Source organism: Candidatus Zixiibacteriota bacterium (assembly GCA_017999435.1).
In the GTDB taxonomy this organism is placed as follows: Bacteria; Zixibacteria; MSB-5A5; order GN15; family FEB-12; genus JAGNLV01.
In genome coordinates this window covers 576716-634386 of the sequence record JAGNLV010000002.1, presented here as the reverse complement: position 1 = coordinate 634386, position 57671 = coordinate 576716, and the positions used below count along the sequence as shown (strand labels likewise).

General features: G+C 63.7%; 43 protein-coding genes and 3 tRNA genes (2 of these 46 running past the window's edge). 16 read left to right on the top strand and 30 right to left on the bottom strand.

Annotated features, from left to right (window positions below; translation table 11 throughout):
- The 3 genes from KA261_08040 to KA261_08030 form a co-directional block, all read left to right on the top strand.
- Positions 1 to 1225, top strand: the 3' portion of a protein-coding gene (locus KA261_08040; GenBank protein ID MBP7697747.1) for a hypothetical protein. It extends 539 nt beyond the left edge of the window; 1225 of the gene's 1764 nt are visible here — the last part of the coding sequence; the start codon falls outside the window, past its left edge; its stop codon occupies positions 1223 to 1225.
- 398 nt (positions 1226 to 1623) lie between these two features.
- Positions 1624 to 2514, top strand: a complete 891-nt coding sequence (locus tag KA261_08035) for an ABC transporter ATP-binding protein (GenBank protein ID MBP7697746.1) — start codon at positions 1624 to 1626, stop codon at positions 2512 to 2514.
- A complete protein-coding gene (locus KA261_08030) occupies positions 2514 to 3779 on the top strand; it encodes an ABC transporter permease (GenBank protein ID MBP7697745.1) in 1266 nt (421 codons plus the stop codon). Before KA261_08035 ends, KA261_08030 begins: the two co-directional genes overlap by 1 nt.
- 73 nt (positions 3780 to 3852) lie before the next feature.
- On the opposite strand, the gene KA261_08025 is transcribed toward KA261_08030, so the two are convergent.
- The 12 genes from KA261_08025 to KA261_07970 form a co-directional block, all read right to left on the bottom strand.
- Positions 3853 to 4473, bottom strand: a complete 621-nt coding sequence (locus KA261_08025; protein MBP7697744.1) for a hypothetical protein — start codon at positions 4471 to 4473, stop codon at positions 3853 to 3855.
- 546 nt (positions 4474 to 5019) lie between these two features.
- A complete protein-coding gene (locus KA261_08020; GenBank protein MBP7697743.1) occupies positions 5020 to 6867 on the bottom strand; it encodes a hypothetical protein in 1848 nt (615 codons plus the stop codon).
- Between the two features lie 217 nt (positions 6868 to 7084).
- Positions 7085 to 7426 carry an STAS domain-containing protein gene (locus KA261_08015; GenBank protein MBP7697742.1) on the bottom strand — a complete coding sequence of 114 codons (342 nt, stop codon included), beginning with the start codon at positions 7424 to 7426 and terminating at the stop codon, positions 7085 to 7087.
- A 236-nt stretch (positions 7427 to 7662) separates the two neighbouring features.
- The gene (locus tag KA261_08010) at positions 7663 to 8244 is read right to left on the bottom strand and encodes a DUF1579 family protein (GenBank protein ID MBP7697741.1); all 582 of its coding nucleotides are present in this window, start codon (positions 8242 to 8244) and stop codon (positions 7663 to 7665) included.
- A 276-nt stretch (positions 8245 to 8520) separates the two neighbouring features.
- The gene (locus KA261_08005; protein MBP7697740.1) at positions 8521 to 9780 is read right to left on the bottom strand and encodes an adenosylhomocysteinase; all 1260 of its coding nucleotides are present in this window, start codon (positions 9778 to 9780) and stop codon (positions 8521 to 8523) included.
- A gap of 3 nt (positions 9781 to 9783) precedes the next feature.
- Positions 9784 to 10947: a methionine adenosyltransferase gene (gene metK, locus KA261_08000; protein MBP7697739.1), complete on the bottom strand. Its 1164-nt coding sequence runs from the start codon at positions 10945 to 10947 to the stop codon at positions 9784 to 9786.
- A 50-nt stretch (positions 10948 to 10997) separates the two neighbouring features.
- Positions 10998 to 11984: an NTP transferase domain-containing protein gene (locus KA261_07995; protein MBP7697738.1), complete on the bottom strand. Its 987-nt coding sequence runs from the start codon at positions 11982 to 11984 to the stop codon at positions 10998 to 11000.
- A gap of 71 nt (positions 11985 to 12055) precedes the next feature.
- Positions 12056 to 13138, bottom strand: a complete 1083-nt coding sequence (locus KA261_07990) for a hypothetical protein (GenBank protein MBP7697737.1) — start codon at positions 13136 to 13138, stop codon at positions 12056 to 12058.
- Between the two features lie 35 nt (positions 13139 to 13173).
- A complete protein-coding gene (locus KA261_07985) occupies positions 13174 to 14190 on the bottom strand; it encodes a hypothetical protein (GenBank protein ID MBP7697736.1) in 1017 nt (338 codons plus the stop codon).
- A complete protein-coding gene (locus tag KA261_07980; GenBank protein ID MBP7697735.1) occupies positions 14187 to 15023 on the bottom strand; it encodes a hypothetical protein in 837 nt (278 codons plus the stop codon). Before KA261_07980 ends, KA261_07985 begins: the two co-directional genes overlap by 4 nt.
- Before the next feature lie 4 nt (positions 15024 to 15027).
- Positions 15028 to 15687 carry a hypothetical protein gene (locus KA261_07975; protein ID MBP7697734.1) on the bottom strand — a complete coding sequence of 220 codons (660 nt, stop codon included), beginning with the start codon at positions 15685 to 15687 and terminating at the stop codon, positions 15028 to 15030.
- A 21-nt stretch (positions 15688 to 15708) separates the two neighbouring features.
- A complete protein-coding gene (locus KA261_07970; GenBank protein MBP7697733.1) occupies positions 15709 to 16584 on the bottom strand; it encodes a hypothetical protein in 876 nt (291 codons plus the stop codon).
- Between the two features lie 224 nt (positions 16585 to 16808).
- Here KA261_07970 and KA261_07965 point away from each other — a divergent pair, with 224 nt between their 5' ends.
- Positions 16809 to 16952, top strand: a complete 144-nt coding sequence (locus tag KA261_07965; protein MBP7697732.1) for a hypothetical protein — start codon at positions 16809 to 16811, stop codon at positions 16950 to 16952.
- Positions 16943 to 18061 carry a hypothetical protein gene (locus KA261_07960; protein ID MBP7697731.1) on the top strand — a complete coding sequence of 373 codons (1119 nt, stop codon included), beginning with the start codon at positions 16943 to 16945 and terminating at the stop codon, positions 18059 to 18061. The genes KA261_07965 and KA261_07960 overlap by 10 nt, the downstream gene beginning before the upstream one ends.
- Before the next feature lie 92 nt (positions 18062 to 18153).
- Here KA261_07960 and KA261_07955 read toward each other — a convergent pair.
- Positions 18154 to 18225, bottom strand: a tRNA-Glu gene (locus KA261_07955).
- Positions 18226 to 18696: 471 nt separating this feature from the next.
- Between KA261_07955 and KA261_07950 the strand changes: the two genes are divergently transcribed.
- Entirely contained in the window at positions 18697 to 21249 is a 2553-nt protein-coding gene (locus tag KA261_07950) for an AAA family ATPase (protein ID MBP7697730.1), read from the top strand.
- A gap of 201 nt (positions 21250 to 21450) precedes the next feature.
- On the opposite strand, the gene KA261_07945 is transcribed toward KA261_07950, so the two are convergent.
- From KA261_07945 to KA261_07920, 6 genes are all read right to left on the bottom strand, one after another.
- Positions 21451 to 24843, bottom strand: coding sequence for a PD40 domain-containing protein (locus KA261_07945; GenBank protein ID MBP7697729.1), 3393 nt, complete (start codon positions 24841 to 24843; stop codon positions 21451 to 21453).
- 90 nt (positions 24844 to 24933) lie between these two features.
- The gene (gene murA, locus KA261_07940; protein ID MBP7697728.1) at positions 24934 to 26196 is read right to left on the bottom strand and encodes a UDP-N-acetylglucosamine 1-carboxyvinyltransferase; all 1263 of its coding nucleotides are present in this window, start codon (positions 26194 to 26196) and stop codon (positions 24934 to 24936) included.
- A gap of 287 nt (positions 26197 to 26483) precedes the next feature.
- A complete protein-coding gene (locus tag KA261_07935) occupies positions 26484 to 27293 on the bottom strand; it encodes a hypothetical protein (GenBank protein ID MBP7697727.1) in 810 nt (269 codons plus the stop codon).
- 32 nt (positions 27294 to 27325) lie between these two features.
- On the bottom strand, positions 27326 to 28072 hold the full coding sequence (locus KA261_07930; GenBank protein ID MBP7697726.1) for a T9SS type A sorting domain-containing protein: 747 nt from the start codon (positions 28070 to 28072) through the stop codon (positions 27326 to 27328).
- Between the two features lie 57 nt (positions 28073 to 28129).
- Complete coding sequence (locus tag KA261_07925; protein ID MBP7697725.1) at positions 28130 to 30136, bottom strand: T9SS type A sorting domain-containing protein; 2007 nt, start codon at positions 30134 to 30136, stop codon at positions 28130 to 28132.
- 521 nt (positions 30137 to 30657) lie between these two features.
- Positions 30658 to 31212, bottom strand: a complete 555-nt coding sequence (locus tag KA261_07920) for a DUF4416 family protein (protein ID MBP7697724.1) — start codon at positions 31210 to 31212, stop codon at positions 30658 to 30660.
- Positions 31213 to 31419: 207 nt separating this feature from the next.
- Between KA261_07920 and KA261_07915 the strand changes: the two genes are divergently transcribed.
- The 3 genes from KA261_07915 to KA261_07905 are packed head-to-tail and all read left to right on the top strand — an operon-like array spanning position 31420 to position 35355.
- On the top strand, positions 31420 to 33618 hold the full coding sequence (locus KA261_07915) for a tetratricopeptide repeat protein (protein ID MBP7697723.1): 2199 nt from the start codon (positions 31420 to 31422) through the stop codon (positions 33616 to 33618).
- Between the two features lie 10 nt (positions 33619 to 33628).
- The gene (locus KA261_07910; protein MBP7697722.1) at positions 33629 to 34615 is read left to right on the top strand and encodes an NAD(P)-dependent oxidoreductase; all 987 of its coding nucleotides are present in this window, start codon (positions 33629 to 33631) and stop codon (positions 34613 to 34615) included.
- A gap of 26 nt (positions 34616 to 34641) precedes the next feature.
- The gene (locus KA261_07905) at positions 34642 to 35355 is read left to right on the top strand and encodes an NTP transferase domain-containing protein (protein MBP7697721.1); all 714 of its coding nucleotides are present in this window, start codon (positions 34642 to 34644) and stop codon (positions 35353 to 35355) included.
- On the opposite strand, the gene KA261_07900 is transcribed toward KA261_07905, so the two are convergent.
- The 3 genes from KA261_07900 to KA261_07890 all read right to left on the bottom strand — a co-directional run bounded on the left by KA261_07900 (position 35307) and on the right by KA261_07890 (position 39948).
- Positions 35307 to 37718, bottom strand: coding sequence for a penicillin acylase family protein (locus tag KA261_07900; protein MBP7697720.1), 2412 nt, complete (start codon positions 37716 to 37718; stop codon positions 35307 to 35309). The genes KA261_07905 and KA261_07900 overlap by 49 nt on opposite strands.
- Positions 37719 to 37831: 113 nt before the next feature.
- Positions 37832 to 38602: a response regulator gene (locus KA261_07895; GenBank protein MBP7697719.1), complete on the bottom strand. Its 771-nt coding sequence runs from the start codon at positions 38600 to 38602 to the stop codon at positions 37832 to 37834.
- 2 nt (positions 38603 to 38604) lie between these two features.
- Positions 38605 to 39948 (bottom strand): phosphomannomutase/phosphoglucomutase, encoded by a 1344-nt coding sequence (locus tag KA261_07890; protein ID MBP7697718.1) that lies wholly within the window; start codon positions 39946 to 39948, stop codon positions 38605 to 38607.
- 296 nt (positions 39949 to 40244) lie between these two features.
- On the opposite strand from KA261_07890, the gene KA261_07885 reads away from it, so the two are divergent.
- The 4 genes from KA261_07885 to KA261_07870 all read left to right on the top strand — a co-directional run bounded on the left by KA261_07885 (position 40245) and on the right by KA261_07870 (position 41692).
- Positions 40245 to 40318: transfer RNA gene (locus KA261_07885), tRNA-Val, on the top strand.
- Positions 40319 to 40538: 220 nt separating this feature from the next.
- Positions 40539 to 40615, top strand: a tRNA-Asp gene (locus KA261_07880).
- Between the two features lie 109 nt (positions 40616 to 40724).
- Positions 40725 to 41348 carry a uracil-DNA glycosylase gene (locus KA261_07875; GenBank protein ID MBP7697717.1) on the top strand — a complete coding sequence of 208 codons (624 nt, stop codon included), beginning with the start codon at positions 40725 to 40727 and terminating at the stop codon, positions 41346 to 41348.
- A gap of 176 nt (positions 41349 to 41524) precedes the next feature.
- The gene (locus KA261_07870; GenBank protein ID MBP7697716.1) at positions 41525 to 41692 is read left to right on the top strand and encodes a tyrosine-type recombinase/integrase; all 168 of its coding nucleotides are present in this window, start codon (positions 41525 to 41527) and stop codon (positions 41690 to 41692) included.
- A gap of 22 nt (positions 41693 to 41714) precedes the next feature.
- Here KA261_07870 and KA261_07865 read toward each other — a convergent pair whose 3' ends face one another.
- From KA261_07865 to KA261_07855, 3 genes are all read right to left on the bottom strand, one after another.
- Entirely contained in the window at positions 41715 to 42110 is a 396-nt protein-coding gene (locus KA261_07865) for a serine hydrolase (protein ID MBP7697715.1), read from the bottom strand.
- Positions 42111 to 42240: 130 nt separating this feature from the next.
- A complete protein-coding gene (locus tag KA261_07860) occupies positions 42241 to 43683 on the bottom strand; it encodes a S41 family peptidase (protein MBP7697714.1) in 1443 nt (480 codons plus the stop codon).
- A gap of 463 nt (positions 43684 to 44146) precedes the next feature.
- Positions 44147 to 45643 (bottom strand): alpha/beta fold hydrolase, encoded by a 1497-nt coding sequence (locus KA261_07855; GenBank protein ID MBP7697713.1) that lies wholly within the window; start codon positions 45641 to 45643, stop codon positions 44147 to 44149.
- Between the two features lie 540 nt (positions 45644 to 46183).
- Here KA261_07855 and KA261_07850 point away from each other — a divergent pair.
- Both KA261_07850 and KA261_07845 read left to right on the top strand, forming a co-directional pair.
- Complete coding sequence (locus tag KA261_07850) at positions 46184 to 47758, top strand: glycosyltransferase family 39 protein (protein ID MBP7697712.1); 1575 nt, start codon at positions 46184 to 46186, stop codon at positions 47756 to 47758.
- 402 nt (positions 47759 to 48160) lie between these two features.
- The gene (locus KA261_07845) at positions 48161 to 48910 is read left to right on the top strand and encodes a class I SAM-dependent methyltransferase (protein MBP7697711.1); all 750 of its coding nucleotides are present in this window, start codon (positions 48161 to 48163) and stop codon (positions 48908 to 48910) included.
- Between the two features lie 242 nt (positions 48911 to 49152).
- On the opposite strand, the gene KA261_07840 is transcribed toward KA261_07845, so the two are convergent.
- The 4 genes from KA261_07840 to KA261_07825 form a co-directional block, all read right to left on the bottom strand.
- Positions 49153 to 49812, bottom strand: coding sequence for a hypothetical protein (locus tag KA261_07840; GenBank protein ID MBP7697710.1), 660 nt, complete (start codon positions 49810 to 49812; stop codon positions 49153 to 49155).
- Between the two features lie 387 nt (positions 49813 to 50199).
- Positions 50200 to 51021, bottom strand: a complete 822-nt coding sequence (locus KA261_07835) for a GNAT family N-acetyltransferase (GenBank protein ID MBP7697709.1) — start codon at positions 51019 to 51021, stop codon at positions 50200 to 50202.
- A 439-nt stretch (positions 51022 to 51460) separates the two neighbouring features.
- The gene (locus KA261_07830; protein ID MBP7697708.1) at positions 51461 to 52477 is read right to left on the bottom strand and encodes a linear amide C-N hydrolase; all 1017 of its coding nucleotides are present in this window, start codon (positions 52475 to 52477) and stop codon (positions 51461 to 51463) included.
- A gap of 310 nt (positions 52478 to 52787) precedes the next feature.
- On the bottom strand, positions 52788 to 54068 hold the full coding sequence (locus KA261_07825; GenBank protein ID MBP7697707.1) for a hypothetical protein: 1281 nt from the start codon (positions 54066 to 54068) through the stop codon (positions 52788 to 52790).
- 502 nt (positions 54069 to 54570) lie between these two features.
- Here KA261_07825 and KA261_07820 point away from each other — a divergent pair.
- Positions 54571 to 55356 carry a class I SAM-dependent methyltransferase gene (locus KA261_07820; protein ID MBP7697706.1) on the top strand — a complete coding sequence of 262 codons (786 nt, stop codon included), beginning with the start codon at positions 54571 to 54573 and terminating at the stop codon, positions 55354 to 55356.
- Positions 55357 to 55623: 267 nt separating this feature from the next.
- Here KA261_07820 and katG read toward each other — a convergent pair whose 3' ends face one another.
- On the bottom strand, positions 55624 to 57671 hold the 3' portion of the coding sequence (katG, locus tag KA261_07815) for a catalase/peroxidase HPI (protein ID MBP7697705.1). It continues 163 nt past the right edge of the window; only the last 2048 of its 2211 coding nucleotides appear in the window; its start codon lies off the right edge, out of view; it ends in the stop codon at positions 55624 to 55626.

Sequence of the window (57671 nt, the reverse complement as noted above, 5' to 3'; positions counted from 1 at the left end):
CTGGGCTGTGCCGGCGGGGAACGCGATTCCCGTCTCCGGCACGTGGCACCATGTCGCCGTGACGGTCGACCGCGACAGCCCGACCGGGCTCGTGTTCTACCTTGATGGCGCGCCGGTCACGACCCTCAACCCCTCCGGCTACCAGGGCACGCTTCACAATACCTCGGAGCTCTGGGTCGGCGACCGGATTGTTTCGCCGCAGGGCGGCGCCTGCTTCGCGGGGGGTATCGATGAATTGGAGATCTTTCCGCGCGTTTTAAGTGCAGCGGAGATTCAGAAAATCTATGCGGCCGGGGCCGATGGGAAGTGCAAGGTGACCCTGGGCGCAGAAGTGTATGACGGCCCGTCGCCGACAGGATGGGCCAAATTAACCGGTCTGATTATCAATTCCGGCATCGAGCCGCTCACGGACGACTATTCATTCGCAGGAGTGCCGGACACATTTCCAATTGAGTTCACGCCGGCTTCGGGCAGCGTGACGGTGCCGGCTCGGGAAGTCACCATGATTGGATCTGAGGCCATAGTGGATACTCAGGACATTCAGCATTGCTGGCCGTACCAGATGTTCTTTAACGGCTTCGCCCCCGACGGCGACACCCTATGCATCGACTCCATGTGGTGCGCAGGATTCGAAAAGGGCTTCTTTGCCGCAGTGACCGATTGTGTCGATAATCTGGGTTCGCTGAAGATATTCAACGCCGGCTTTCCAGACACGTTCCCAATAGATTTTAGGATTGCAGCCGCAATCGATTACTCGTACCAAGGTGACACACTTATGATCGACAGCATGGGGTACGCCCCCTGCGTGAGTCTGAACGGGCTCAACCCCGGACAGCCTGTTTACGGCAACGCCAACGTCCTGCCCGGCGACAGCGTGACCATTACTCTGACCGCCAAGTTCGTCGACTACGCCTTGCTTGACCCGTACATGATTTTGCTCCAAGTCTACCGGAGCAGCCAGTGGCAGACGTTGGCGTCAATGTATTTCGTCAACGTGCTCACGCCCCCGAGCTGCTGCGTCGCGCGCGGCGATCTCACAGGGGACGGCAGCCTGAAGGTGTCCGACCTGACTTTCCTCGTGAACTTCCTCTTCCGGGGCGGTCCATCGCCCAACTGCCCGGATCATGGCGATGTCAACAATGACGGCGGCATAAAGGTCTCCGACCTGACCTATCTGGTGAACTTTTTGTTCCGCAGCGGACCCCCGCCGCCGCCGTGCGACTGACCGCGGCATGCCGTGGAGCAGAGCACGGGGGCAAGCGACAACCTCTGCGATTTTCATTCGCATCGTACGGCGGGAGCCCGCAGGCTCCCGCCGCCTCATGCAGCTCCAGTCCCCGTGAATCTTGAGCCCGCAAGGCGGCGCGCGACGAGGCCGTCCGACCACCGCTCACGTGACCCGTCCCCCAGTGGTTGGCCCTTCTCTAGGTCAGGATCCTTGTGGTCCTGACATTCTTACTATCGATGTGAGCGGTCCCGTCAGGACCATAAAGGTCCTGACCTACAAAACTACGCGCCGGCTCGGTGCCCGCCTGCGCAGACGGTCGCGCACAGTCTGTGGTTGACGCGGGGCGATCCCCGCCGTATCTTCGTCGATCAGATCTTCAACCGGATGCGCGAGAAATGATATCGGTCGAACACCTGCACAAGCGATTCGGAGACATCGCGGCCGTCAGCGACGTCTCATTCGACATCGCCGCCGGCGAGACCTTCGGCCTGCTCGGGCCGAACGGTGCCGGCAAGACCACCACGATCAGCATGATGGTCGGTGTGCTGGCGCCGGATTCCGGGCGGGTGCGTCTGGACGGGATCGATGATCCGACGCGGCCGGCGCTGCGCCGAAAGATCGGCAACGCCCCGCAGGCGCTCGCGCTCTACGGCGACCTCACCGCGGCCGAGAACCTGGCGTTTTTCGGCCGCCTCTACGGCCTCTCCCGGGCCCGGCTCGCCGCGCGGGTCGCGTGGGCGCTCGAGCTCGCCGGTTTGACGGACCGCCGCAGCCACCTGGTGAAGACGTTTTCCGGCGGCATGATGCGCCGCCTCAATCTCGCCTGCGCCGTCGTGCACGATCCGCCGCTCCTGCTTTTGGACGAGCCCACGGTCGGGGTCGACCCGCAATCGCGCAACCAGATCTTCGACACCATCGAGGCCCTCGGGCGCGAGGGACGCACCATCCTCTATACGACACACTACATGGAGGAGGCCCAGCGGCTGTGCGACCGCGTCGCCATACTCGATCACGGGCGTATTCTCGCGCTCGACACGGTCGACCGGCTGATCCACAAGCACGGCGGGAAGTCGGTCATCGAGGCCGAACTCGAACGCCCGCCGGATCCGGGGCAACCGCTGCCCGGCGACCTCACCGGCACCTCCCTGCGGCTGGAGACCGAGCGGCCGCTCGAAGAGATCGCGGCGCTGGCGGACGCGGGCGTGCGCTTTCTCCGCCTCGAGATTCACCGCGCCGACCTCGAAACGGTGTTCCTCAATCTCACGGGACGGAGGCTGCGCAACTGATGAAGACGCTTTTGACTCTGGCCCGCAAGGATCTCCGCCTGCTCTGGCGCGACCGCTTCGGCCTCTTCTGGGTGATCGTGTTTCCCCTGCTCATGGCGCTCTTTTTCGGTTCCATTTTCAGCACCGGCGGGGCGCGCGCGGGCAGCATGAAAATCGCCGCGGTCGACGAACTGCGGACCGAGCAGAGCCGGCAGATGATCGGCAAGCTCTCCGCCAAGCCCGTGCTCGCCGTCACCCCGCTGCCGCTCGATTCGGCGCGCCTGCTCGTGCAGAAGGGGAAGCTCACGGCGTACGTGCTCCTGAAGCGGGACTCGCTTGCGACCGGCGAGGGCAACCCCTTCGCCATGCCGCCGATCGAGATCGGTCTGGATCCGTCGCGCAAGGCCGAGGCCGGCTACCTGCAGGGGATGGTGACCGAGGCCTGGTTTTCGCTCATGCAGGACCGCCTGGCTGACCCGGCCGTCGCGAAAACCTGGGTCAACGAGGGCCTGGCGGGATTGCGCGCCGACACCGCCCTGCCCCCCGACCAGCGCGGCGTGCTGACCCGGCTGCTTGCGAGTTTCGACGACTATCTCACGACCTTCGATTCCGCCGAGGTGAGCCAATCCTCCCCGTTCGGGAAAACCGCCATCACGGTGGTGGAGGTGGCGGTGGAACGGGAGGGGCCGCGGTCACCGTTTGAGATCACGTTCCCCCAGGCGCTCACCTGGGCGCTGCTCGGGTGCGCGCTGACATTCGCGCAGTCCATCGTCAGCGAGCGGCAGCGCGGCACCTATCTGCGGTTGCGGCTCGCCCCGATCACGCGCGGACAAATTCTCGCGGGGAAAGGGCTGGCGTGTTTCGTCACCTCCGGCGCGGTCTCGGTGGCGCTGCTGGCGGTGGGAGTGCTCATCTTCGGCGTCCGCGTGGCGTTCCCGCTCGGCATGGCGATCGCCCTGGCGGCCGCGGGATGCTGCTTTGTCGGGCTCATGATGCTCATCTCCGTCCTCGGCCGCACGGAGCAGGCGGTCAGCGGGGCCGGCTGGGCGATCATGCTTGTTATGGCCATGGCGGGCGGCTCGATGGTCCCCCTCATGGTCATGCCGTCGTGGATGCTCACCGTGAGCAACTTCAGCGTCGTCAAATGGGCGATCTACGCGTACGAGGGAGCGATCTGGCGCGGGTTCACGCTCGGACAGATGCTCGTGCCGGCGGGCATTCTCACCGCGATCGGCGCGATCGCGTTCGCCCTCGGCGTCGCCATTCTGGCGCGCACTGACCGCTGATTCCGCCTAACCGCAAAAAAAGGACTCCTGCAGCAGGGCCGCAGGAGTCACAGCTTGTGCGCGGGTCGATCCGCTACTTGACGATCTTGAAGCAGTAGGGCCCGCCGAAGTCGGGCTCGTTCTCGACCTGATCCTCCAAAGACCAGAGCCAGTAGCCGCCGGGCGGGAAAAACGACTGGTCGAGGCAGACCGTCTTGCCGACCATCGACGCCGGAATGGGGCCGATCGTGATCGTCGCCGGCACGTCGCTCCAGCCGTCCGGCAAGCCGTCTTTCAGAATCCGGAAGCCGCCGAAACCGACGGTGTCGGCGCCCGAACCGCTGATGCCGAAAGTTGTGATGAACATGCCGCCGTCCATCAACCCCTTGGGCATCAGTCCGGTCGTGTCGGCCACGGTCGTCCCCCACGTCGCCCCGTCGGGCGAGTAGACGCGGAAACCGTTGGCGAATCCGGCGACCGGCAGGCCGGTCTTGTTCGTGAAGCGCAGGTGGAAAGTGATCTTCTTGCCTGCCTGGATCTGCCCATCCGCAACCAAGCCGTCGATCTTGTCGATGCTGATGCTGCCGCCGCCCACGGCGCGGTGGTCGAACGGGTTCTTCGACACCTTGCCGGCGGCCGTCTTTTCGGCCATGAGGGCGGGCGGTGCGAGGAGCATGCCGCAGAGGGTCAGAACAACGGTGAGTTTTCTGTGCATGTAAACTCTCTCACTTGATGAGTAACGTTCGCACGTATCGTGCTGCCATGATCCTTAACTTACAACGCCGGCGGCCCGATGTCAATGGCCCGGCCGTTTCCTTATACAGGCCAGGGACCGCGAATCGCCGGAAACTTTTTGCGGCGGCTCTCCGGCTGCATGCCGTGTCGGCAGCGGCCCGCCCCGGCGGCCGGCGGCGCCGCGGGCCCCTGCAAAGTCCCCATTGTGGCTCAGGTCGATCCGATCTTCGTCATCTTAATCGTCCCATATGCTGTCGGCATTGTCCCGGTTGGACTGCACCCGTCGCGCCGCCGCAAATCGCCGACCGGCGATTTCGCCCCGGCCAACCGGGACCGGGGGCCGCCGACGTCGGCTCCTGCCCTCGCCTCGCCGGCAGCGCGGATTGCAGGCCTGCCGGCGGCTTCGGGAAAGAAAGCCTGTTCCGACCCGGCGCGTGCGCCGCGGCCGTCCGCCGCCGAACAAAACGATGCGCGGCGGGCAGACCGCCCGCCGCGCGCGAATCTCTTCACCGGCGCCGCCGCAGGCTCACGGCGACGAGAGGATGAGGGCGACGTTTTCGGCCGTGCCGATATCGATCTCTCCCACCGTCACAAACCGGCCGGCGCCCCAGGCCACACCGTGCAATTCACCGGCGAAACCTGCGGCCCCCACACTCCAGGTCACGGCATCGGCGGAGTAGAGCGTCACGATGACATCCTCGGCGGCCGCTCCGGCATTGCGCGAGCCCGCGGCGACCCAGCGCGCGCCGCTGAAGGCGAGGTTGTTGATCGCGTACACGGCCGTGTCCCCCGGCCGCGCCTCGAATACGTTCCACGCCGACCCGGTCGTCGAGGTCAGGATGCGGCCGTTGCTGCTGGCCGCGACAAACTGGCCGTTGCCGAAGGCGACGGCGGTCAGGTTGAGCGGCGTGGCGGCGTCGACCGTATCGGCCGTCCACACGTTGCCGTCCGTCGAAGTCAGCACGACCGACGCCGTGCCGACCGCCACAAACAGGCCGTTCGCCCAGGTAACGCCGTGGAGCGGGTTCGTCACCGGGACATCGGCGGCGACCTGCCAAAGGGCCGCAGGATCCTCCGACCAGATTATCCGCCCCTGGTCGCCCACGGCCACGAACCGGCTGCCCGAAGCCGCCACCGAGTTGAGCTGCAGCTGCTCGCCGGCCGGCGGAACCGGCCGCTCCCAGTGCACGCCGTCCGTGGTGACCGCAATCACGCCGGCCGCCCCCACCGCGACAAACGTCGTACTGTCAGTCGCCACCGCGCCCAAGGGCTCGGTGGTCCCGGAAGGCCACAGCGTCCAGCGCGCAGCATCCCGGCTGACCAGCGCCGCCCCTCCGGCGCCGACCGCCACGTAGAGAGACTCGTTGGCCGCCACCGCAGAGAGGATCGCGTTCGGGCCGGAGGGCACAGCAGTCCACTCATGTCCGTCCACGGAACGGAGAATCGTTCCGGCGACCCCGACAGCCAGCGTCTGCGCGCCGTCCCAGTACAACCCGCGGATGTCATCATCCAGCGTCGCGATCAGTTCCCATCGGGCGGCATCGGCCGAAGTCAGAATTATCCCGTTTTCGCCGGCGGCGACGAACCGGTCGCCCACCCACTCAATGGCATACAAGTAAGCATTCAGTCCCGACACGCGGACCGCCCAGGTGGTGTCGTTGACAGCTTTGAGAATAGTGCCGTACTGGCCGACCGCCAGCATCCCCGAATCGCTGACCGCCGCGTCGTACAGGACGTACGGCGGCCGGGCGAGAACGTCGGCCGCGGTGAGCGAGTCCAGTCCGTCCAGCTCCGGCGGATCGAGCCGCAGGATGATTTTCTCCCCCACGGCGAGGAAGCGCGAACCCATCCACCGCACGCCGAGGAGGGTGTTGGCGACCGCGCTCGAATAGATCTCCCAGGTGAGGCCGTCGGCCGAGGCCGCCACCAGCCCCCCCTGCCCCACGGCCACGAACGCCTCGCCGGACCAGGCAACATCGAAGAAGAACCTGGCGGTGAACGTCGACTCGGCCGTTGTCCATGTGAGACCGTCGGTCGAGGTGACGATCCGTCCCTGGCCGCCGACCGCCACGAAGCGCTGCCCGTTGGAGGCGATACCGTACAGGTCTATGGTCAGGTCGGTCGGCTGCGTCGTCCACAACTGGCCGTCGGTCGAGGTCAACACAGTCCCGGCGCCGCCGACCGCCACCCACAGCGTGTCCCCTTTGGCCATGTCGAAGAGGGGCCGTTCGGTGCCGGTGGATCGAATTGTCCAATGCACACCGGGCGCCACGAACCCCGAGTTGGTCGACCCGTCATCGTCACCGCACGATGCCATGGTGAGAGTAATGAGGAGAGCCGCCGCCAGGCAGACGGCGCATCGCGGTATGGGCATCAAATCCTCCTTGTCCTGTGCCTTATACGGCAGGCCGGCCAGCGCGCGCCGCCGGCCGATCGCCGGCGACAATATAGACCTTTCCGCAAAGGGGGACAAACAAAATCGCGGCGTCGGAACCGTCCCGCTCGGCGCCCTGCGACCGCCGCCGGACTCCCCCCACCGCCCAAATGCCCTTGGCCCTGCCGGCCGAAATTCCGGCGCGGCAGGGAATCGCCTAGTCGGAGCGCAACGCCTCGAGAGCGTCGGCCCGGCTGTCGAAATGCTCGAACACGGTCGCCAGCCGCGACACCGCCAGAAGCGACCGGACGCGCTCGATATTGGTGAGCGCCAGTCGCCCGCCCGAGCCCTGGACCAGCCGCAACGCGGCGATCAACATCCCAAGGCCGCGGCTGTTGGTCCATTCCACCCCCGCCATGTCGATGAGAATCCGGTTGCGGTTGATGTTCACGTACTCGTTCACCCGTCCCTGGAAAAGCGTGGAATCGCGGCCGCCCATGATTTTCCCCGACAACTCGAAGACGGCGATCCGGCCGTCCAAATGGTCTCTAAATCTCATCGTAAACTCTCCTGAGTGCAGCCTCTCGTTCCGGGCGCCGCGGCCAATGTGGGGCGGCGCCGGTCTCCGCCCGAGGTGATCTTTCGCAGATGTACCATTCATACGGGAGTTTCCGGAGCAGGTTGCGCGGGGACCGACAAAAAGAATCGCGGACGCCGTGCGGGCATGACCGGCCGGCAAAAAAAAACGGCGGGGGTTCGGCCCCGCCGTCGCTTGCCGCCGGTTTGCCGGCCGGCTCATTTCACTCTCGTGTACTTGGCCTGGCCGCTGGCGTACCAGCTCTTGCCGCCGTCCAGCGAAGTCTCCATCAGCCAGTCGAAACCGGTCGGAGTCTCGTCGGACGCGGTGATCCGGGAGAGCATCTTCATCCCGTTCCACAAATCCTCGCCGGTCATCACCGTCTGCCCCTCCGTTCTCGGTCCCGTGTAGATCGTGGTGCGGCAGGTCATGTTGTCGGTCCAGGTCATCTGCCACTGGTTGGTCTCGCGATCCCACGTCTGGAGCCCCATCCCCCGGAACAGCATCGGCATCTCCGCCGACGGCGGAATCTCAAAGGTCATGAGCAGGGCCCCGCCGTCGAGCACCGTCTCGTAGTGGGCCGACCCTCTCGTTGCCACCCAGGGCGAGTCGGCCGCCATCCGCATCTTCATGTCCGCGGTCCAGTCGCCGACCAGCCAGGCGCACTCTTTCATCTCCTCGGGCGGCCCCATCGGGGGCATCCCTTGTTCCGACTGCGACGGAGCGTCCGACTGGGCCAGGACGAGCCCGGGGAGAACGGCCGCCGCGACGAGGCCGAGCACGAGCGTGCGTACGCGCATAAACTCCTCCGTGTGGTGTGGGTGCCATGTTTCGGGGCATTTTCTGAAATCCCGAACATGGAGAATATTCCTCCACAAGGATACATCAGGGGGAAGGACCGCGCAATCACATTTTTCGCCGCGGCGCCGCACGTAAGCACGTCCCCGCGACACCGCGATGGAACCGTCGCCAAAGACCATGCCGCCGATTGCTTTCCCCGGCGAGCGTGGGCAGACGGCGGCCGGCAGAAGGCGGGATGGAGCGGCAACTGCGGAGACTCTCGGCGGGCGGCGGCCCTACGTCCCCATGTCCCAGCTGGCCAGGTACTTGCGCTGTTCGGGGGTAAGCCGGTCGAGCGCGATGCCCATCGATTTCAGCTTCAGGGCCGCAATCTGCCGGTCGATCGCCTCGGGCACAGTGTAGACGCACCGGTCGAGCAGGGCGTGATTGTGTACCACATACTCGGCGGCCAGGGCCTGGTTGGCAAACGACATGTCCATCACCATCGCGGGGTGCCCCTCGGCCGCCGCCAGGTTGATCAGCCGCCCCTCGCCGAGCACATAAATGCGCCGCCGGTCGAGCACGTACTCGTCGACATTCGGCCGCACCCGGCGTTTCCTCCTGGCCGCCTTCGCGAGCGCCGCCAGGTCGAGCTCGACATTGAAGTGCCCCGAGTTGCACACGATCGCGCCGTCCTTCATCCGGCGAAAGTGCTCGAGCCGGATCACGTGCAGGTCGCCGGTCACGGTGATAAAGAGGTCCCCCTTGGGCGCCGCCTGCGCCATCGGCAGCACCGTGTAGCCGTCCATGGTCGCCTCGAGCGCCTTGAGCGCGTCGACCTCGGTCACAATCACCTGCGCGCCCATCCCCTTCGCCCGCATCGCCAGCCCCCGGCCGCACCAGCCGTAGCCGGCGATGACCACGGTGGACCCGGCGATGAGCATGTTGGTGGCGCGCAGGACGCCGTCGATCGTCGACTGGCCCGTACCGTAGCGGTTGTCGAAGAAGTGTTTGGTCCGGGAATCGTTGACCGCGATCACCGGGAACAGGAGCCGCTTCTCCTGGGCCATCGCCCGCAGCCGGATGACGCCGGTCGTGGTCTCCTCGGTCCCGGCGAGGATGTTGCCGATGAGTTCCTGGCGCTCGCTGTGAAGCGTCGACACCAGGTCCGCCCCGTCGTCCATCGTGATGTGCGGCCGGCCGTCGAGCGCCTGGTGAATGTGCCGGTAGTAGGTCTTGGTGTCCTCGCCGTGGATGGCGTAGACGGCGATGCCGAAATCTTTCACGAGCGAGGCCGCCGTGTCATCCTGGGTCGAAAGGGGGTTCGAGGCGCACAGGGCGACCGTCGCGCCGCCCGCCTGAAGCGTGCGCACGAGGTTCGCCGTCTCGGTCGTCACGTGCAGGCAGCAGGCCAGGCGGAGACCCTTCAGCGGCTGCTCCTTGCGGAACCGTTCCCGGATCAGCCGGAGCACCGGCATGCGCTGCTCGGCCCACTCGATGCGGTCGCGCCCCGGGCCGGCCAGCCTGGGATTATGAATGTCCGTCCGCTTGCCCATCGCTCACGCATCCTTCGCCAGGGCGGCCGCCATGTCCGTCCGCTCCCACGTGAACTCGCTCTCCTCGCGGCCGAAATGCCCGTAGGCCGCGGTGGCCGAATAGATCGGACGCAGCAGATTGAGCTTCTCGATGATTCCCCGGGGGGTGAGGTCGAAGTGCTTGCGGATCAGTTCGGCGATGCGCCGTTCCGGAATCTTCGCCGTCCCGTCGGCGAACACTGTCAGCGACACCGGCTCGGCGACGCCGATGGCGTAGGCCACCTGCAGCGTGCACTTCTCGGCGATCCCGGAGGCCACCACGTTCTTGGCGATGTAGCGGGCCATGTAGCTGGCCGAGCGGTCAACCTTCGTCGGATCCTTGCCCGAGAACGCTCCGCCGCCGTGCGCCGCCATGCCGCCGTAGGTGTCGACGATGATTTTCCGCCCGGTCATCCCCGTGTCGGAGCGCGGCCCGCCGATCACGAATCTGCCGGTCGGATTGACGTAGAACTTCGTCCGCGCGTCGATCATGTCGGCGGGAATGACGGGCGCGACGACGTTCTGGATTATTTCCGCGCGCGCCTGCTCGGTGATCTTCTTCCCCGTCGCGTCGAGAATCGACTCCCGGTGCTGGGTGGAGACGACGATCGCCTCGCACCGCCGGGGCCGGCCCTCTTCGTACTCGATCGTCACCTGGGCCTTGCCGTCGGGGCCGAGGTAGGGGAGGATCGCTTTTTTGCGCACCTCGGCGAGGCGGCGGCACAGCTTGTGCGCGAACTGGATTGGCATCGGCATGAGCTCCGCCGTCTCGCGGCTGGCGTAGCCGCACATGAGGCCCTGGTCGCCCGCCCCGCCCGTGTCGACGCCCTGCTTGATGTCCGGCGACTGCTGGCCGATGGCGTTGAGGATGGCGCAGGAATCATACGAGAACCCCAGCGTCGGATCGACATAGCCGATCCGTTTGACCACCCCGCGGACGAGTCTCTCGATGTCCACCCAGGCGTCGGTGGTGATCTCACCGCCGACAATCACCAGACCGACCGTCACGAACGTCTCGCAGGCGACCCGCCCGTGCGGGTCGCGGCGGAGCACCTCGTCGAGCACGCCGTCCGAAATCTGGTCGCACATTTTGTCGGGGTGGCCCTCGGTCACCGATTCCGATGTAAAGAGAAAATTGCCTCCGGGCATTCGTCAGTCTCCTTCACCTCAAGCCGGCTGTGCCTGCGCCGCCGCTGCGCTCACACGTCGCCGACCTGCGACTTGTCGCCGACATTCATGCGGCGCGGCGTTCCCTCGAGGAACACGTCGCGGCCGATCAGCGTGTGGTCGAGCACGGCATTCACTATCTGTGATCGTTCGCCGATAATGGCGTTGCTGACAACGGAACGTTCGATCCGCGCGGCCTCGCCGATCGATACGTTCGGACCGATAATGCTGTTGATGATGGTCGCGGTGGGAGCCGCGTAAACCGGCGGCACGAACACCGACCCGGCCGGCGCCGCGGGAGTCGCACGCTGCTTGAGGATCTCGCGGTTCGAAGAAATGAGCGTCTCCATCTTCCCGCAGTCGTACCAGCGCGCCACCTCGTAGGGCGCGAACCGCACGCCGGCCGCAATCATGGCGTGGAGGGCGTCGGTCAACTGAATCTCCCCGCCCGTCGTCTTACCCGTGCGCACCAGGTACTCCAGCTCCTTCCGCAGCTGTGCCGTATCGGAGAAGTAGTACAGCCCGATCAGCGCGAGGTTCGACCGGGGATCGGCCGGTTTCTCCTCGAGCCCGACAATCCGGCCGCCGTCAACCTCCGCGACGCCGAAGCGGTGCGGGTTGTCCACCGACCGCAGGCCCAAGACGTACTCGCCGGCCCCCAGGAACGCCCCGTAGTCGCACTCGACCACCGTGTCGCCGAGAATCACCAGCGTCGGACCGTCCGCCATCTCCCGCAGCGCGAGGTGCAGGGCATAGCCGAGGCCGAGCAGCTTCTCCTGGGCCGCGAAACGCGCCTTGATCCGGTAGTTCTCCCGGACGTAGTCGATGATCTGATCGCCGAGATGGCCGATGACAAACACCACTTCCTCGGGCTCCAGAGGCACCAGCGGCTCCAACACGTGCGCGAGCGCCGGCTTCCCGCCCACCGGGAGGAGGGCTTTGGGAAGGGTAAGGGTGTGCGGCTGCAGCCGGGTGCCGGCCCCGGCGACCGGAACTATGACGCGTATCCTCTTGCTCATGACAAACCTGCCCTATGGTAGATGCCGGCCAATCCTTCCGCAAGCACAATCTTGGAACCCCGGGGCGCTCCTCACAACGGCGGGTCCGGAGTCCCGCCCGACGCCCCCACCGGGACGCGGCAGAGCGTCGATCTGTCGCCGAGCGGAAGCGCCACCGTCCGCCCCTCGCGCATCTCGTGCAGACCGATCAGCACCGCCGAAACCGGATGGGGGAAGGTCCCCCGGTAGAGACCGACCGCGATGCGGCCGGGCGCCCACATCGAACTCGGCCGCACCGGCCGGAAATCGTACGGGAACCGCGGCTGCTGCTCCGCGCTCAGCACCGGATCGGGCGTCTCCAGCCGACAGGTGATATCCAGATCCGCCGATACCTTCGCGCGCGGGAGGAAGTACGCTTCCAGACAAAAGCTGTCCGCCGCCGCAGGGGTGAGGCGGACGGCGATGAGGTCGACGGCGGGTTGCCGGAAACTCGCCAGCGGCGGGTCGGCGGGACTCGGCCCCGCGCCGAGCGCGGCGCGCAGGGCGCGCTCGGCCGCCGTCGGCCCCGCCGCTTCCGCACGCCTCAGGCTGTCGAGCGTCGCCCGGTCAAACAGCGCGGCGGCGAGATACTGCTCCGCAAACCGGAATTGCCGGGCGCCGGCCAGCGCGAAACCGGTCAGAGCCTCGAGCTTCTCGGCCGCCCCGCCCCGACCCGGGGCCGCGAGACAAACCGGGTCCACCGCCCCGCGGCCGACCGCCTCCTGCCACGCGGCGAACAGCTCGGCGCGCTCGGACAGCAGGCTGTCTTTCGGCCGCGTCTGCGCGGCCAGCCGGTACAGGTCGGCCGCCGCGGCGTACTGGAGGAGCCCCTCCCGCACCAGTTGGTCCCCCCGCCAGGTCAGCCGGAGACCGAGCCGGTCAATCACCCCGGACCAGCCCGGGTCGCCCAAGAGCGCCGGGTGGGCCGTGTAGAGATCGGCGAACCGCTCTGTGGTCTCGTCGTAGCCGCGCAGCCGCCCCGCCTCGAGGTCGTCCAGGAGCGCCGTCGCCGGCGGCGGGAATTGGCCGGGATTGCGCGCCGTGTCGTACGCCGGTTTTGCGCCGTCGTACTCCCCGCTGCAGGCGAGGAAAATCACCGCCGCCGCGAGCACACCCGCGCCCGCCCGCGAAAACAAAGATTCTCTCGGTCTTGATCGCATAACCCGTGATATCAGAAGAGTGAAGTCAGCGTCCCGATCCAGTCCTCGAGGAGGAACTGGACCCGCCCGATCAGCAGCGACACGCGCCCCATGACGGTATAGCCGAAGTGCGCGCCGAAGCCGATCATGATAAACCAGATGCCGATCCGGGCCGCCACCCCGAGCGCGCCCGTGTGCTCCTTGGAAAAGTAGAAATAGATCAGCGTCGTGATCACACCCAGCAGCACGAGCAGGGTGAGCATGACCTCGTGGTCGACGCGGTACGCCTGAAATGAGATGTCGTAGGGGCCGGGGGCCCGGGTGGAGTCCGGACGGTAGACATAGCTGGCCGTGTACACGCCCCCGCCGCCCGCGGCGATCGTCACCCCCGGCGTCCGCGTGGTCGCGTTCACCACCAGCGCCTTCTGCGTCTTGTCGTCCGGGAGCCGCAGCTTCAGGGTGAACGCCACCCGCTCGACCGGCGGCTGCGCCGGGTCGCGAAACGTGGCGCTGATCACCACGCTGTCGGTCCCGGTCCGTGCGACCTCCGGCTTGCTCACCGTCACGCTGCCGGCCGTCGCCGGCGCTCCGGGCGCGGCGAGGCTGTCGGTGATCACGAGCCGGTCCGCCTGCTCCTCGTAGGCCGTCGAATCAACCAGAACCGCCTCGGTCTTGGGCAGCATGGTGTCCTGCACCTGCGGCAGCACGAGGCCGTGCAGTTGCGAGATCAGGAAAATCCCGGCCGTAACCGCCATCACAAACGCCAGCGGCGTCCGCGATATCCACGCCTTCTTGGACGAAAACCGGGCGAACATCAGCGCCCCGAGCAGACCCGGGATCACCAGCAGCCAGCGGCCGCCCAAAATCGGGTTCCACAACTGCTGGAGAATAACGGTGTGCCAGATCAGCCCCACGTAGTAGCCGGCCGACAGCCCGGCAAAAATGTGCTCGGCGAACCGGTAGATCGGGTTGTCCTTGTAGAGGAAGGAGAACAGCGCCAGCGTGAAGAAGGCGATGATCCAGATTTCGAAAACGTGCATCCCGCTCATCGCGCGCCCCTCCGGCGGCTCGCCCGGCCGGCGAAGAAGCCGACGTTGCCGACCACTACCAGCCCGATGATGACCAGGTGCACCAGCGACTGCGCGTCCATGCCGCGGTACGCCATGCCGGGGTGGCCCACGAGCATCTCGTACTCGGCCGCCCCCTTCATCCCGCCGAGCAACCCGACAAACTGCCCGGACGAGACGAAGGCGTAGTAGCGCGGGGCGCTCACCGCCGTCGTGCCGCACCCCATCGGCACCCCGAACTGAGCGTTGACGATCGAGGCCCAGTAGTCCGCGGTGGCGTTGTCCGCCACCTCAAAAATGAACGCCACGTCCCGGTAATTCTTCACCTTCCGCATGAGCGGCAGCGAATCGAGCGGCGTCCCGCTGTTGTCGGCGGGGAATATCCCCTTGATCGACTGGCCCATGCCGCGCAGAACGGCGACGTAGTCGGCCTTGTAGCCCAGGTTGACGAAATCGACGCCGTACACTTTCCCGTACAGCCGGGCCATCTCCCGCGTCACCGACTCCGCCATGGTCGGCCCGCCCAGTGGGATGTTGCTCAGGGTGACCACCTTGCAGTCCTTGCGGAACAGATGGTGCAGAGCCGTCCGCGTCATCGGCTCGCACTCCGCAATGGTCGAGGGGTAGTAGTCGAACACCAGCATCACTACGCTGCCGTTGGGCAGCTCCTCGACATAATTGTACAGCTGCTTGGCCTCGGGCGTGATGCTCACCGGGAACTTGGCCGGAAGGATGAACGGGATGATGACGGCGATGGCCACCAGGAGGTAGGTCCAGCGGCGGTCCAGTTTGTCGATTGCCTGCCACCACGCCATCGGCTCAGCCCTTCCCCATGTAGGTGCGTTCGATGCCGAGGATGATGCGCAGCGACATGGAGGCCGCCCCGAGCGCCGCGCCGATGAGAATGCCGCGCTGGACGGCCACGTTCACCCCGCGCATGACGTACGTGTTGAGCCATCCGGGGATGTCGCCGGGCAGCAGATTCAAAAACGCCTCCCCCATCGGCACCCGCCAGAGCATCACCACCACCGCCGTCAGCAGAAGGATCGTGGCCTCGATGTTGCGGGCGCGAAACGCCCGGTAGGCGGCCGAGGCGATGTAGAAGGCCAGCATTGCGAACATCGTCGCCATCATCGGCGAGTCGATATAGAGAAACAGCCAGTCGTAGACCGAGCCCTCGGCCCGCCCGAACAGCGGCGACCAGGAGGCCGGCAAGAGCGCCGGCAAAGCCATGACAAACACCGACACCAGCGTGCACAGACGATAGATCCACCCCGGGCGCCGGCGGGCCACCGCCGTCCAGTTCACCCGCACGATCGACACCACCCCCAGCAGCAGCGTGAATCCGCCGATGATCGACACCCACACGAGGAGCGTCTCCGACACCCGCCCGATCGGCGATGACTCGGCGAAGAAGAACGACACGACATAGAGCAGGCCGACCGCGAATGCCACGAAGATGGGGAAAGTCGTTCTCATAGGTGACCGCGGCGCCGAGGCCTACACGGAATCGAACCACCCGACAAATGTGTCGCCGAATCCGAGCGCGATCAGCACCGCGCCGACGACGATCACGATGATGATGATCAGCTTCACAAAATCCTGCCCCTTCAGGCCGCCGAGCATGACCGGCTCGTGCGACAGGTACGCCGAGGCCGCGTAGAGCTCCTCCCCCATCAGCGTGTAGTCGCACGCGGCCACGAAGAAAGGCAGCTGCGAGGCCTCCGCCGTGCCCGCAATCTGGATCGACCCGGCCGCGTTGCCGGTCTCCGCGAGGATGAGCGATTCGGCGAAAAACCCCCCCATGTAGATGTTGGTCGCCGGGTGCTCCCGGACCATGTACCCGTTCACGTTGGCGGTGAAGGCGAACTGCTCGCCCGCCACGTACCGCACCATGTCCCGGTCGTAGGCGTCGGGACGCCCCGCTTCCCGGTACGCCTGCTCCACCACCTCCTGCCCGGCCGCCAGCACCAGCGGGTAGCGAACGGGCACGTAGAGCGGCGTTTCGTACTGCGCCGTGATCTTGGCCACCCGGCCGAGGATAGAGATGCTCGCGATCGTCTGGATGTCGTCAAGCTCAAGGATCCCCGGGATGAACAGTACCGGCTTGCCCATCTCGGTCGCCCGGCCGACCGCCTCCTCCAGCGCGTCGAGACCGGCGATCTTCCGAAGAAACAGCGGTTTTCCCTGCCGCGCCCAGCGTGTGTAGAGGAGGATGGCGGTGGAGAAAAGTACGACGAAGATCAGCGCGTTGATCCGGTCGGCGCGAAACACGGAGGTGGAGGCGGCGCTCTCCTGGGCCGCCGCCGGCAGCCAATCGGCAAGAACGGCCGCGCCGATCAGCGCCGCCCCGCGCAGGGGAACCTGTAACCGCATTCGCCTCACGCCGGAATATACCGGTTCACCGGGGTTTGTCAACGAGAACGCTTCGGACCGGGACCGGGGAAGGCCCTGGAAACAAAAGCTGCGCTTGGCCCGGGACCGCGCCCCCCGCGCCCGGCGCCGCCGCCCCGACATCCCGCGTGACAACCCCCGAACCATTTCGTACATTGGGCGGCGAAACCGGGCCCCCAGCGGACGGATAACATGGAACCACAACGATGACTGTCCACGACAGTGCGCTCGAGGCGGTCTATGCCGCTCTCGACGACCTCGACCGCCGGCGTTCGGCCGACCAGCGCCTTCCCCGGCGGGCCGACGCCGCGCAAGGCGCCGGACGATGCGGACTATATCGATGGCTGTGAGAATCGAACCATACACCGACCGGCACACCTTTGAGGTGACGCAGTTCAACCGGCGCCTTCGCCACGGAGGCGTGCGCTCCCAATTCCCCGAAAATCCGGTCCCGGCCTGGCTACCCCCGCGCGCCGGTTCCGACCTCCGCCAGGAATGCTACGTTGCCGTTGACGACGGCGGCGCAGTCCGCGGCGGGTATATCCTCAAACACCAGCCGTTCCGGGCCGGCGGCGAGGTCGTGGCGGTCGGCAATTACCAGTTGCCGCTCTCGGAGGGGATGATCGACCGCACCTACGCAGCGGTGGGCCCGCAGCTGCTGGCGGATGCCCTCCGGCGCCGGCCGGTGCTCTACGCGCTCGGCCTGGGCGGGTTCGACCGCCCGCTGCCGCAGATGCTCGCCGCGACCGGCTGGCAGCTCAAAGCGGTGCCGTTCCATTTCCGCGTCTGCCACCCTCAGTCGTTCCTGCGGAACCTGAGCCTCCTGCGCGAGCGCCCCGCCTGGCGTATCCTGAGCGATGTGGCGGCGGCCACCGGCGTCGGCTCGATCGGGATCCTCTCGCTGCAGGCCTCGCGGAGGAAGAAGCGTGCGCGCCTCGGCCGGACCGCCGCGGAGATTGTCCCCGCGTTCGATCACTGGACCAACGGGCTGTGGGAGAGCGGCGCGGGCCACTACTCCTTCGCCGCCGTCCGCCGCGCTCCGGAACTGAACCTGCTGTATCCGGCCGAAGACCGGCGCATCCACCGCCTGCAGGTCGCTCTCGACGGTGCTCCGGTCGGCTGGGCGGTCGTGCTCCACACCCTTATGAAAAACCACAACTACTTCGGCAACATGCACGTCGGCACGATCGCCGACTGCTTCGCCGCGCCCGAGCAGGCCGACGCCGTGATCGCCGCCGCCACCGACTACCTCGAGGAGCGCGATGTCGACCTGATCGTCTCCAACCAGATGCACCCGTGGTGGTGCTCGGCCCTCGCCAACGGCGGCTTCCTCTCCGGGCCGTCGAATTTCATCCTCGCCACCGCGCCGGCCCTCACCCGGCGCCTCGCCGCGGCCGATCCCGCATGGGAACGACTCCATATCAATCGGGGCGACGGCGACGGACCGATCGACCTGTAGCAGGGGACAGCGAAGGACCGCGAGTGGAGTGCTCGATTAATAGCCGAAGGGGTCAGGTGACCACTCTCCTGACCCCTTCACAGCCTGACTCTTAGCGGTACGGGGATTCGAACCCCGGTTTCATGGCTGAGAACCACACGTCCTAACCCCTAGACGATACCGCCAAAACTCAACGCGCAATGCTAAAAAAGCAACGGCTCAGAATATAGAAAATCTAAAACCCCTGTCAAGTGAAGTGACTCCATTGCCGGACAACGAATTACAAGAATCATCTCGTGTAATACCAAGGGGCCGAACTAATTAGTCAGCGGCGAAATTTGACAAGTTTTTTTGCCTATTTTCCACCCGCCACCGCATCACACACCAATCACACACTCGCTCAAATGGCAGCACCATGTGTCATTGTGGCAGACAACTATGAGCCAACTACAGGAATTCTCCACAGCAATGACCGGTCGCACAACTCAAGTCGTTAGATCATAACCGGATATTTGTCTCCCCATGACCGTTCATCCAACCGCGCGGGCACATCGTACTATGTGACTGGACCAGCGACGTCGCATTTGAGGTTGTTTCAACACCCCTCAATTCTATATTGAGGTAGTAAACTCTCATACCCGTGGAGGATTTGGATCATGCCGCCGAAGACCAAGCGGACCCGCAAACACACCGAACTGACCGCCCGGCAACTCGATTACTCCGTCAACTTCCGGCCCCAGGGAGTGAAGTCGTCCGATGATGTGAAGCCCGCGGTCGGCGTGATCGGGCAGGATCGTGCGATTGAAGCGATCCGCACCGGCCTGAACATGACCTCGCCGGGTTACAACATCTTCGTCACCGGCAGCGTCGGCACCGGCCGCACCGATGCGACTCTCCACCTCCTCGAGCAGTTCACGCGCGCGAAGGAGCCCAAGCTGCCCGATATCTGCTACGTCAACAACTTCAAGAATGAAGACTGTCCCCGGGTGCTCACTTTCCGCGCCGGGCAGGGCAGCCGGTTCCGCAAGGACATGAGCTACCTGATCCAGTCGCTGCGCAAGGTCGTCCCCAAGGTATTCATGTCCGAGGACTACAAGGACCGCCAGAGCCGCATCATCCGGGAGTACGAGAACCGCCAGAAGGAACTGATCCACGCGTTTGAGGAGCGCCTCAGCAACGTCGGCTTCGTCATGGTTCAGATCCAGTCGGGGCTGGGGACGCGCAACGAGATCCAGCCGCTGATCGAGGACAACCCGGTCTCGCTGGAGCAGCTCGAGCGCCAGGCGCGGGACGGGAAGTTCCCGCTGTCGCGGCTCGACCAGCTCCGCCGGACCTGGGACAGCCTCCGCCGCGAGTTCGACACGATCACGATCGAGGCCAAGAAACTGACCGGCAAGATGGAGGACGCGCTTGAGAAGCTCAACCACTCGATGGTCGCGCCGCTGATCGCCGACAAAGTGAGCCTGCTGAAGCGCCGCTACCCCGGGGCCAAGGTCGTGGAGTACCTCGACGAGGTGGCGGAGGCGCTCCAGTCGGACCTGGAGCGGTTCCGCGAGTCGCAGGCGCGGCGGGGCGAGGACGAGGCGCCCCCCTACCGCAAGCGAGAGCCGTTTGAGGAATTCTCCGTCAACCTCATCCTCGACAACGCCGGGGCCCGGCGGGTGCCGGTGGTCTTCGAAAAGTCCCCCTCCTACAAGAACCTCTTCGGCTCCCTCGAGCGCGTCGTCGACCGGTTCGGCTACTGGCGCACCGACTTCACCCGGATTTTCGGCGGCTCGCTCCTGCGCGCCGCCGGCGGCTACCTGGTGCTCGACGCCCTCGACGCCCTCGTCGAACCGGGCGTGTGGACCCACCTCAAGCGCTCCCTCCGCAACGGCGAGATCGAGATCGCCGCCTACGATCCGTTCTACATGATGGCCGGCTCGGGGATCAAGCCCGAGCCCATCCCGATCGACGTCAAAGTCGTCCTCATCGGCGAGCCCCGCGTCCACCAGCTCCTCTGGCATCTCGACGAGGATTTCAAGAAGATTTTCAAGATCAAGGCCGAGTTCGACACCGAGGTGACCGCCGACCGCAGCAATTTCAAACGGTATTTCGAGTTCCTGCGCAAGGTGGTCGACGAGGAGTCGCTCCCCCCCTTCGACCTCTCGGGCATGCAGGCCGTGGTGGAGTACGGCATGCGCCTCTCCGGACGGCGCGACAAGCTCTCGTCGCGCTTCTCCGCCATCTCCGACATTATCCGCGAGGCCGCCTACTGCGCCCGCCAGCGCGGGGCCGCCGCCGCCAACCGCGACGACGTCCACTGCGCGATCACGCTCAAACGCCGGCGGGTCAACCTGACCGAAGAGAAGATCCAGGAGATGTTCGACCAGAATGTGCTCATGGTGGACACCACCGGCGCCGCGGTCGGGCGGATCAACGGTCTGTCGGTCTACCACATCGGCGACTACTCGTTCGGCCGGCCCAGCCGCATCACCGCCAGCACCTCGCTCGGCCGCTCCGGCATCATCAACATCGAACGCGAGGCCGACCTCTCCGGGCCGATCCACAACAAGGGCGTGCTCGTCATGTCGGGCTACCTCCGCCAGCTCTTCGCACAGGACAAACCGCTCGCCGTCTCGGCCTCCATCACGTTCGAGCAGGCCTACAGCGGCGTGGACGGCGACAGCGCCTCCTCGGCCGAGGTGTACGCCATCCTCTCCTCGCTCGGCGGTTTGCCTATCCGCCAGGGGATCGCCGTCACCGGTTCCGTCAACCAGCAGGGGGAGATCCAGCCGATCGGCGGCGTGAATCAGAAAGTGGAAGGCTGGTTCGACGTGTGCGCCGCCCGCGGCCTCACCGGCGACCAGGGCGTCATCATCCCCCACCAGAATGTCAACGATCTTCTCATCCGGCCCGACGTGATCGCGGCGGTGAAAGCTCGGCGCTTCCACATCTGGCCGATCAGGACGATCGCCGAGGCGATCGAGATTCTCACCGGTCTCCCCGCCGGCAAGCGCGGGGCGAACGGCCGGTTCCCGAAAGGGACCGTGTTCGGCATCGTCGACGAGAAGTTGATGGAGATGGCGCTTACGCTCCAGAATTTCGGCCGCGACGACGAGTCCTCCAACCGTACCGACAGCGCCGGCAAGAAGAGGGCCGGCGGCGCGAAGGAGTCGCCGCGGAAGCGCGGGCGGCGCAGAGCGGCTCATCCCCGGCGGCGGACGTAGCGCGGGGGATCCGGCGGCGCCGCGCGCGCGGCGCCGCACCCGCAGGCCACTTTTTCCCTTGACAAAATTTGTGATTGCCCTTCTATTCAGGTGTCTGTCACACGCGCGACAGACACCGCTCGAAGCGCAATGCTAAAAGAGCAACAACGAAAACGCGGCCGGACCACGGCCGCGTTTTTCATTCCCGTCCGATCGGGACCGCTAGAAATCCGCACCCAGCGAGAGGTATGAGCGCGAGCGCGCCGACACCTCCGCGAAATCGGTCGACCAAGCCAGATCATAGCGGAGCACCACGAATCCGAGATTCGCCCGCATCCCGAATCCGAACCCCGCTTTCGGATCCGCCAGCCGACGGTGGCCGTTCTCGCTCGTGCCGAACTTGAAATCGCTGTCCGTCCACGCCGCGCCGAAGTCGGTGAAGATCACGCCCTGGATGTTCGTCAGCGCCAGCCCGAGCGGGAAACGCATGACGAAATAATCGATGAGCGGGAAGCGGAACTCCCAGTTGACCAGCCCGTAGCGGTTGCCCGAGAGCTCGTAGTACTCCACCCCCCGCAGCGGCGTCACCACGTCGAGGAAATACAGGTTCTCGACATCGTACACCTTCGCATCCACCGTCCGGTTCCCGATCCAGTTGGTCGTCCCCCCGAGGAAATACAGCTTGGGCGTCTTTCCGAACGACGCTCCGCCGGTCAGCCGCAGCGCCATCGAATAGGTCTTCCGGAAGTGCCAGTAGCGGCGGTAGTCGAAGCTCGCCGCCTGGAAGGCGATGTCGTTTGCATCGAAGAGATTGACGCCCGCCTCGACCGCCAGGCGCGCCCGCGTCCCGTTCACCGGACCGGTGATCCCCCACACGATGTTGTCGGCCACGTAGGCCAGCTCCCCGGTGGTCACTTTCGAATTGCGGTTCGGGCGCAGATCATACTGGTCGTGGTACTCCCGGTCGATGAAGATCTGCGCTCCCGAGAGCTGCATCCGGGCGAAGGTGGAAAACGGGTAGGTCGTGAACAGCTGGATCCCGTAGAACCGGTCCGAGAAGAGGTAGTCGTTGGCGTCGAGGTAGAAATTCTTGGTGTGGAAAACGCCGCCGCCGAAACTCGTGCGGTGGACGCTGTTGAAGTAGTACGCCTGAATGAACGACTGGTCGATCGTGTTCACCAGTTCGGTGGCGACATAGAACTGGTGGTTGCCGAGGTAGTCGGAGAAAATGAAATAGGTCTGACCGCGCAGACCGAAATAGGTGTCGTAGGCCACTCCCCCGCCGACATAATCGGGCGTGAATTTCACCTTGTACTTCTTCACCGCGTAGTCGCCGTCGGAGGCGGCCGCCGGCCGCTCATCGAACTTCTCCGGTTCCACCTGCCCCTCCCGCAGCGCCCGGATCGAGTCGGGCGACACCTCCTCGAGAACCGAATCGAGCGGGTCGCGGCGTCCCTCGCTGACGAACACGTACTCGCCGCCGTACACGCCGGTCTTCTTCACCACGCCGGCGCTGTCGGCCCGGGCCGTGTCGGCGGCCGCCGTGTCGGGCGGGGCGGCGGCGGTGGCGCCGGAGGGCGCGCCTCCGGTTGGGACGGCGGCGGTGTCGGCGGCCTGCGTCGAATCCGGCGCCGCCCCCAGGGCGAGCGAGTCTCCGCGCCTCTCCCCCTCCGCAAAGGCGGTCGCGGTGTCGGCCGCCGCCGTGTTGGGGCGCGCCACCGCGGCGCTGTCGACCGCCTCCTGGTGCGAGGCCAGAGCCTGCCCGGCCCGCTGTTTCACCGCCCGGTTGTACGCCCCCTTCACGAAATCCGTCGCCGCCAGCAGGCCGTGGTCACCTGAAGGCTGCAGATCCTCGAGCACGAAGATGTCGAACGCCCCTTCGTGGAACGCCTCAAACGCGATCTTCTCGTTGTCCGGCGACCACGAGAGGGATTTGACCCCGCTCAGGATGTCGGTGACCGCGAAGCACTGCCCGGTCGCGAGCACCTGGACATAGATGTTGTCGATCCCGTTCCGGTTGGAAATGAAGGCCAGCCGCGATCCGTCGGACGACACTTCCGGCGTCTTGTTCTGTCCGGGGCCGACGTCGACGGGCGCCACGGTCCGGTCGCCCAGGTCCACCCGGAAGATGTTGTAGTACCCGTAGACGAAGTCGCCCGGCATGAAGGCGCCGGGGGAGGCATACGGGTTGACCTCGGCCCGCGCCTCCGGCGACTGCGGGTGGGGCCGGTCGGAGGAAAACATCAGCGCGTTCGCGCCCGGCACCCACGAGGGCGAATTGTCGTCAAACCGATCGTCCGTGATCTGCTCCACCTCGTCGGTCGCGATCGTGTAGACGAACAGGTCCCGCTTGTAGTCCTTGAGCGCCGCAAAAGCGATCCGGGAACCGTCCGGCGACCAGGCCGGCGAGACGACGTTGTAGTAGGGGAGCACCCGTTTCACTTTCACGTCCCCCGAGCGCACGTCGTACAGGAAGATCGCGTCTCGGCCGCCGGACTTGGCGACGAACGCGATGCTCCGGCCGTCCGGCGACCACGAGATGCCCGACACGTAGGAATGGAGCGACTCGAGGTCCCCGGACCGCTCTGCTTTCACCAGCGTCTTGACCCGGCGCCCGTCCGCGGCCGAGATGAGCACGATCTCGGTGTAGTCGGAGCGGTCGGTGAAAATGGCGATCTTGTCCCCCTCCGGCGAGTAGGCCGGTTCCTCGTTCATGTACGAGCCGTCCTTGCGCGCCTTGGTGAGCTGCCGCCCGATCTCATCGGCATTTTTGCGGGACGCAATCTCCGGCCAGTAGTGCCGCTTCATCTCGAGCGAAAACTCTTTCCACAGTTTCTCCTGGTCAATCCCGATCGCCTCTTTGAGCGCCCGGTCCATGGTCAGGTAGACCTTCCCCTTGCGCAGGATCTCCCCCAGCTTGTCCTCGCCGTATTTGTCGGCGATGTACTTGATCATGGCCTGCCCCTGCTTGTAGGCAAGGTAGCCGCCGACATAGTCGGGCGGGGCCAGGTAGCCGTTGATCGTCGCGTCGCGCACCACCATGTCGGCCCAGTAGTCCCAGCCGTGCCGCGAGGAGTACTCCGCATAGCCCTCGGCGAACCAGAGCGGGAGATTGAACAGCCGGTTGCGCGAGATGAGCGAGGACAGGGATTTGCCGAAAAGGAGATCGTAGATGACGGCGTGGGTCAGCTCGTGGTGGAGCACGTGCCGGAAATCCTCGTAGGATCCGGTGAACGGGATCACGATGCGGTTCTTGAAGGCCTCGGTGAAACCGCCCACCCCTTCGGGAATGAGACTGGAGATGATGTTGGTCTGCTGGAAATCGTTGTGGGAGTTGTACACGAAAATCGGCACCGGCTCCTGGAGGTGGTAGCCGAGCTCCTGGGTGATCTCCACGTAGGCCGACTCGAGCACGGCGGCGGCGAACTTGGCGGTCGGATACGCCCCTTCATAGAAATGGATATCGAAGTGGCGGGTCTGGATGTACTCCCAGTCGAAGTTCTTGTACCGGACCTTGTTCTTCCCGAAATACGTTTCCTGGGCCGGGGCGGTCCCGGAGACGACCAGGGCGGCGGCCAGGGCGAGCAACGGGGCGAGAATGTGGGATTTTCTCATGTCGGGCATCACCTTTTCGGTTTTGGGCCGCCGCGGCGCCGCCGGGGGAAACGACCGGCCCGCGGTCCGGTCACGGGAGAACCGGGCGTCTTACTCCGCTTCTCTGGTTATATCGGCGCCAAGAGCGCCGAGCTTTTCCTCTATCCGGTTATACCCCCGGTCGATATGATACACCCGGAGTATCTCCGACCGACCGGCGGCCGCCAGGGCCGCCAACACGATTCCCGCCCCCGCCCGAATGTCCGACGCCATCACGGTCGCCCCGCGCAGCGCGGAAACGCCGTTGATCACCGCCTCGTCGCTGGACACGCTGATGTCCGCCCCGAGGCGGCGCATCTCCATCGTATGGCTGAACCTGTCTTCAAAAACAGTTTCCCGGATATGCGAGGTTCCCTCGGCAATACAGGCCATCGCCATAATGCAGGCCTGCAGGTCGGTCGGGAAACCGGGATAGGGAAAAGTCGTCACCCGCACCGGCTGAAGCCGTTTCGGGCCGGCGACGGTCACGGTGGTGCGTGTGGCCTCCGATGTGCAGCCCATCTCCCCGAGCTTGTGGAGCACCACCCGGAGGTGCTCCGGGTCGCACCCGGCGACTTTCACCCGCCCACCGGTGATCGCCCCCGCCATCAGAAACGTGCCGGCGACCAGCCGGTCTCCGGACACGGTGTACTCCACCGCCTTCAGCCGCCTGACCGGCTCGATCACCACGTTCGGCGTGCCCGCGCCCGTGATTCGGGCTCCCGCCTTGTTCAGAAAATTGGCGACGTCGACCACCTCCGGGTCGCAGGCGGCGTTGGCGATGAAGGTCCGCCGTTTTGCGAAGACGGTGCCGAAGAGGAGGTTCTCGGTGCCGGTGTGGGAGGGCCGGTCGAAATACACCGACCCCCCCGCGAGCGGCTTGGCCTCGGCGATGACGTACCCGGCCTCCTCGGTGACTTTGGCCCCGAGTGCCCGGAACCCTTTGATGTGGAAATCCACCGGTCGGGCGCCCAGCACGCAGCCGCCCGGCAGCGACACGCGGGCCCGGCCGAGGCGGGCGAGAATCGGCCCGAGCACGAGGAACGACGCCCGCATCTGGCGCATCAGCTCGTACGGCGCGGTATTCTCCGTGATCTGCTCGGCATTGACCGTCATCACCTGCGCCTTCGGATCGTACGTGATCTTCGCCCCGAGGTGCTCCATCACCTTGATCGTGGTGAAGATATCGCGGAGCGGGGGGACGTTGCGAATGACGGTTTCCCCCTTGTCGATCAGGAGCGCGCCGAAAATGATCGGCAGCGCGGCGTTTTTCGAACCCTCGACCCTGATCTGCCCGGTAAGCGGCCGCGATCCGTTGATAACCAGCTTGTCCATCGACCCTCACATCCTTGGCGCCGACCGCCACTCCGGCGTCCGCCGGCCGCGGCCCTCCGCCAGGGCGCGCTCCCCTCCGCCCCCCGGCAGCGGCGCGATCGCGGGCGCCGCGTCGCGGCCTCCGCGCCTTCTTGACTGTTTTGAGGGCCAATCTGATTAATGGGGCCCGCAAAAGAAACAAAAAAGCCCGCCCGCCCCCTCAGGGGGCCCCGGATTTTAGCGTCCCCGCCCGCCGCAGCGGGCGGGGTGCTTCCGTTGGTCTAACAACGACGGCCGACTCGCAGCCGCTACTTTACCAAAAGCATCTTCCGGGCCGGCGACACGACATCCCCCTCGAGACGATAGAGGTAGCATCCCGAGGCCGCCGGCGCACCGTCCTCCGCCCGCCCGTCCCACATCACGGCGTGGTTCCCTGGGCCCAAGCGGCCGCAGCGCAGGAGCCGGACCAGTTGCCCCGCGGCGTTGTAGACGGCCACCGCAACGTCCCCGGCCTCGGCCAGACGGAACGCGATCGTCGTCGCGGGATTGAATGGATTCGGATAGTTCTGCGCGAGCGCGTACCCGGCCGGCAGCGGCGGTTCCGGTTCGGATACGCCCACCACCGGAAACGGGTCGACGTGTTCCTCGTTGAGGATCACGGTCTCGACCTCCAGCAGACCCGGCAGCGCACCGGGCTGCAGGATGACATTGCTGCTGCTGCAGTTGGTGAAAACCAGGAAGAGCAGGAAGCCGTTTTCCACGATGCTGTCTTTGGCCGTCGCCGCGGCCACGGCGATCTCGCCGAAGGCCGAGTCGCAGCCGACGAAGCGGATCCAGTTCTGCAGCAGGGTCCCGGTCCACTCCATCCGCTCCCAGTGCAGCCGGTCTTCATCGTAGGCCAGGTTGACCTGCACCCCCTGCAGCCAGCCGCCGATCGGGGCCTTCATGAGCGAGTCTACGTAGAGGCCGATCCGCAGCGTGTCGCCCGGGGGCAGGCTGGTGACCGGCTCGGGGTTGGTCGCCCACTGGAACGGCAGGCTCATGCCCCACGCGGGGGCGCCGGCGAGCCCGATTGCCGCGGCCAGGATGATTGCGAGTGTATTCTGAGTTCGTCGCATGGCAGTTCTTTCTGATCAAGGTGAACGCATCCTCACTTCACGAGGATCATCTTCTTCGACCGTGTGAAGTTGGCCGTCTCAAGCCGATACAGGTAGACGCCGCCCGCCACCGGCCGGCCGCGCTCGTCCGTCCCGTCCCAGACATAGACATGCGGTCCGGGCGGGAGCGGCCCGAGGTGATCGCGGCGCACTACCTGGCCGAGTTGATTGTATATGGAAACCACCGGCGCCTCCGCCCGCCCGAGCGCGAAGCGTATGGTCGTGCCCGGGTTGAACGGGTTCGGGTAGTTCTGCGCGAGGTCGTACCCGCGGGGCGTCTCTCCCCCGCCGGGCGGCGTCGAGACCAGCGAGGTCTCGTTGATGCGAAAACGAGTGACCCGGCCGACGGGCACGGGCGGCGGCAACCCGGCCGCCTTAGCCAGCGTCAGGCGAAACACCGTACCCGAATCGGCCGCCAGGGGGAGGGTGCCGGCGACCGCCAGGGCGAAGGTGCCGGCATCGGCATCCAGGCGATCCACAAACTGCTCCCCCCACCCCGCCACCAGTGACGCGGTATAGTCCACGTCGCGGATCCGCACGCAGGCGGGATCGAAACAGGCCTCAATTTCCAGGCTGTACACCGGTTCGGCAAAGTCGCTGATAGACCAGAGAATTGCTGATACGCCCAGGAGCGTATCGGCCAGCTCGTCGCACACCAAGGTGCCGTTCACCTCGCCCTGAACACCCGACACACCCGCCGCAAGCAGCAGCACCGGTAAGAAGGTGAGTCGTTTATGCATGGCTTTCCTCCGCCGGGAGCGGCCCTCGGCCGCTCCCGGCGTTCGCATGGAGCACCGTTACTTCAGAAGCATCATCTTGCGGCACTGCGTGAAACCGTCCGCCGTCAGCCGGTACAGGTAGACACCCGTCGCGACCGTCCGGCCCGAGCGATCCGTGCCGTCCCACGTGACATTGTGTTCGCCGGCATCCATGGCGCCGCTGGCGAGGATTTTCACCTCGCGGCCCAGGATGTCGTACACCGTCAGCGTCACCTGGCACGCCTGCGGCAGCGCGAACCCGATCGTCGTGGCCGGGTTGAACGGGTTCGGGTAGGCCTCGTGCAACGCGAACGAACGGGGCGCGGTCGGCTCGCCCTTGAGCGCCACCGTCACCGTGCCGTAGTTCGTTTCGTTCACCACCAGGCGCCGCAACTGCAGCGTCTCCCTGTCGGCCGCCACTTCCACCGTGCCGAGCACTGTGGTCGCGGAGACGCCGGCCGCGACGACGTGGCGGCTCTCCGCCTGCTCGGCGATCTGGGTGATCCAGTCCTCGCCCGGAGAGACAGAGACAAGCCGGGTCGAGGCCTCGACCGCGAAATCGAACGCAAAGGCCGGCTCACCCGGCACCGACAGCTCGTACGTCGCCAAGCCGTCGGCCTCGCCGATCAGTCGGACCGCCACCGGCGAACCGCTCTCCTTCGCCGGCGGGATCGTCATCCCGACACCCCAGTTGCCCGACACATCCCCCAGAACCACCGCCCAGAAGTTGTGCCCCGGGTGGTTGTCCTCCATCGGCTCGAACCAGTACTGCTCCTCGGGACAGAGGTACGGATCGGACTTGGTGAAGTAGTCGGTGACGAACAGCCAGTTAGTCTCCTCGTCCGCCTTCTTGGGGAAGTAGTCAAACTCGCCCACGAGGTACTGGAGGATCAGCGAGGCATCCATGCTGCTCACTTCGCAGCTGCCCGACACGTCGGCGGCAATGTAGTGGAACGGCTCGCGGAACTCGAAGGCGCCGACGATGTGCCGGAGGATGAGCGAGGCGTCGAAGGCCGTGATGGCGATCGGGTACGCATCCTCGTCGTCGTGCCACGCCCCGAGCGAGTAGTCGTAGCCGCCGGTGATGCCCGGAATGTAGTACGACCCCCGGCAGTCATCCTCGCACGGGATCACGCACTGGGTCTCGTAGGTCAGGTTGTCGATGACCGGCGCGATCACGAGCGTGGTGTCCGGATGGTAGTAGAGCGTGACGTCCGCACCGCAGATCGGCACGCCGTTGGCCATGTAGAGCACCTGGCCCGAGGCGCTCAGGAACTCGCAGACGAGGAAGTCGCCGATCGACTGGTTCCCGAGGTACACCTGCTCAGACCCGGGGATGCCCTCGTCCACGTCCTGGTAATACTGCTCATTATCGATGAACACGTAGTAAGGATCGGTCTCGTTGTACGTGAATTCCTCGACCATGAGATCGGCATTTTCGCCGGGGCTCCCGTTGATGTAGAAACCGATCCAGATGAGCGTCGTCGGATCGTCGAGGCCGGTGATGTCCTCGCAGTCGGCCGAGGCCGAGGCGATGTGGATGATGCCGCGCGCGTTGTCGATCTCGTAGAACACCGGTCCCCAGCCCCAGTCGTCGGTGAGCAACTCGCTGTTGGACACATTGACGGCCTGGAGGACGTCCTCGTCAAACGTCACCGTCATCTCGAAACCGCACATCGTCTCGTCCGGAGCGCCGAACGGATTGGCGGAATCGGGAAGATCCGTCGGCAGGTTGCAGTACGTCAGACCGGGATAGCCGATGGTCACGGTCGGCCGCACGAGCACGTCGTGCGACGGATGCACCCAGTACTCGGCGTCGTTGCAGCGGTAGGGAAAATCGACCGGGCCCGGGTCCGGGAACGCGGTCGGCGGGTGCTGCGTCCAGGTCGTCCATTCGATCGCGATCGGGAAGGCGATGAACCCCCGCTGGTACCAGCAGGTGTCCGGCGTCGACACGCGCACGCCCTCCACCATCGCCGAGGCGCTGCCCCACAGCAGCAGCAGGGCGGCGACGGCAAGAACGATTCCCTTAACCAAGTTTCTCATTTTTGTCCTCTGGTCATTCTGTGTTTCGGCTCTTTGTCCGGATTCCGGGGAGGGACGAACCCTCCCCGGAATCGACATTGCTGAAGGTTGTTTTGTCCGATAGCGAAGTCAGGATCGTTGCCGGCATCACCTCCTCCAACGTCTTTCAACGTTTCACTTTGTGGGCAAGTCCCTTTGGCAGTTGTGTGTGCGTGCGCGAATCCCTGCGCCGCTCGTCCGCTTCGGGCCGTTCGGCCCAATGATCGGCCGCCGGCCGCGGCGACGGGCGCTGAGGACAAGACTCCTCCCGTCGAATACACCCCGGCCTTCGGTCACCGGGCTGCAGCCGTAGTCAGCAGCACTCTTCCCGCATGAGAATAATCAAGCGTCGGAGACACACAACCCTGACGTCGCTCCGAACCTCTCCGATCAACCTTCAGCAAACACAGAACCTTGTTGAACAACCCTGCGATGTCAATGGCAGTGTAAGAAAAGGGCGCCGCGCTGTCAAGAGCTTTTTGCGGAGATGCTCATATATATTCTCACCCGCTCACCGGCTGCTCATACTCCGGCGCCGCCTCGAGGCTCTCTCTGACGCGCTGGAAGAACTCGATCGCCTCCCCCTCGCAGTAATCCGGTTTGGTCCAGGGGAGGCGGTGGAATTGGCCATGCGACCAGATCAGCTCGACCTGCGCGAATACGCCTTCCCGCAGGTAGAGCCGGTGGCTGAACTCGCGGTGCGAGGCGGTCGCCACCTGGTCGGGGGTGATAATGCCCGGATCGATATTGACGGTGCGGAATACGAAGTCGCCGACGACGTCGGCGAACTGCGGCTCCACCCGGTGGCACACCCCCTTGATCTCCGGAAGCGCGTCGCGGGGGAAGAGCCGTTCAAACGAGAAGAGACGGCGCTGGAGATTCTCGCCCATTTCCTCGCGGTAGAGTTCGCGGTCGGAGCAGGCGATCTCGACGGTTTCGTATTGCACGCGCCCGAACTTGCGTTCCAAAGCCCGCAGCCCGTCCGCCAGGGCATCCATGGAGGAGTAGATGATCGAGACGAAGAGCCGCCCCATCGGGGGTTTCTGTATACGCGCCATGCCGTACTATTTTGCCGCGGCGATTGGAAAATCAACCAAAAAAATCCGCCCCGCCCTCCGCCGCGGCGCCCCCCGCGCCGCGCGCCGATTCCCTCACCCGCCGGCCCCGCCGGGAAATAATTGTTGGCGGCCGGGTAAAAAGGTGTAAATTCCGGTTTGTTCGGACCCGGTCGGATGAAAACTGCCACGTTACCAGAAAGACAGACTATGCCCCGATTCCTCACCGCAACCCTCCTGTCCGCGCTTCTCCTGGCGGCTCTCGGCTGCTCCGAGTCGCCGCAGGAGAAAAAGCAGCGGTTGTTCGACGAGGTGATTGCGGCCGCCAACGCCTGCGATTTCCCGGCGGCGCAGAAATCGCTGCAGGGCCTTACGGATCTCGAGCCCACCGCGCCCTCGGCCCGCTTCGCCTCCGGCTATATTTTGGAGCGCCAGCTCCAGCACTACGATGCGCTCGGCGTCTATGTCGCCCTGACCAACACTTTTCCCTCCTTCACGGACGCTCACGCCGGCGCCTGGCGTCTCTACACCCGGCTCGGACTGCTGCCGGAAGCTCTGCGGGAGGCGGAGGCCCTCCGCGAATTGCTGCCGCATGACGCCGAGGCGGCGGTGATCCTGGCCCTGGCCCTCATCGATAGCAACCTTCCGCGGCGGGCGCACCCGTTTTTGGATTCGGCCGCCGCCGAGGGAGCCGACCCGGCCCGGGTAGCTATGATTCGGGCCCGCGCGTTCATCGCCGCCGACCAGCCCAACGCCGCCGACTCGGCTTATGAGGCCGCCCTGGTCGGAGCCGGATCCTCCCCCGAGGTCTACCTCCAGGCCGCCTCGTACCTGGAAACCGCCGGCCTGATCGACTCGGCCGTCACCCTCAGCCGCAAAGCTGTCGACCTCTCCAGAGGAGACGTCCCGACTCTCCAGCAGCACTTCGAACTGGCCGTTCGGCACAACTACTTCGCCGAGGCCGACCGGGTGCTCGCCCGGCTCCGCGGGGCGAAGATCCCCGAGACCGTGGTCTCGATGCTCGAGGCGTTCCGCTATGATGCCGCCCGCAGAGCCATGCCGGCCGGCGAGGCGATCGACCGGGTCATCGGCCTCGGCGGCGGACAACTGAGCATGCGCATGTACGAGTCGGCGATCAAGACGAAATACTCAAACGAGATCGTCCTCCTCCACAACATCCAGACCGTCTCGACCTTCCTGATCAACGAGGGGTATGACCGGGAATTTCAGGAAGCGGTCTTCTACCTCCTCGCGCTGCAGGCGGCTGACTGGCTCCGCGGCAAAGAGGCGCTCGTGCAGTGGGAGCAGATCCGGCCAATGTACTGGAGCCGCCCCCACATCGCCGCCCGGCACGCCTGGGCGCTGTTCGAATCGGGGCAATTCGACATCTTCGCAACCGAGGTCGAGCAGATTCACCGGCTCCACAGCAGCCAGCCGGAGTGGCTCGCGGAACTCGGCGACGTCTACGCCGACATCATCCTGCACCAGTACGACACCGCGGCCGCCCTGTACGAACGGGCGCTCGAACTCAATCCCTGGCACCGGCCGGCATTCACCGGATGGGTCGGCATGCTCCGCCGGCTTGACCGATTCGACGAAGCCGCGAAGCTGTTCGACCGCTACCCCCACTTCCCCGAGCGCTTCCCCGCCCTCGCCATGCTGGAGGGGATATGCCTGGCGGAAGCCGGGCAGCCCGAGCGCGGGCTCGAGGTGTACCTGATGAATGCCCCGCAGAATCTCGGCGACGAAGCGATGTTCCAGAACTTCTTCGAGGTCCTGACTTTCCGCGCCTACCGCGAGCCGATGCGCCGCGCGGCCGAATGGATCATGGAAACCGGCGCCGAGCACCCCCACATTCTGGCCCTGGCCGCCCAACTGCGACTGGAGCTCGGCGACTATCCGGGGGCAATCGCGGCGGCCGATGCCGCGCTGAAAGTTCTCCCGGACCTGCTGGACGCCAAGGCCTACCGCGCCCGCGCCCTCTGCGGCACGGGCGACGTGGACGGTGCAATCGCCACTCTCCGCGCCAATCTCGACCGCGACCAATTCCATGTCCCCTCGACCTACTGGCTCTCGCGCATCCTGGCCGAGCAGGGGCGCGAACCGGCGCAGGCGCAGGATTTCGCCCGCCGCGCCCTCTTCGACTCCAACCAGGGTATCCGCGAGTGGCTCAACCTCAGCTACGTGTACCAGGTGACCGGCCGGTACGACCTCGCCCGCGGCGAGGCGATCAAGATGACGCGGTCGTTTGCCGGCGAGCCCGGCCCGCTGTTCCGGCTGGGTATGGCGCTCTACCTTGAGAACAAGCCCGACGAGGCCCGGCTGCGACTGCAGGAAGCCATCGACCGGGGACTGGCGGGCGATGATCTCGCCGAGGCGCGCCGCGTGCTCAGCACGCTGAAATCATAGGCGGCGCCGCATGACGCACCGTCCGCAGACAGTCCTCGTCACCGGCGGGGCCGGCTACATCGGATCCGTCCTCGTCCGCGTGCTCCTGCGGGCCGGCCTGCGCGTCCGCACCATCGACAACCTGAGCTGGGGCGGCGAAGCTCTCCTGGGAGTGCTCGGCGATCCCTCCTTCGAGTTCGTCTTCGGCGACATCCGCAAACAGTCGGCCGTCGACGCCGCACTGCGCGGCGTGGACAGCCTCGTCCACCTCGCCGCCGTCGTCGGCGATCCCGCCTGCCGCCGGCAGCCGGAACTGGCCGCGGCCGTGAACGGCGAAGCCTCCGAACTCCTCCTCGCCCGCGCCCGTGCAGCCGGCGTCGGCCGCTTCGTCTTCGCCTCGACCTGCTCGAACTACGGGCGGGCGCCGGACGGCGCGGTGTGCGACGAGGATGCGCCGCTGAGGCCGATCTCGCTCTACGCCGAACTCAAAGTCGCTTTCGAGCGCCGCCTGCTGGCCCTTGAGGCCCCCGGCCTGACCACCGTCTGCCTGCGCTTCGCCACCGCCTACGGCCTCTCCGGCCGCCCCCGCTTCGATCTGACCGTCAACGAGTTCACCCGCGATCTCTTCCTCCGCAAGCCGCTCGAAATTTACGGGGAGCAGTTTTGGCGCCCGTACTGCCACGTCGCCGACCTCGCGGCCGCCTGCTGTCTCGCTCTCGCGGCGCCCCCGGAGGCGATCGACCGCCGGGCCTTCAACGTCGGCCACACCGACGAGAATTTCCGAAAGGCGGATCTCGTGGCGATGATCCTCGCGCATCTGCCCGACCGCGCCGGGCTGGTCACCTTCGTCCGCCGCGAGGAAGACCCCCGCGACTACCGCGTCAACTGCGACCGCATCCGCGACACCCTCGGATTCATTCCGCGGCGGCGCGTGGCCGACGGCATCCGCGAGATCGTCGCCGCGCTGACGGCCGGTCTCATCACCGATCCGGAAAACCCGCGCTACCGCAACGTGTGAGGCCGCCGATGTCTGAGTCTGTCGATATCGAAGCTATCATCCTCGCCGGCGGCCAGGGCACCCGGCTCTATCCCCACACGGCGGAGATTCCCAAGCCGCTCGTGACCGTCGGCGACCGCCCCATCATCGAGATCCTCATTCACACCCTCCGCCGGCGCGGCATCCGCCGCCTCCGCCTGGCCGTGAGCCACCTCGCCCACCTGATTGAAGCGGCGCTCGGCGACGGCCGCGGGCTCGGCGTCGAGATCACCTACTCCCGGGAGCCCCGTCCCCTGTCGACCATCGGCCCGCTCACGCTGATGGAGGATTTGCCCGAACATTTCCTGGTGGTCAACGGCGATATCCTCACCGACCTTGACTTCCGCCGCCTGTACGAAGGCCACCGCGAGCGCGGCGTCGTGGCGACGGTCGCGACCTGCCGCCGGGAGAACCGGGTCGACTACGGCGTCATCGAGACCGATGCGCAGGGGCGGCTCGCCGCCTTCCACGAGAAACCGGCGCGCACCGTGACCGTCTCGGCCGGCGTCTACGTCTTCTCGCGCGAGATCCTCCGCTATGTCCCGCGCGGCGAGCGATTCGGATTCGACGATCTCATGGCGACCCTGCTGGCGCGCGGCGAGCCGGTCGCCACGTATCCCATCGCGGGCTACTGGCTCGATGTCGGCCGCCTCGAGGATTACGCCGTCGCCAATCAGGAGTTCGATCGGATCAAGGCGCTGCTCCTCTCCGACCCCGGCTGAACCGTGTCCCCCGGCGCCAGCCTGAGGAGCGAGGCTGCCCGGCGGTACACCCGGTCCCGCCCGATCGGCACGTTCCAGTAGCGCCCGTTTCGCCACGACTCGTTGAAATCGAAAAAGTGCGGGCTGAGCGGATGGCCCGAGTTCCCGGCCGGAAGCACCATCAGCGCGCCCTCGACGTCGGCGAAATCCAGGATAAACCGCCAGCTCGGCCCCACGATCGTCTCGAACCGCCCCGGCTCCGGCTGCCGGCAGAAGGACGAGTTCAGCGTTCCCGAGGTCCCTCCCCAGGGCCAGGGACCGAACGCGAGATCGATCAGCCCTCCGATCACCGGGGCGTCCGCCATCGGATGCCGCATCTGCAGCGTCTGCATTTCCCCCCACGTCCGACCTCGGGCGATGTCCAGCGCCTCCCGGAGCGCGCGGCCGGCGATCTCGTAGCGGTTTTCGATCCGCCCGGCCGTCGTGCGGTCATCGAGCCACGTGCTGTCGCCGCCGAAAAATACCTGGTCGACGGCGGCAGTACCGAGACCCTCACTCCCCTCTCCCAGCTCGTCGGCGAACACGGCCGGCCCCAGGCGCATGAGAAACACCCGGACCAGACCCGCCGCGCGCGAGGCTGCGTCCGCCGAACCGTCCCACGACGCGACGGCCGCGAGCGCGCCGGTCGTGTCGCCGATCGCGGCGCCGACTGAGTCGATCAGCCCCTTCCACCGCAGCGCGTAGGCGTCGATGCGGTCAAGCTGGAATCGCCGCATGTCGTCGGCCGTGAACCGCTCCTGCGACCGCAGGAGCGCCTCGATCCGCACAATGCGATCGATCGCGTACGATCCGGGGATGTCCGGTCGCTCCGCGGTCCGGTTGTTGCAGTTGGCCAGCCATCCCTCGGGCGGGTTTTCGCACCACGGCCGTTCGTCGCCCGAGAGGTACCCCTTCCAGTCGTCTTCGGCCGCCCACCCCGCGAGCGGCGCGTAGGGCGACGCCTCGCCGCGGCGCGGCACCGGGCTGCCGAGCTGGTACCCAATCGTTCCACCCGCATCCGCATAGAGCCAATTGGCATTGAGCGCGCCCATCGCCGTCACCGCCCCGCGGAACTCCGCGAACGTGCGGGTCTGCATCAGCTCCCACCCGGCTGTCGCCGCCCGATCGAGGTCGGCCTCAAGCCCCGCCCACCGACAGACCACGAGCGAGTCGCGGCCCGACCACTCCGGGTCGACCGCCCCGTGCCGCGTGAACCGCAGCTGGATCACCGCTCCCGAGTCGGACCCGGCGATGGCGACCGTGTCCCGGACGACCTCGATCCGGCTCCAGACGAGCGAGTCGGCGCCCCGCGCGGGATCGATGCGCTCAAGGTACTCCTCCGGGTCGCCGGGGTTCACCCGCTCGACGTAGTAATCGACGAGGTCGACTCCTCCGGCGGTGAAGGCCCACGCCGCCTGACCGTTGTGACCCATGACGACGAACGGCAGCCCCGGGATCGTGACTCCCACCGCATCGAGCTGAGGCCGCCGGGTGTGCAGCCCAACCGCGTACCAGAACTGCGGCAGGCGCGTCAGTTCCAGGTGCGGGTCGCTGCAGAAGATCGCCTTGCCCGAGGCGCTCCGCGCCGGCGCCACGGCCCAGGCGTTGGACGACCGCGCCGGGGTGAACGCCTCCGCCCCCCCTCCGAGGTTCAACCGCCCCGCCGCCTCGGCCCGCTCCCCGCACCCCGGCGGCAGCGCCCCCGAGGGGTAACCCAGTGGCAGGCTGTCCAGCACGCCCGCGCGACCTTCCCGCACTAGTTCGGCGAAAAAGTGGTCGCGGTTCTGAAGGGCGTCCGAGTACCAGGTCATGAAACTCAGCACCGTCAGGCAGTCGTACACCCGCCATTCCTCGGCCTCGGTCCGGAGGAGGAGGTACTCGAGCGGCCGGCGGCCGCGCGCACGATAGGCGTTGATTCCGTCGGCATACGCCTGGAGGCGAGCCTGGTTCTCCGGCGAGAGTTTTGCGAGGGCCGCCCGGGCGAGGCGCGCGTGCCCGTCGCGCCGCCGCTCGCTGTCGAACGCCGCCGTGGCCGCGCCCAGCAGTTCCGACAGCCACCCCTGCGCCACGCGGCGCGTGAAATCGGCCTGGAAGAGCCGGTCCGCCGCGTGCAGCCAGCCCAACCCGAACAGACCGTCGTGGGCCGTCTCCGCCCAGACCTGGGCCACGCCCATGCTGTCGAATGTGATCTCGATCGGCCCGTCGAGTCCAGCCAGCCGGATTTCGCCGTCGCACGGCGGCAGCGTCCCGTCCAGCGTCGCCCAGACCGCAATCGCGAATCCGACCGCGAGCCCCGCGAACACCAGCGCCGCCCCGCCCAGCATCCGTCGCGTGCGCGGCGTCATGGGCCGCACCTCCGCCTGTCGCCCGGCCGCGGGGCCGGGATGCGCGGACTCTCCTCCCCGGAGGTGCGGAAATGTGGTTTGATGTCCACCCCCTGCCTGTCAGCGCGGTCCGATCATGAACCCGCCCGGCCGTCGACCGGCGAGGGTGCGAGGGAATCCAGAAGTTCGAGGATGCGATCGATCTCGAACGGCTTGCGGAGAAACCCGTCGGCCCGGGCGGCGGGCGTCGCCGGCCCGAGCTCCGCCTCGCTCATAAACGCCGTGATCAGCACCACCGGGAGCTCCGGGTGCCGCTCCTTGATCGCCTGCATGAGCGCGATCCCATCCATGCCGGGCATCTTGATGTCGGTGATCACCGCGTCAACCGGACCGTTCTCCAGCTCGGACAGCGCCTGCGGACCGTTCTGCACCGCGCACGCCGTGAACCCGTGGCCGGTGAGCGTGTCGGCGAGCATCTCCCGAAACAGATCGTCGTCGTCCACCACCATCACCCGGCGGATCGGATGCTCCACCCGCTCCTTCCGCCAGTGCAGCGCGTCCGAAATGAGCCTCTCGATGTGCGAGATTCGGAACGGCTTGGCCAGAAAACCGACCGGCGACGCCTGCCCGATCACCTCCGGAGAGGCGACCCCGGTGATGAACAGCACCGGGAGATCGGGGTAGAGGCGATTGACCCGCTTCAAAAGCGCGATCCCGTCCATGCCCGGCATCTTGATGTCGGTGATGACGAGATCGAACGACCCCTGGGCGAGCCGCTCGAGCGCCTCGATCCCGTCGGCCGCCGCCGTCACCCGGTACCCGAGCGTGTCGAGCGTGTCCTGCAGCAGCTCGCGCAGGAGCGGGTCGTCATCGACCACTAGTAACCGGATCGGCGTGTCCACCATACTCAGGAGCGAATCAGGCCCAGCAGTTTCGCTTTCTGCACCTCGAGGATCCTGGGGCTGTCGGCCTCGATATTCAGCCGCAGCAGGGGCTCGGTGTTGGACGGCCGGAGATTGAACCAGAAGGTGTCGTAGGCCACCGTGAGGCCGTCGATCCGGTCCTGCCGGCCGTCGCCGTAGGCCTCGGCGATCGCCTCGATTTTCGCCTTCTGGTCGGCCACCCGGCTGTTGATCTCGCCCGAGCGGACATACGGATCGAGGTCGCGCACCACCTCGTCCAGCGGTCGCCGCTCCTCGGAGAGCAGCTCGAGGCAGACAAGGAACGCGATGAGGCCGGAGTCGGCGAACCAGTTGTCGCGGAAATAGAAATGCCCGGAGTGTTCGCCCCCGAAAATCGCGTTGTGCTTCTTCATGAGCGGCTTGATGAGCGCGTGGCCGACCCGCGTCCGGATCGCCGTCCCCCCCATCCGCTCCACCAGTTCGGGAACCGCCCGCGAACAGATCAGGTTGTAGAGGATCGTCTCCCCCGGATGTCTCTTCAGCAGCGACTTGGCCACCATCGCCGTCACCATGTCCCCGCCGATCTGACGGCCCTTGCGGTCCACGAGGAACATGCGGTCCGCATCGCCGTCGAACGCGGCCCCGAAATCCGCCCCCGTCTCCGCAATCGCCCGGATCAGGTCGGCCAGGTTCTCCAACTCAATCGGCGAGGCGGGGTGGTTTGGGAAAGTCCCGTCCAGCTCGAAATAGAGCCGCGTCGTGCGGATCGGAAGGCGGTCGAGGACCGGCGGCACGGTCCGCCCGGCGATCCCGTTGCCCGCATCGATCACGACGTGGAACTCCCGGACGCGGGAAATGTCGATGAACGAAAGGCAATGGTCGGCGTATTCGGAGAGGATATCCTTGCGCGCCACCACCCCCGGAGAGGGGGAGCGGGGCATCTCCTCGCCGTCCTGGATAAACCTGAGCACCTGGTTGAGGCCCTCCTGGCCCGAGAGCGGCACAGCCTCTTTGCGGCAGACCTTGAACCCGTTGTATTCTTTCGGGTTGTGGCTGGCGGTCACCATCACCCCGCCGTCGTAACCGAATTTCCCGACGGCAAAATAGAGGGCGTCGGTGGAAATGAGACCGAGGTCGATCACGTCGGCGCCATAGTCGTTTATCCCCCGGGCGAGGTGCTCAAAGAGCAGGTCGGAGGATACGCGCATATCGCGACCGACCGCGATGGATCTCGGTTTCAGCACGCTGGCCAGCGCATAACCGATGCGGTAGGCCAGGTCTCCGTTGAGCTGGTCGGGGACGGTGCCCCGGATGTCGTAGGCTTTGAAGATCGACGGGTCAACTGCCATAGCGGGTCCTCACTTTTGCTCAAGATAGCCGCGCGCGCCGACCGGCGTCAACTTTTAATCCGATAACGCGGGGCGGGCCAAAGGGTTCGCCGAGGGCCGGACCGCCGCCGGGCGCGCCCGGTTTTTTTGACGTATCCGTTGCCGATAGCCCCTCTTTGCACTTGCATTTTCGCCGGCCTTCATTATACTATTGGGCCGTTGCCGATTCGCCTGCCCCTGGAGACAACGGGGAACAGAGCGAACCGCGATGGTCCTTGCGATGTTGCCGCAGGCGCCCGTAAGGGGAACCTGAGACCGGGCGGTTAGCTCAGCTGGTTAGAGCACCTGCCTTACACGCAGGGGGTCACAAGTTCGAATCTTGTACCGCCCAGAGAGACTTCGTCTGACGGTGCAGGATTGACTCACCCGCGCATGCGCGACTGATCGGCGCCGGCGCGGGGTGGTCGACTCCCCGAGTATGGGAGATGCCGGTGGCCCCCGGGCGATGCTGGACAGATGGGAATCGGCGGGCGAGGCCGATCGGTTCAAGCGAGGCCGATCGGTTCAGGCGAGACGCAAGGTGGATTGACCGAGCGATTGTTCGATGAGCCGGGGTTGTAGTTCAGTTGGTTAGAACGCCTGCCTGTCACGCAGGAGGCCGCGAGTTCGAGTCTCGTCAACCCCGCCATTCTCATATCTAATTGACCTCCACCACCTTAGCCGCTCCAGTAGTGTTGCGCCTGCTTGCTCCAGAGTGGATTTGATCTCGGATTTTGTTACCTTATACTGTGGGATCAATGAAAGATTGCCCCAAGAGCCTTAAACACGAAGCGGAGCGATCAGCAAGAAAGAGACTGCTCAAGCACGAGCATATCGCCCCTCTCACACGATATGTGGATGCTATCATTTCCCAACATCCAGACAAGAGCATTCCGTACTTCGATCCTCTGGACGGTGGCACCAGAGCGCAATGCCTGTTCGTATTGGAGGCACCGGGGCAAAATGCGGTAAGGTCCGGTTTCATTTCTCGGAATAACGACGATGAGTCGGCGAAGAACTTCTTTGAAATCAACGTGGAGGCCGGTATCCCAAGAGAGAAAACGATTACTTGGAATGTTGTGCCCTGGTATATCGGTACCGGCAAGAAGATACGACCGGCCACAGCAGATGACATCCGTGCGGGGCTGCCTTATTTGAATAGCCTTATAGATCTCTTGCCGAACCTACAGATTATTGTGCTCGTTGGTAAGAAAGCCCAGAGAGTGAAAAGGAAACTCGAAAGTCAATATGACTACATCAGGATATTCGAATGCTATCATCCGAGTCCGCTGGTTGTTAATACCAATCCACGGAACAAACAGAAGATCATAGAAGCGCTTAGACCCGTGAGTCACATCCTCAGTCAGGCAGCCAGAGCTTGATTGGCGCATTCCCTGAGAATCGCCAGCTGCCGAACACGCGCTACGCCGCACTGCCTATCACCCAGTTGCGGAACGCGTCTACGAGGGCCCGCCTTATCTATCCCCTTAACTCGCAATCGGTTATACGCTTACAAAAATAGCCAACCTTACTCTCCGTAAACTCGTGTTATCTCAAGTTGCCTGACGGCACTAATCCTGCCCGTAAGATCGGGCTACACCTGCACTCGCATCCGATACGCCACCCCGGGGCCACAGCATTCGTCCGCGCAGGTGGGCCACTGCGAGTCCTGCAGCGTGCGCTCGGCCACTCGACCCTGCGTGTGCGGAACGATACGTTCACGTAGACGACACTGACTTGCGAAACGCCTACGAGCAGTGCAGTCCGGCGGCAGAGATCAGAATAATATAGTCAATCCATTCAATCCGGACAGTAGACTGGTCATTCGAGTTGCCCATGCCATAGGACTTTAGCACGCTTGACTGCTTGGCGCAGGAGGCCAGATCGAAGACAGTTTCTTGTGTAATAGGAACCCTGTGTTCAAGGTTTGCCAGGCCGAAGCAACGACGATAGATGACCTTGCCCTGCTGAGTGACCACCACTGCCGCACCCGGCTCGTCAGGTACTATCTCAGGGGCGAGCAGGGTGACAACTTTGCAGGCAAACCGATCGTAGTCGTCATTCTCACCGCAGGACGTGGTCGGGGCTAGTGGGACAAGCAATATGGCGGCTAACAGATACGAACGGACAAATGGAAGACGCACAATGGAACCTTTACAACCACGGCTTTTGTGGACAGAACGGCATACCAGTATCCTGGGTATCGGGTTCAGCCTGTCGGTACACGCATCAGGGTGAAGGCCTCGCACTACAAGGGCATGGGTGGCAATCTGCCTACTGTTCTTCAAGTGCCTGCTTTACTTTTTCCAAGAGCGGTTTCTCCCACGAATACATGGCCTTGATTCGCTCTCCTTCGGCGACAACCGTCCTTGCGGCCTCCTGGTTTTCGGAGTTCAAATAGGCGGCTGCCAGCAACCCATACGTGTGGGCAAACCGCGGATATTCTGCCCGCAAGATTTCCAGTAGTTCGATAGCCTGCTTGAATTCATCTCTGCTAACGTATTCTCGCGACAACTCCAGCATTTCCACGACGCTGAAAAAGTAGCGCTGGTCCCCGCCCTTAATCTTGCTTCTGAGGTCGTTTACGGCGAATTCGAATCCGGACTTATCAAGGTTCATCTTGAATTCCTGCACGAGGGAGGTCCGGATTCCATCGAGACTGGCTGGTTCCATTTGTGGTTCCGGCCTGCCCGTTTCAAGGAAGAGGAGAGCAAACTGCAGAACGCGATCCTGACCTGAATCAATGTCGGCCTGGGTGTTTGTGATCCGCACGTCAGGAGGAATCCCCACCCCATCCCAGCAGACCCCCTCAAGATCAATGGTGTACTTGTGAGCGACCCATAGCGTCCAGCCATTCGGCAGCCTTTCCGGATACTGAGCCGCTAAGGCGCCCTCAGTAAGGTCGCCGACAATAGTGACATGCGGCAGGACCCGCATAGCCAGGACAAACTCCTCAGCAGCGCTCGCCGTGTGGCGGTCGGTCAACACTACCATGGGGCCAGTGAACTGAATCGGGCCGGCCGGCTCGATATTCCGGTATGTAGGCGGTAGATAATCGTCGTGTTTTTCGCCGTAGCGATCGAAACTCGTCGCGAAATGCCGTTTACGATCGGCGAATCGGTCAGCCACCAGCTCGCTGTTCTCTGACTTGCCTCCCGTGTTATCGCGAACATCGACAATCAGCGCGGAGGCAGCAGCAAATCCTTTCATGCAGCCGTCTATCGCGGCGCTCAACTCGTCGGGCTTGCTCTTGAAGTTGCGAAGATACATGTAGCCGATCTGATCAGTCAGCCAGCCGCTCAACAGACGGCCGTCGAGCGCCGTGTCCGCTGTTCCCTTCAGGTAGTGGGACTCGATCAATTCCCGGGAGAAGCCGACACGCGGCAGACCCTCGGTCAAACCGCAGCAGGTGCGACTCGTGTCGGTCTGAATGCACACGTGGGCATCGTTCAAATGTCCAAGCATCTCCAGCAAGATCCGGTGCAGGTCGCCGTCGCTTGTTTCGGCAGTGATCTGTGGACGATAGACCCTATAGAGGGCCGCCCAGTCGACGTGTTTACTACCAAACTGGCCGTAAGTACGATCCACTGTTTGCCACACGTGGTCAAACACCGTCTCGGGGCTGGCAACCGTTCCGGTCTCCTGCGCATGCATCAGCAAAGGGAGCATTAGCAGTGCCAACGACAGGCAGCTGGTCTTGAGCATTCGCGTCTTCACATGAACTCCTCGGTTAGGCGGCTCAATCCCTCATCGTGGACTCCGTGGTAAGCGTTACGTAAGCAGTTACTCAAATGTTTCAGGAAGACGAGGAGAGCACACTTCGAGGCTCCGCATTGCATGCGTTTGGCAGTTAGTAGTGCCCCGCTATTCTATTGTTTTCCAGCGTGTTCCGCTTGCCGTCGAGTACCTGATGTGCACCCGCAAAGAGAATACTACAGAAGTTTGGGGGGAGTGATACTGGGCCCGCTTTTTATCCCGATTGCTTAACCCGGCCGCAGTTTTGGTGCTCATATTATAGCTTTTGCACTCGCGCAACTTTCAAGAGAGAATGTGATCAACGTTGATACCATAATTCACGCTGCAGGAGTGCTCAATTCGACGATCGATTTTGAAGAAGTCATTCGCTAGTGAACGCCTGAACCCTACCTGCTATTGCTGTTGTAGCCGCCACCTCGATTGATCATTTTACCAAGCGCAACCGTCGTGTTTCGGCGCAGCCGGTATCCAGCTTTCGTTGCGGATCAGCAAAAAACTGGTGCGCCAGCCGCAAGGCACACAGCCAATAGTCACGGTCCTCCGAATTGGGTAGCTCTGTCGGGAACTGGCCGTGGTAGCCATTCTTGAAGACGACGTTTAGTGCATTGGCATAGAGCATCTCGATTTTATAGCCGGCAAGGCCCGACGAGGATGCATCCAGCTCGCCCGTAAAGGCAAGCTGCGGCCCGTCATAATATACGCGAGTGTTTTCAATTGAATCAGCTTCGCCGGAGGGCCACAAAGTGCAGTCTGAAGGAGCTCCAAAATCCGCGAGAAGAGAACGAACGATCTCGGAGCTTGCCACCGCTTTCTGATATTCATCCATGGACTCGAACGGTTTCTTCTCGTTGCAGTAAACAGAGAGGTTCTGTGCGATACTCTGTCGGGCGTAAATCGGCTCGGGCGGCCGAACCTTATCAAGCCCTTCCTCCTTTCTCATCCTTTGTATAGTTTCGTCCATGAGTGGGCCATCGTCGCGAGCAGCCGCATCCATGAAAATCAGGAGGTTCTGTAGGCGATGTTCATACGTCGAATAACCCCTGGGGTAGAACCAGTGGCGAAAGAACTGAACCACCGCATGGTCGTCAAACCGCTTCTCGCCGACCAATAATGGCTGCTGCCTGAGGCGGAGAAGCGCCGCTGTGAATCGGCTCCGCAGTTCTGGAAACTTGGACGAGCACGCTGAATCCATCGCACACTTCGAGAATATCTTATTCAGCGCGACGTCCGTTCCGAGAGCATCGTCGACGAGTTCCTGACCCCCAGGCAAGCCAGGGGCGTCATGAACGATCGAGCGGACGCTCGAGGGGTAGTAGCGCGCCATTGTCATTGCCAGTCTGCTGCCGTAGGAGATCCCCCAGAGATTCCACTGATTCACGCCAAGTGCTTTTCTAAGCGCTTCCATGTCACTGGCACTTCGTGCGCTGTTGTACTGGGAAAGGTCTATCCCTTGCTTTATTAGACCATCTCTGCACTTTTTCAAATCAAAAGGACTGTCTTGATCGTCGGGGCAATATAGCTGCGGAATCGACCTGCCAGTTCCTCGTTGGTCGAAAAACACCCAATCTCTATCAACCACAACATCATAGATGAGGGGAGTTGTTACGAGAGTCTCTGCGAAGAACAGGCTTGTCTGCCCGGGGCCTCCGTTTAGGAAAAGGACTGGGTTTTCTGGATCTATGTTCTTTCGAGCCTTAACTACCATGAATGCAATCTCTATCGATCGACCTTTAGGTTCATCGTAGTTTTCAGGCACTTTCAGTCGGCCGCAGGTGACAGCAAGCAGCGCTTTACTCGAATCGAATGGGCAGGCGACCTTCACCCATGAACCCTCTACTTGAGCGGAGGGCGGTGGAGTCTGCGCGTAAAGTAGGGCAGATAGAAGGCAGGCAGCTAAAGCAGCAGTAAATGTGGTTCTCATAGATTATCCTCGTAAGAAGACATGCTGCGTGGCGTATAACATTAACGAGGTGCTACACAGTGGTCGTCGCTTCATGACTAACTCCTTCCCTCCATCGGCGGATGCATGTGAGGTCAGCCACAAGTAACTCTCTTACAACCAACAACGCAATGACGATAAGCAGTGTCCGCGTATTTGACTGTTTTCTAGCGAGTTCCGTTGATTCAAGCATAGCGTAACTGGAACGGAAACCAGAGGCTCACAGAAGTTTGGGGAGAGTGATACCGCGGGCCGCCATTGAATAACCATTTTCCCTTACTAGGCCAAGGCTGCATAATCGGCCTACCCATTAGTCTCCAAGACGCCGGTGACTTCCGAGGTGTTATACGCGGGGTACCTCCGACCTTGTTTTTTTCGTATATTCCAGAGTAATGGTACACAACTCGTCAGAAGGGTCATAATCAGTGAGAGTTGCGGCGAGTCAGGCAGGCAGGACTCCGATGGCGAGCCTGTGGATTCACGGGAGCTCCATCCGATACGTCAGACCGGAGGGCGCAATATATGTGTCCGGGTAATCTGGCACCCAATCGTTTCTTTTCATCATCCCACTTCGTTCGAGACGGCAGTGCAATCCTGCTGACGATTGCCCTCGTGAAGCTTTGTCTTCATCTGGTCGTCAATATCACTGGTGGTTATGGGATGTTCCGCGATGAATTTTACTATATCGCCTGCAGCGATCACATGGCGTGGGGTTATGTCGATCAGCCACCGTTATCCATCGCGATATTATGGTTGAATCGTCTGCTTCTAGGAGACTCGCTATTTGCCCTGCGGCTACTTCCGGCTGTCACCGGCGCAGTTGTCGTCCTCCTGGCTGGTCTGATGACACGCGAACTCGGCGGCGGCAAATACTCTCAAATCCTCGCGTCAATCTGTGCGCTCCTTGCACCTTTGACACTTGCGATCAATGCACACTTCTCAATGAACTCCTTCGATACCCTCCTTTGGACCCTCGCGTTCTATCTCCTTATCCTCATAGCCAAACACGATCTGTCGCGGCATTGGATTCTGCTCGGAATTGTACTCGGCCTGGGATTGATGAACAAGATCAGCGTTCTATGGCTCGGCACTGGACTGCTGATCGCGCTGCTCGCAACTCCGTATCGAGCCCTTCTGCTGACACGAAGAGTGTGGTTTGCAGTTGCCCTTTCTGTCATTCTTTTCCTCCCGCATATAATATGGCAGATAGCGAATAACTTCCCCACTCTCGAATTCATGAGCAATGCGCTCGCCGATAAGTACGTGTCGGTGTCACCGTGGGACATGTTCAGCCAGCAAGTACTGAACATGAGTCCGGTCTCATTCCCCATCTGGTTCGCGGGACTGACATATTTCCTGGTGTCAAGATCAACAAGGCAATTCCGCGTTCTACCGATCATCTTCTTAGCGGTCTTCCTGATTCTTATAGTTAGCAAGAATAGTAAGTCGGAGTACTTGGGGCCGATGTCCCCTATGCTCTTTGCTCTGGGATCGTTTACTGTCGAGAAGTTCGTTCTCTGGCTGAAGTGGCGATGGCTCAGGCCTGTTATTCTTGCTTCAGTAATCTTGGGCGGCCTAGTGCCACTACCGTTGACGCTTGCCCTGTTACCGGTCGATACCTTCATCGCGTATTCGCGGGCACTCGGTATCGGCCCCTCCACGCCGGAGAAGAAAGAGCTCAGTGAACTCCCGCAGTATTATGCGGATATGTTTGGTTGGAAGGAGATGACGGCGGCCGTCGCGGAGGCTTATGCCCGGCTCACGCCGGAAGAGCAGTCCAAATGCGTCATCCTCTGCAACAACTACGGAGAAGCCGGGGCAATCGACTATTTTGGCGGAGAGTACCATCTGCCCAGGGCTATCAGCGGGCATAATAATTACTGGCTGTGGGGATGTCAGAATTCTGACGGCGAGGTAGTCATCCGCTTGGGCGGATCCGAAGATGCCATGAAAGAATGCTACGGCGAGGTCATTCCTGCCGGCATTTTCACGCATCGCTATTGCATGCCATATGAGAACAACCAGACGATCTGGATTTGTAAGAACAGACGGGCTTCACTGATTACCGATTGGCCAGATTTCAAGAACTTTGAATGAATGTGCGTGCTGAGAAAGACAAGCGACTGTGAGGACGGATTCGACCTGGCGATAATGGGCAGATCAAATCAGCATGACCGCAATCTTGAGCCTCAATTACTGTCAATTGCGGCGGCCCTGTTCTTTGTACTCGATTGGTTTCCAGCGATTTCCGTCGATCAGAGCATAGCGTAATCGGAACTGGAAGCTAAAGCTCACGAAAGTTTGGGGAGAGTGAGGTCGGGCCCGCTTTGATTGCCCTCCAATCCCTTTGGCAACTATGCCAAAGGGTCTTTTGTAGACGGGGCATAATACCGCATATAGGGCCTCCGCCAGATCCGGAACCACTCTGGAGTCACTTCCCAGTTGACAAAATGGTTCCTCCTGTTGTGATTGCTATATCGATACAAATGTGGAGTGACTGTGGATACCTGGAAGTTCTACAATATCACGCACCGGAAGCACTTGGTCTGCAATCCGACAAGCGAGGCCAAACTAGCCCACCTCGTCGGACTTCTGGACCTTCCCAGAGGGGCCGGAGTGGTCGATATCGCCTGCGGCAAGGGAGAGTTTCTGATTCGATTGGCTGAGAAATATGAAGTCAGAGGACTCGGAGTAGATATTTCCCCTTACTGCGTTGAAGATTGTAAGAAAAGAGCCGCCGATAGACTGTCCACCCCCAACGTCACATTCACGCAGATGGATGGCGCCGAGTTCAGGCCGGAACAGCCTGCGAGTCTGCATTTGGTCTCCTGCATTGGGGCCAGCTGGGTGTTCAAAGACCACAGTGAAACGCTGAGAACATTGAAGAGCTGGGCTGCCCCGGGCGGCCTGGTGGTCGTAGGGGAGCCCTTCTGGCTCCATGATCCATCACCGCAGTATCTGGATGCGTCCGGCCTTCAAAAGGAGAGCTTCGGGACGCATGCCGACAACGTGGAGGCTGGAGAGAAACACGGGCTCCGATTCGTTTATACCATTGTCAGCGACCAGAATGACTGGGATCAATACGAGGGCCTGCAGTGGTTGGCGGCCGATGAATACGCCCGTCAGAACCCCGACGATCCGGACATCACCGAACTCATGAACCGGGTTACGTCGAGCAGGAACATGTACCTCAAGTGGGGCAGAGATACTGTGGGATGGGCGACTTACGTTTTCCGACGTGATGAATGAGGTTACTCTCCTCGCCCCCTTTTCGTTTTCTTTGGCCCTTTGGTACTATCCGTCAAGAATCGCGTAGTCAGGCTGCACATCGAAACCGAATTGCACAGAGGGTTGAGGAGCGCGAGACCGGGGCCGCCATTATGTAGGTAGTCGCCAGGTAATAGACTGCGCCGTAATTCAAGCAGATGCTTCGCACAATTTGACGGCTCGCCAGAGTGGAGTTCCCTCATTGGAGGTGCCTCTCCTATTTGTCAGAAACTCATCCACATCAGGAGAATGTTGACATGCGCAGCCGTGACTGTCTTCGCAGCCTGGCTGCCATCAGGCACGTAGACGTTACCTGAAGGAAAACCGATTGCGCCGTACACTACAAGTTGGAATTGAGTACTCAATTCACGACCCACACCGCCGATCAGACCAAACCCCCAATCTTCCGGCATTCTCGCGGTAGGCATGTCTTCGAAAGGGCAGTCCCAGCAGATCGAGATATCGACCCCCGAGAACGAGCGGGCGAAGTATGCACCCGGCCCCGCCAGTACTAGATATGACTTGCCCGGTTTGCCGAAGTACCTTGTCCATGTGAGGGCAACGATTCCCTGGGCGATATCGGCGTTCTCGCCGGTGTAATCGCTTCTGTACCCCGCCCAGTTCATTCCGACCGCAAGAACATCATGTTTGCTTATGCCATATCCCATGATCGCGTTCATGCCCACTCCCGTACCGCTCCCGCTGAAGCTGTGCCCCATGTAAGATGAAGACAGCGTTGATATGGCTGACAGGCCGACACCTGCGCCCAGGACGAACCCATTGCGCTGGCCATCAAAAGCGAGGACTCCCGACGTCGTGACCTGCACGATAACCAGACAAATCATGATCTTCTGGGCATTGGAAAGTAGCTTGGGACGTACCATTGATCCTCCTTATGTCAGAATACGAGGATCAGTTGTCGATCTGGTCCACAGAAGGTGAGATAGGCGAGTTGTTGATCCGAGTACTCAGCCTGCAAACCGGATCGTCACTGCCTCTCGACTAAACTCACTGAGTGCTGCATCGATGTCAAGCCAAATCGTCTCCAGACAAATGTCACGTCGTTGCATTTGGTTGTGTTCCAATGCGTTCCGCCGATGAAGGCATCGTGCGGCCGCATTGCGAATGAAATGCCACCAAGGTCCGGGGAGAGTCAGGTCGGGGCCGCACCATTCCTAATCAGCCGCTGCAAGGCGTCGGCTCAGGTGTTTACGGGACGCCACTTCCTGAGAATGGCGCCCGGCTTCCATGACGATCGATCGAACCTCGGCCTATCGTCTTAATCTCCATGTCTCCATGACCCGGAATGGGGGCTGGCCGAGGCGCGCAAAGAGCGCCAGCGCGCCTGCGTTCCCCGATGCGGTTCCATCATGATAGATCCTCCCGCCCATGGCCTTCAGAGAATGTAACGCCTGAAGCATGGCGGCGGCACCGAATCCGCGCCCGCGGAAAACCGGCAGCACGCCAAGGTAGTAGATCGTCGACCATCCGTCGCTGGGATAGACCTTGAGCGCGAGAACTGCGGCGGGATCATTCCCGCACATCCCGATCTGGAGGCGTTCGGGGGCTTGGACCGTTTCTTTCTCCTCGATCAGGGCTTTCACAAATCCTACTGCATCTTCGCCAGGATTCGATGCAGGGTCGCCCTCACTTGCCTGAGAGAACAAATCGGCCGCCCGCGCGAGAGCCGACGCGCATTCCGTGTTGACGCATTCCCAGACAAGACTAGGTTCGATCTCGTCCGCCTCAAGCATACTGAGCGCAACGGCGAGATCCATTTGGTACTCAACGCGATCCTCGCCTCTCACGAAACCGCGGGCGGAGAGGAAATCGCGGTGAAGCGCAGCGCGCGAGGATGTCAGCGCGTCATCGACGCCTGTGCTTGCAGTAATCACGCGGCTGTCGAGATAGAGCGCGCCCATCCTCACGCACTCCCCGATGCTTGACTCGAGCGCTTCATGGAAGGCGCGTCGGTCCGGGAGGCCGTCGACTCCCTTCTTCCAGGAAACGACGATCGCCCAGGCCTCGCGATCCTCTTGCAGGACCATGAGGCTGGCGCAGGTGATTCCGTCTTCATTAGTAAGGCTGATCATTCATGACTCCTTTGTGCCGTGTTCAGGAACCCGGAGTCATGGGGGAAGAATCGGGGTTGCACCTAACCGAGGCCGGCGAGGGTGATCCGAATCGCACTCACAGCATGACTCCGCGCAAGATTCATACGCATGACTCGAACCACCTCCTTCCCGGTTAACCGCACAGATCCCGACTGAGGGCCGGTACGGTGCACAGGCTATCGGAAATGAATCACAGTTTCTCCAGCGTGTCAAGCTTGAAACTTTCCTGGGCAACTGCGACTCTGATGTCGAAATTGCCTGGTCTCCGGGGTCACGCTGCGGTCTCGATCACCCGGTTGCGGATCGCGTCGGCCGGCGGCCGCGTTGACTGATGTGCCGCTGCGGCACCGCTGCTGCTGCCGCGATATGAAACCCGCGCCCGCGTGGCCCGCCCCTTCTGGGATTCCCGGCGCCCCGCTTACTGCTCGCATTCGTAACTGTCGAGAATCGCGCGCATCGCCTGCAGCTGCTCGTCGCTCATCGGGATCTCCCGTCGTGCGATGGCGTTCTTGAGGAACGCGAAATTCCGATCGGAGGAAAAGACCGTCATCGCCTCGGCAATGTGTCCCTCCAGCTTCTCGTGGATATCGAGCATCAGGTCCGGCGCCTGACACGAGAGGTCGAAATCGTTCAGCGAGAGGTACCTGATCGCCCGGTGCGACTTGGTGCGGAAGTAGACTGTCAGGTCATGCGTGTCGAAGACGATGCTCCACAGCGTCGCGTCTCCACCCACCTTGTCGAGAATGTCGAACGCATATGTCACTGCGTCCTCCGCACCGGCCGGCTCAAACGCTTGCACCCTTTCTGCGGCGATCCCGAAGCGGCGGAGCGAACCGTTAATGGGCTGGGGATCGCGCCGCTTGCCGGATTCCCCCCCGGAGCCGTCCAACAAGGCCGCCGACTCTGCGTACGTGCTGTTGGTCAGGACTGCCGCGGGAAGCCCCTGGCCGGTGTGCATGACCGTCTTGCCATCGAGGAACTCGATCACCGCGCAGTCGCCGGCCGCATCAGAAACCAGGTAATGATCGACCGTCTCGAATATTCTGACCTGAGAGTCGGCCGCAAGGATCTCGTTCACGGAGCTGCAGTTGTCCAGCAGGTACTGCATCCAGTGCGGGGAGTGCAGGGGCGCGCGTTCGTCCGGCTCCGGGTTCTGCGTTTCGCCGAGAGCCATGGTGCTCATCACCAAACCCTGTTCGTTCATCCCGGCCCAGGCCAACTGGTGGCCGACCACCGTGAATGTGACGCTGGCATACTTCGATGTCCACGTGGCAACCTGCCCGGTGGTGCCGGGCATGAGACCGGATTTGGAGACTCCCCGCTTGTTGATGAAGACCATCCCCTCGGGGATGTCGTTGTCGTAATTTGACCCGAAGACGGCCTCACCCTTGTTGTCGAGGCAAAACGATGTACATGACCGTCCCTCGACCCGCATCGGGAGTTTCGCAACAGACCCGCACTGAGCGGTCCTGCTCGGCGTTTCATGTCCGAGATCGGGGCCATTTGGCACAAGGTAATTGGCCTGCCGGCCGTCGACACCGGCGAATGAAACGGCGGAAAGAAGAGCTACGGCGCAAACCGTAACAACTCGCATAACCTACTCCTTCCTGCTGGTGTCTCAAGCGAGATTACGCGGGTCAGGGCGCCCAGGTTGCAGTTCGGCCTATTGCTTCCCCACGACCTCCGTTGAACCCGGCGTAGTGGAACGGGACTACTGACTGGAGGCCCACAAGAGTCTGTGGCGATCACGGGATGATCCCCCAGGCAACCCAGATCACGACATCAGCCGAGGCGATCAGCGCGAGGAGAGTATAGTGCGCCCGTCCGACCAGGCGCCACGCTCGCGTCTTCCACACGGCCCAACCATAGTAGATCGATGCACCAAGCAGCGCCGCGCCCAGCCAGGGCGCTCCCAGCAGGACAAACCGCAGGAACGGGGAGTGGCCGCTCGCGTTTTCCTGTGAGTATGGAATCATCTCCGGGTATCCAAGGAGAACCACGAGGTAGGCCCCAATGACGGCGCACAGGACGCCCGCGATCAGCCCAGCGGCAGCTCCGGGCGAGCGTTGCGCCAGGGAGCCTGTCGGCTTCACGCGCACGATTCTGCGGAACAGAACGCGTCCCGCCCACACAATCAGCGAGGCAGCGAAAAACACCATGCTGAAACTCAGATAACAGGCCTTCCCCTGCTCAGCCAACAGCGTAACACCCAGCTTCCTGGGGAAGCGGGGCAACATGTCGATATAGTGCGGCCCCGCGGTAAGTTCCTCAACCAGATTCACCTGCACAACCTGGGAGTAATCGTGAAAGTGGTAGAAGTAGATCTGTCCTGAGTTCGGATCAAGAATGTAGGAATACTGGGTAATCTTCAGATGGACTGCGTCGAGTATGTCGCGGCAGTACGCCACCGACAACGCCGGCATGTTTTCCAGCAGGCTGTCCGCCGTTCGGTATCGCCAGCAGGGAGCGATGTCGCCTTGCAGCTCGGATTGGCGGAAATTGGTGCAGATCTGATAGCGGCCATCGCCCGCGACTGCCTTCTCCCCTTCAATGATTATGGAATTGCCGTACCGGTCCCCGAACATCCACATGGCGTGATGGAGCGGCAGGTGGAATTGCGACGCGAGCGCCGTCACCTCCTCAACGCTCCCACACTCCGCCAGGGCCTTGTCGGGAAAACCGACCGAATCCTGATAGAGCGGCTTGTTCAGAGGGTTGCTGTCCCCTATGGCGGGAGCACCGAAACCGTCGAAAAACAGCCCCTCGTCATTCATCCCCCCTTCTCGGGATTCGCCACCGGGAGTATCTGCAAAACCGAAGTAGACGGCGCCGTGCCGCCCTGGTGATCCGGGGACAAACCACACGCGGACATTCGTCTCGGTCCAATCTTCATTGTTGGCCACCAGCACCTGGTGCCCCTGCCTGACGATAAAAGCGGTGCACGCGTCCAGATCGGCGGCGAGGAGCGCCGCCATTATCGCAGTTGCAGCGAGGATGCACGGTTGCGAGAAGCGCGCTTCTCTCATACTGCTCCCTCGGATGAAACGGCCGACGTTCCAATCGCACGCAGCGAGTTTCCAGAAGACTGCCCGGCGCCTTGCCATGTGGAAGCATACGTAGACCCGGCCCTTCATGTTCCCCGGCATGAGTCACGGGCCGTGCAAGACCGGTCCCCCCCCGCGGCGGCTCACCCGGCTCGCTTTCTAAGATCCCCCGGCTGCTGCCAGCCCTCTGTCGGTCTCATCCGGATTCGCTTCGCGCCGCACCTCATCGGCCGGCGCCTCCGGCCCTTCCCGGCCGGCGCCTGCCGCTCGGCCGGTTCCCGCAGCCTGGTCAAGTGCTGATGGCGTCGCCTGCGCGCAGCGGATGCATCAAGGCGGCCATCGGACCTGCCTTCAGCCGGTTGTGTGTGAGGCGGCGATGAGGTTTGCTAAAGCCGGGGAAGATTCATTACCATAGGGCGTAGCCAACCGCGATAGGAGACAGAAACCGCAGGTGAAAGAATCCTGAGGCAAGACGAGGCATGACATGGGCGAACCGACGCCGCGTTTCTGGGAGATATTCTTCGAGGTCTTCGAGTCGCTTCCCCGGCAGGGGCCGGGCAACCGCGCCTGTGCCGCCCGGGCGCTGGCCCTGTGCCGAGACCTGCCGCCGTCCCCCGCCGTGCTCGACCTCGGGTGCGGTGTCGGAGGGCAAACGCTCCACCTCGCCGAACTGACCTCCGGCCCGATCGTCGCTCTCGACCGCCACGCGCCGAGCATCGAGCGGCTCGCCGCCGCGGTGTCCCGGCTGGGGCTCTCCGCACGAGTATTCCCGGTGGTCGGCGACATGGCCGATCCCGGCCTTCCCCCGGCCGGCTTTGACCTGGTCTGGTCCGAGGGCGCGCTCTACAACATCGGCATCGCCCACGCGCTGCGTGTCTGCCACGGGCTCCTCCGCTCAGGCGGTTACCTCGCGTTCACCGATGCCGTCTGGCGCAAGGCGAACCCTCCGCCGGAGGTCAAAGAGAGCTTCGACGTCGACTACCCGGCCATGGGCGCCGTCCCCGATATTCTGGCGATCATCGCCGGCTCCGGGTTCTCGCTCCTGGGACATTTCACTCTGCCCGATGAGGCCTGGTGGGAAGACTTCTACACGCCGATGGAACGCCGCATCGAACACCTGCGCGCCGCCTACGCGGCCGAGCCCGAGGCGCTGGCGGTCCTCGACCAGCTCGCGCAGGAGCCGGACATGCACCGCCGGTACTCCGACTACTATGCCTATGAGTTCTTCGTGGCGCGCCGCGGCAAGCAAATGGATCGGTGCCGACAGTAGTGAGAAGCCGGGTTCGGGCCAAGAGAAATAACGCGCAGAACCATAATCACGGCGGACAGGCGTCCCGATCGCCGCGTCACCCGCGCCCGGAGGAAGCCTGCCGGGCCCGCGCGATTCGGCGGCGAGGGTGTCCGCGTGGCCGGTTTATGATCGCGCTTTTCGCGGATTGCCCCACATCCGACTGATCGGCCAATCATGCAAGAGTCCGGCCAAGAAAAAGGAGGTTGACCGAGCCAACCTCCTTTCTGTCCGATCCGCTCGCTCCGTTTAGGCGAGGTCGAAGCGGTCAAGGTTCATCACCTTGTCCCACGCCGCGACAAAGTCCTGCACGAACTTCTCCAGGGAATCCGAACAGGCGTAGACCTCCGCGAGAGCCCGGAGCTGGGAGTTCGAGCCGAAGACGAGATCGACGCGGGTCCCCGTCCACTTGAGCGCGCCCGTCGCCCGGTCGCGCCCCTCAAAGAGCTCCTCGTCCGGCGCGGTCGGTTTCCACACGGTGTTCAGGTCGAGCAGGTTCACAAAGAAGTCGTTGGTGAGAGTTTCCGGGCGCGCGGTGAACACGCCGTGGGGGGATCCCCCGAAGTTGGCGCCCAGGACGCGCAGGCCGCCGAGGAGAACGGTCATCTCGGGTGCGGTCAGCGTGAGCAACTGCGCCCTGTCGACCAGCAGTTCCTCGACCCGCACGCTGTACCGGGCTTTCACGTAATTGCGGAAACCGTCGGCCTTGGGCTCGAGGACTGCGAAGGAGGCCGCGTCGGTCTGCTTCTGCGAGGCGTCCATGCGTCCCGGCGTGAAAGGAACCGTGACCTTGAACCCGGCCTTTTTCGCCGCCAGTTCGACGCCCGCACAGCCGCCCAGGACGATCAGATCGGCCAGCGACACCTTCTTGCCGTCGGACTGCGACTTGTTGAACGCTTTTTGGATGCGCTCGAGAGTCCGAAGGACCTTGGCGAGCAGGGCCGGCTGGTTGACCTCCCAGTCCTTCTGCGGTGCGAGGCGAATGCGCGCGCCGTTGGCCCCGCCGCGTTTGTCGGAACCGCGGAACGTGGAAGCCGATGCCCAGGCGGTCGATACGAGCTCGGCCACCGACAAACCGGATGCCAGAATCTCGGCCCTGAGAGCGGCGGCGTCCCGCTTGGTGATCAGCCTGTGATTGACAGCCGGGATGGGATCCTGCCAGATGAGCTCTTCCGCGGGGACCTCCGGGCCGAGGTACCGGGAGCGGGGACCCATGTCGCGGTGGGTCAGTTTGAACCACGCCCGCGCAAAGGCATCCGCAAACTTCCTGGGATTCTCGAGATAACTCCGCGCGATCGGCTCGTAGATCGGGTCGAACTTCAGGGACAAGTCGGCGGTGGTCATCATGGGCCGGTGCTTTTTGGAGGGGTCGTGCGCATCGACGACCATGTCCTCTTCCGCGACGTCCTTGGCCAGCCACTGGTTCGCGCCGGCCGGACTCTTCACCAACTCCCAGTCGTACTTGAACAGCACCTTGAGATAGCCCATGTCCCATTTCGTCGGGTGCGGTTTCCACGCCCCTTCGATGCCGCTGGTGATCGTGTCGCCGCCTTTGCCGCTGCGGAAACTGCTCTTCCAGCCGAGGCCCTGCTCCGCGAGGCCGGCGGCCTCGGGCTCGGGCCCCACGTGCGAGGCCGGGCCCGCGCCGTGGCACTTGCCGAAGGTGTGCCCCCCGGCGACGAGCGCGACTGTCTCCTCATCGTTCATGGCCATGCGCGCAAAGGTCTCCCGGACGTCGCGCCCGGAAGCCACCGGGTCCGGGTTGCCGTTCGGACCTTCCGGGTTCACGTAGATCAGACCCATCTCGACCGCGGCGAGCGGATTCTCCAGCTCCCGGTCCCCCGAATAGCGCGTGCTGCCGCGCCACTCAGCCTCGGGGCCCCAGTAGATATCCTCCTCGGGCTCCCAGACATCGGTGCGGCCCCCGGCGAAACCGAACGTCTTCAGTCCCATCGATTCCAGCGCGCAGTTGCCGGCGAGGATCATGAGGTCCGCCCAGGAAATGGCCCTGCCGTATTTCTGCTTGATCGGCCAGAGCAGCCGCCGCGCCTTGTCGAGATTCACGTTGTCCGGCCAGCTGTTGAGAGGGGCCAGACGCTGGTTCCCCGTCCCTCCGCCCCCGCGGCCGTCGGCGACACGGTAGGTCCCCGCGCTGTGCCACGCCATGCGGATAAAGAGCGGACCGTAGTGGCCGTAGTCGGCCGGCCACCAGTCCTGAGAGTCGGTCATCAGCGCGTAGAGGTCCTGCTTCAGCGCCGCGTAGTCGAGTTTCTTGAACTCTGCGGCGTAGTTGAAAT

Bases quoted from the DNA above. Each gene is read 5' to 3' on its own strand.
- KA261_07980 (MBP7697735.1), bottom strand. From the start codon at position 15,023: ATGGCGTGGTGGCAGGCAATCGACAAACTGGACCGCCGCTGGACCTAC.
- KA261_07910 (MBP7697722.1), top strand. From the start codon at position 33,629: ATGACGCACCGTCCGCAGACAGTCCTCGTCACCGGCGGGGCCGGCTAC.
- KA261_07840 (MBP7697710.1), bottom strand. From the start codon at position 49,812: ATGGTACGTCCCAAGCTACTTTCCAATGCCCAGAAGATCATGATTTGT.
- KA261_07975 (MBP7697734.1), bottom strand. From the start codon at position 15,687: ATGAGAACGACTTTCCCCATCTTCGTGGCATTCGCGGTCGGCCTGCTC.
- KA261_07985 (MBP7697736.1), bottom strand. From the start codon at position 14,190: ATGAGCGGGATGCACGTTTTCGAAATCTGGATCATCGCCTTCTTCACG.
- KA261_07850 (MBP7697712.1), top strand. From the start codon at position 46,184: ATGTGTCCGGGTAATCTGGCACCCAATCGTTTCTTTTCATCATCCCAC.
- KA261_07920 (MBP7697724.1), bottom strand. From the start codon at position 31,212: ATGGCGCGTATACAGAAACCCCCGATGGGGCGGCTCTTCGTCTCGATC.
- murA (MBP7697728.1), bottom strand. From the start codon at position 26,196: ATGGACAAGCTGGTTATCAACGGATCGCGGCCGCTTACCGGGCAGATC.
- KA261_08005 (MBP7697740.1), bottom strand. From the start codon at position 9,780: ATGGGCAAGCGGACGGACATTCATAATCCCAGGCTGGCCGGCCCGGGG.
- KA261_07830 (MBP7697708.1), bottom strand. From the start codon at position 52,477: ATGCGGGTCGAGGGACGGTCATGTACATCGTTTTGCCTCGACAACAAG.
- KA261_08015 (MBP7697742.1), bottom strand. From the start codon at position 7,426: ATGAGATTTAGAGACCATTTGGACGGCCGGATCGCCGTCTTCGAGTTG.
- KA261_07890 (MBP7697718.1), bottom strand. From the start codon at position 39,948: ATGGCAGTTGACCCGTCGATCTTCAAAGCCTACGACATCCGGGGCACC.
- KA261_07970 (MBP7697733.1), bottom strand. From the start codon at position 16,584: ATGCGGTTACAGGTTCCCCTGCGCGGGGCGGCGCTGATCGGCGCGGCC.
- KA261_08010 (MBP7697741.1), bottom strand. From the start codon at position 8,244: ATGCGCGTACGCACGCTCGTGCTCGGCCTCGTCGCGGCGGCCGTTCTC.
- KA261_08025 (MBP7697744.1), bottom strand. From the start codon at position 4,473: ATGCACAGAAAACTCACCGTTGTTCTGACCCTCTGCGGCATGCTCCTC.
- KA261_08020 (MBP7697743.1), bottom strand. From the start codon at position 6,867: ATGCCCATACCGCGATGCGCCGTCTGCCTGGCGGCGGCTCTCCTCATT.
- KA261_07930 (MBP7697726.1), bottom strand. From the start codon at position 28,072: ATGCATAAACGACTCACCTTCTTACCGGTGCTGCTGCTTGCGGCGGGT.
- KA261_07925 (MBP7697725.1), bottom strand. From the start codon at position 30,136: ATGAGAAACTTGGTTAAGGGAATCGTTCTTGCCGTCGCCGCCCTGCTG.
- KA261_07935 (MBP7697727.1), bottom strand. From the start codon at position 27,293: ATGCGACGAACTCAGAATACACTCGCAATCATCCTGGCCGCGGCAATC.
- KA261_07915 (MBP7697723.1), top strand. From the start codon at position 31,420: ATGCCCCGATTCCTCACCGCAACCCTCCTGTCCGCGCTTCTCCTGGCG.
- KA261_07995 (MBP7697738.1), bottom strand. From the start codon at position 11,984: ATGAGCAAGAGGATACGCGTCATAGTTCCGGTCGCCGGGGCCGGCACC.
- KA261_07855 (MBP7697713.1), bottom strand. From the start codon at position 45,643: ATGAGAACCACATTTACTGCTGCTTTAGCTGCCTGCCTTCTATCTGCC.
- KA261_08030 (MBP7697745.1), top strand. From the start codon at position 2,514: ATGAAGACGCTTTTGACTCTGGCCCGCAAGGATCTCCGCCTGCTCTGG.
- KA261_07820 (MBP7697706.1), top strand. From the start codon at position 54,571: ATGGGCGAACCGACGCCGCGTTTCTGGGAGATATTCTTCGAGGTCTTC.
- KA261_07965 (MBP7697732.1), top strand. From the start codon at position 16,809: ATGACTGTCCACGACAGTGCGCTCGAGGCGGTCTATGCCGCTCTCGAC.
- KA261_07960 (MBP7697731.1), top strand. From the start codon at position 16,943: ATGGCTGTGAGAATCGAACCATACACCGACCGGCACACCTTTGAGGTG.
- metK (MBP7697739.1), bottom strand. From the start codon at position 10,947: ATGCCCGGAGGCAATTTTCTCTTTACATCGGAATCGGTGACCGAGGGC.
- KA261_07825 (MBP7697707.1), bottom strand. From the start codon at position 54,068: ATGAGAGAAGCGCGCTTCTCGCAACCGTGCATCCTCGCTGCAACTGCG.
- KA261_07950 (MBP7697730.1), top strand. From the start codon at position 18,697: ATGCCGCCGAAGACCAAGCGGACCCGCAAACACACCGAACTGACCGCC.
- KA261_07835 (MBP7697709.1), bottom strand. From the start codon at position 51,021: ATGATCAGCCTTACTAATGAAGACGGAATCACCTGCGCCAGCCTCATG.
- KA261_07945 (MBP7697729.1), bottom strand. From the start codon at position 24,843: ATGAGAAAATCCCACATTCTCGCCCCGTTGCTCGCCCTGGCCGCCGCC.
- KA261_07875 (MBP7697717.1), top strand. From the start codon at position 40,725: ATGAAAGATTGCCCCAAGAGCCTTAAACACGAAGCGGAGCGATCAGCA.
- KA261_08035 (MBP7697746.1), top strand. From the start codon at position 1,624: ATGATATCGGTCGAACACCTGCACAAGCGATTCGGAGACATCGCGGCC.
- KA261_07900 (MBP7697720.1), bottom strand. From the start codon at position 37,718: ATGACGCCGCGCACGCGACGGATGCTGGGCGGGGCGGCGCTGGTGTTC.
- KA261_07895 (MBP7697719.1), bottom strand. From the start codon at position 38,602: ATGGTGGACACGCCGATCCGGTTACTAGTGGTCGATGACGACCCGCTC.